This is a genomic window from Gemmatimonas sp. (assembly GCF_046594945.1).
GTDB lineage: Bacteria > Gemmatimonadota > Gemmatimonadetes > Gemmatimonadales > Gemmatimonadaceae > Gemmatimonas.
Map to the genome: position 1 here is coordinate 1 of NZ_JBKJRB010000007.1, position 48577 is coordinate 48577.

The 48577-nt window shown below is 64.5% G+C and carries 46 protein-coding genes and 2 pseudogenes; 21 read left to right on the top strand and 27 right to left on the bottom strand.

From position 1 onward, the window contains the following. Both ACLL97_RS00785 and ACLL97_RS00790 read right to left on the bottom strand, forming a co-directional pair. Positions 1–351, bottom strand: a 351-nt coding sequence (locus ACLL97_RS00785; protein WP_411278568.1) for an ABC transporter permease, incomplete at its 3' end; no start/stop codon positions are given. Further along, positions 348–1652, bottom strand: coding sequence for an MgtC/SapB family protein (locus ACLL97_RS00790; protein WP_411278569.1), 1305 nt, complete (start codon positions 1650–1652; stop codon positions 348–350). The genes ACLL97_RS00785 and ACLL97_RS00790, both read right to left, overlap by 4 nt. Positions 1653–1780: 128 nt before the next feature. On the opposite strand from ACLL97_RS00790, the gene ACLL97_RS00795 reads away from it, so the two are divergent. From ACLL97_RS00795 to ACLL97_RS00805, 3 genes are all read left to right on the top strand, one after another. Next, a complete protein-coding gene (locus tag ACLL97_RS00795; RefSeq protein WP_411278570.1) occupies positions 1781–2761 on the top strand; it encodes an ArsR/SmtB family transcription factor in 981 nt (326 codons plus the stop codon). Further along, positions 2762–4252, top strand: a complete 1491-nt coding sequence (gene ahcY, locus ACLL97_RS00800) for an adenosylhomocysteinase (RefSeq protein WP_411278571.1) — start codon at positions 2762–2764, stop codon at positions 4250–4252. A gap of 158 nt (positions 4253–4410) precedes the next feature. Continuing rightward, a complete protein-coding gene (locus ACLL97_RS00805; RefSeq protein WP_411278572.1) occupies positions 4411–5877 on the top strand; it encodes a carboxypeptidase regulatory-like domain-containing protein in 1467 nt (488 codons plus the stop codon). A 476-nt stretch (positions 5878–6353) separates the two neighbouring features. On the opposite strand, the pseudogene ACLL97_RS00810 reads toward ACLL97_RS00805, so the two are convergent. Continuing rightward, positions 6354–7494 (bottom strand): annotated as a pseudogene (locus ACLL97_RS00810) (aminotransferase class III-fold pyridoxal phosphate-dependent enzyme); the annotation flags it as partial. Between the two features lie 63 nt (positions 7495–7557). Then, complete coding sequence (locus ACLL97_RS00815; RefSeq protein WP_411278573.1) at positions 7558–8226, bottom strand: ComEC/Rec2 family competence protein; 669 nt, start codon at positions 8224–8226, stop codon at positions 7558–7560. A gap of 188 nt (positions 8227–8414) precedes the next feature. Here ACLL97_RS00815 and ACLL97_RS00820 point away from each other — a divergent pair. The 3 genes and pseudogenes from ACLL97_RS00820 to ACLL97_RS00830 all read left to right on the top strand — a co-directional run. Continuing rightward, positions 8415–8570, top strand: a pseudogene (locus tag ACLL97_RS00820) (isocitrate/isopropylmalate family dehydrogenase); the annotation flags it as partial. Positions 8571–8626: 56 nt separating this feature from the next. Next, positions 8627–10123: a CoA-acylating methylmalonate-semialdehyde dehydrogenase gene (locus ACLL97_RS00825; RefSeq protein ID WP_411278574.1), complete on the top strand. Its 1497-nt coding sequence runs from the start codon at positions 8627–8629 to the stop codon at positions 10121–10123. A gap of 306 nt (positions 10124–10429) precedes the next feature. Then, entirely contained in the window at positions 10430–11260 is an 831-nt protein-coding gene (locus ACLL97_RS00830) for a hypothetical protein (RefSeq protein ID WP_411278575.1), read from the top strand. Positions 11261–11309: 49 nt separating this feature from the next. Here the strand turns inward: ACLL97_RS00830 and ACLL97_RS00835 are convergent, their stop codons facing one another. Next, the gene (locus tag ACLL97_RS00835) at positions 11310–11879 is read right to left on the bottom strand and encodes a hypothetical protein (RefSeq protein WP_411278576.1); all 570 of its coding nucleotides are present in this window, start codon (positions 11877–11879) and stop codon (positions 11310–11312) included. A 568-nt stretch (positions 11880–12447) separates the two neighbouring features. Between ACLL97_RS00835 and ACLL97_RS00840 the strand changes: the two genes are divergently transcribed. Both ACLL97_RS00840 and ACLL97_RS00845 read left to right on the top strand, forming a co-directional pair. After that, a complete protein-coding gene (locus tag ACLL97_RS00840; protein WP_411278577.1) occupies positions 12448–13146 on the top strand; it encodes a DUF1345 domain-containing protein in 699 nt (232 codons plus the stop codon). 73 nt (positions 13147–13219) lie between these two features. After that, entirely contained in the window at positions 13220–14392 is a 1173-nt protein-coding gene (locus tag ACLL97_RS00845; protein ID WP_411278578.1) for an NAD(P)/FAD-dependent oxidoreductase, read from the top strand. Here the strand turns inward: ACLL97_RS00845 and ACLL97_RS00850 are convergent. Further along, positions 14345–15442, bottom strand: coding sequence for a BLUF domain-containing protein (locus tag ACLL97_RS00850; protein WP_411278579.1), 1098 nt, complete (start codon positions 15440–15442; stop codon positions 14345–14347). The genes ACLL97_RS00845 and ACLL97_RS00850 overlap by 48 nt on opposite strands. A gap of 363 nt (positions 15443–15805) precedes the next feature. Between ACLL97_RS00850 and ACLL97_RS00855 the strand changes: the two genes are divergently transcribed. Genes ACLL97_RS00855 through ACLL97_RS00865 form a run of 3 tightly spaced genes read left to right on the top strand, consistent with a single transcriptional unit; the run spans position 15806 to position 17440 of the window. After that, a complete protein-coding gene (locus ACLL97_RS00855) occupies positions 15806–16051 on the top strand; it encodes a hypothetical protein (protein WP_411278580.1) in 246 nt (81 codons plus the stop codon). 12 nt (positions 16052–16063) lie between these two features. After that, a complete protein-coding gene (locus ACLL97_RS00860) occupies positions 16064–16678 on the top strand; it encodes a hypothetical protein (protein ID WP_411278581.1) in 615 nt (204 codons plus the stop codon). 27 nt (positions 16679–16705) lie between these two features. Continuing rightward, complete coding sequence (locus tag ACLL97_RS00865; RefSeq protein WP_411278582.1) at positions 16706–17440, top strand: alpha/beta hydrolase; 735 nt, start codon at positions 16706–16708, stop codon at positions 17438–17440. Positions 17441–17468: 28 nt separating this feature from the next. Here the strand turns inward: ACLL97_RS00865 and ACLL97_RS00870 are convergent, their stop codons facing one another. From ACLL97_RS00870 to ACLL97_RS00895, 6 genes are all read right to left on the bottom strand, one after another. After that, positions 17469–17891, bottom strand: a complete 423-nt coding sequence (locus ACLL97_RS00870; RefSeq protein WP_411278583.1) for a DUF1801 domain-containing protein — start codon at positions 17889–17891, stop codon at positions 17469–17471. Between the two features lie 74 nt (positions 17892–17965). Further along, entirely contained in the window at positions 17966–18796 is an 831-nt protein-coding gene (locus ACLL97_RS00875) for an alpha/beta fold hydrolase (protein WP_411278584.1), read from the bottom strand. Positions 18797–18814: 18 nt separating this feature from the next. Next, entirely contained in the window at positions 18815–19108 is a 294-nt protein-coding gene (locus ACLL97_RS00880) for a hypothetical protein (RefSeq protein WP_411278585.1), read from the bottom strand. Next, positions 19105–19545, bottom strand: coding sequence for a protoporphyrinogen oxidase HemJ (gene hemJ / locus ACLL97_RS00885; RefSeq protein ID WP_411278586.1), 441 nt, complete (start codon positions 19543–19545; stop codon positions 19105–19107). The genes ACLL97_RS00880 and hemJ overlap by 4 nt, the downstream gene beginning before the upstream one ends. Positions 19546–19896: 351 nt before the next feature. Continuing rightward, the gene (locus ACLL97_RS00890; RefSeq protein WP_411278587.1) at positions 19897–21681 is read right to left on the bottom strand and encodes a M28 family peptidase; all 1785 of its coding nucleotides are present in this window, start codon (positions 21679–21681) and stop codon (positions 19897–19899) included. A 38-nt stretch (positions 21682–21719) separates the two neighbouring features. After that, entirely contained in the window at positions 21720–22277 is a 558-nt protein-coding gene (locus ACLL97_RS00895) for a prephenate dehydratase domain-containing protein (protein ID WP_411278588.1), read from the bottom strand. A gap of 248 nt (positions 22278–22525) precedes the next feature. Between ACLL97_RS00895 and aroF the strand changes: the two genes are divergently transcribed. After that, a complete protein-coding gene (gene aroF / locus ACLL97_RS00900; RefSeq protein WP_411278589.1) occupies positions 22526–23575 on the top strand; it encodes a 3-deoxy-7-phosphoheptulonate synthase in 1050 nt (349 codons plus the stop codon). A 197-nt stretch (positions 23576–23772) separates the two neighbouring features. Here the strand turns inward: aroF and ACLL97_RS00905 are convergent, their stop codons facing one another. The 7 genes from ACLL97_RS00905 to ACLL97_RS00935 form a co-directional block, all read right to left on the bottom strand. Continuing rightward, positions 23773–24843 (bottom strand): lyase, encoded by a 1071-nt coding sequence (locus ACLL97_RS00905; protein WP_411278590.1) that lies wholly within the window; start codon positions 24841–24843, stop codon positions 23773–23775. Further along, the gene (locus ACLL97_RS00910; RefSeq protein ID WP_411278591.1) at positions 24840–26462 is read right to left on the bottom strand and encodes an ATP-binding protein; all 1623 of its coding nucleotides are present in this window, start codon (positions 26460–26462) and stop codon (positions 24840–24842) included. The genes ACLL97_RS00905 and ACLL97_RS00910 overlap by 4 nt, the downstream gene beginning before the upstream one ends. After that, entirely contained in the window at positions 26459–27139 is a 681-nt protein-coding gene (locus tag ACLL97_RS00915) for a response regulator (protein WP_411278592.1), read from the bottom strand. Before ACLL97_RS00915 ends, ACLL97_RS00910 begins: the two co-directional genes overlap by 4 nt. Before the next feature lie 245 nt (positions 27140–27384). After that, the gene (locus ACLL97_RS00920; RefSeq protein WP_411278593.1) at positions 27385–28566 is read right to left on the bottom strand and encodes a UvrB/UvrC motif-containing protein; all 1182 of its coding nucleotides are present in this window, start codon (positions 28564–28566) and stop codon (positions 27385–27387) included. Positions 28567–28616: 50 nt separating this feature from the next. After that, positions 28617–30209 (bottom strand): cryptochrome/photolyase family protein, encoded by a 1593-nt coding sequence (locus ACLL97_RS00925; protein WP_411278594.1) that lies wholly within the window; start codon positions 30207–30209, stop codon positions 28617–28619. Between the two features lie 284 nt (positions 30210–30493). Next, positions 30494–30925 carry a DUF6524 family protein gene (locus tag ACLL97_RS00930; RefSeq protein WP_411278595.1) on the bottom strand — a complete coding sequence of 144 codons (432 nt, stop codon included), beginning with the start codon at positions 30923–30925 and terminating at the stop codon, positions 30494–30496. Beyond that, positions 30918–31433 (bottom strand): hypothetical protein, encoded by a 516-nt coding sequence (locus ACLL97_RS00935; RefSeq protein ID WP_411278596.1) that lies wholly within the window; start codon positions 31431–31433, stop codon positions 30918–30920. The genes ACLL97_RS00930 and ACLL97_RS00935 overlap by 8 nt, the downstream gene beginning before the upstream one ends. Before the next feature lie 58 nt (positions 31434–31491). Between ACLL97_RS00935 and ACLL97_RS00940 the strand changes: the two genes are divergently transcribed. After that, a complete protein-coding gene (locus ACLL97_RS00940; RefSeq protein WP_411278597.1) occupies positions 31492–32145 on the top strand; it encodes a DUF4126 domain-containing protein in 654 nt (217 codons plus the stop codon). Positions 32146–32158: 13 nt separating this feature from the next. Here ACLL97_RS00940 and ACLL97_RS00945 read toward each other — a convergent pair whose 3' ends face one another. Together ACLL97_RS00945 and ACLL97_RS00950 are read right to left on the bottom strand one after the other, a co-directional pair. Beyond that, the gene (locus tag ACLL97_RS00945; RefSeq protein WP_411278598.1) at positions 32159–32434 is read right to left on the bottom strand and encodes an anti-sigma factor family protein; all 276 of its coding nucleotides are present in this window, start codon (positions 32432–32434) and stop codon (positions 32159–32161) included. 5 nt (positions 32435–32439) lie between these two features. Beyond that, the gene (locus ACLL97_RS00950) at positions 32440–33060 is read right to left on the bottom strand and encodes a sigma-70 family RNA polymerase sigma factor (RefSeq protein ID WP_411278599.1); all 621 of its coding nucleotides are present in this window, start codon (positions 33058–33060) and stop codon (positions 32440–32442) included. A gap of 241 nt (positions 33061–33301) precedes the next feature. Here ACLL97_RS00950 and ACLL97_RS00955 point away from each other — a divergent pair, with 241 nt between their 5' ends. Next, entirely contained in the window at positions 33302–34018 is a 717-nt protein-coding gene (locus ACLL97_RS00955; protein ID WP_411278600.1) for a cytochrome b/b6 domain-containing protein, read from the top strand. Next, positions 34015–34734: a molybdopterin-dependent oxidoreductase gene (locus ACLL97_RS00960; RefSeq protein ID WP_411278601.1), complete on the top strand. Its 720-nt coding sequence runs from the start codon at positions 34015–34017 to the stop codon at positions 34732–34734. Before ACLL97_RS00955 ends, ACLL97_RS00960 begins: the two co-directional genes overlap by 4 nt. Here the strand turns inward: ACLL97_RS00960 and ACLL97_RS00965 are convergent, their stop codons facing one another. From ACLL97_RS00965 to ACLL97_RS00975, 3 genes are read right to left on the bottom strand one after another with little or no spacing between them, the layout of a single operon-like run. Then, positions 34735–35682, bottom strand: a complete 948-nt coding sequence (locus tag ACLL97_RS00965; RefSeq protein WP_411278602.1) for a DUF1080 domain-containing protein — start codon at positions 35680–35682, stop codon at positions 34735–34737. Beyond that, on the bottom strand, positions 35679–36164 hold the full coding sequence (locus ACLL97_RS00970) for a (2Fe-2S)-binding protein (protein WP_411278603.1): 486 nt from the start codon (positions 36162–36164) through the stop codon (positions 35679–35681). The genes ACLL97_RS00965 and ACLL97_RS00970 overlap by 4 nt, the downstream gene beginning before the upstream one ends. Continuing rightward, positions 36161–38491 (bottom strand): molybdopterin cofactor-binding domain-containing protein, encoded by a 2331-nt coding sequence (locus tag ACLL97_RS00975; protein WP_411278604.1) that lies wholly within the window; start codon positions 38489–38491, stop codon positions 36161–36163. The genes ACLL97_RS00970 and ACLL97_RS00975 overlap by 4 nt, the downstream gene beginning before the upstream one ends. 97 nt (positions 38492–38588) lie before the next feature. On the opposite strand from ACLL97_RS00975, the gene ACLL97_RS00980 reads away from it, so the two are divergent. Further along, positions 38589–38969, top strand: coding sequence for a hypothetical protein (locus ACLL97_RS00980; protein WP_411278605.1), 381 nt, complete (start codon positions 38589–38591; stop codon positions 38967–38969). A gap of 16 nt (positions 38970–38985) precedes the next feature. Here the strand turns inward: ACLL97_RS00980 and ACLL97_RS00985 are convergent, their stop codons facing one another. After that, on the bottom strand, positions 38986–40560 hold the full coding sequence (locus ACLL97_RS00985; protein ID WP_411278606.1) for a protein adenylyltransferase SelO: 1575 nt from the start codon (positions 40558–40560) through the stop codon (positions 38986–38988). 84 nt (positions 40561–40644) lie between these two features. On the opposite strand from ACLL97_RS00985, the gene msrB reads away from it, so the two are divergent. The 4 genes from msrB (at position 40645) to ACLL97_RS01005 (ending at position 46090) form a co-directional block, all read left to right on the top strand. Continuing rightward, positions 40645–41088, top strand: coding sequence for a peptide-methionine (R)-S-oxide reductase MsrB (gene msrB / locus ACLL97_RS00990; protein ID WP_411278607.1), 444 nt, complete (start codon positions 40645–40647; stop codon positions 41086–41088). Next, positions 41085–41582, top strand: coding sequence for a peptide-methionine (S)-S-oxide reductase MsrA (gene msrA, locus ACLL97_RS00995; RefSeq protein WP_411278608.1), 498 nt, complete (start codon positions 41085–41087; stop codon positions 41580–41582). Before msrB ends, msrA begins: the two co-directional genes overlap by 4 nt. A gap of 255 nt (positions 41583–41837) precedes the next feature. Next, a complete protein-coding gene (locus tag ACLL97_RS01000) occupies positions 41838–42422 on the top strand; it encodes a hypothetical protein (protein WP_411278609.1) in 585 nt (194 codons plus the stop codon). 83 nt (positions 42423–42505) lie between these two features. After that, positions 42506–46090: a WD40/YVTN/BNR-like repeat-containing protein gene (locus ACLL97_RS01005; RefSeq protein ID WP_411278610.1), complete on the top strand. Its 3585-nt coding sequence runs from the start codon at positions 42506–42508 to the stop codon at positions 46088–46090. 90 nt (positions 46091–46180) lie between these two features. Here ACLL97_RS01005 and ACLL97_RS01010 read toward each other — a convergent pair whose 3' ends face one another. Further along, entirely contained in the window at positions 46181–46564 is a 384-nt protein-coding gene (locus ACLL97_RS01010) for a Rid family detoxifying hydrolase (RefSeq protein ID WP_411278611.1), read from the bottom strand. Positions 46565–46738: 174 nt separating this feature from the next. Between ACLL97_RS01010 and ACLL97_RS01015 the strand changes: the two genes are divergently transcribed. Continuing rightward, positions 46739–48442: an HDOD domain-containing protein gene (locus ACLL97_RS01015; protein WP_411278612.1), complete on the top strand. Its 1704-nt coding sequence runs from the start codon at positions 46739–46741 to the stop codon at positions 48440–48442. A gap of 14 nt (positions 48443–48456) precedes the next feature. Here the strand turns inward: ACLL97_RS01015 and ACLL97_RS01020 are convergent, their stop codons facing one another. Next, positions 48457–48561, bottom strand: a complete 105-nt coding sequence (locus ACLL97_RS01020; RefSeq protein WP_411278613.1) for a hypothetical protein — start codon at positions 48559–48561, stop codon at positions 48457–48459. Between the last annotated feature and the right edge of the window lie 16 nt (positions 48562–48577).

A 48577-nucleotide genomic window follows, 5' to 3' on the forward strand; every position in this document is an offset into this window, starting at 1 on the left:
CAGCGCGAGCCCGGTAAGCACCGGTGCGAGTTCGAGCGTGATCGTTTTCTGGACCAGCGTCCCGACGAAGTACGGCGGCACGAGATCACCAACGGAATAGCTCGCGAGCAGCGCCAGCACGATGCCGGTAAAGAGCGCAATGAAGATGCCGATCGGTAGCGACTCGACGCCAAGAATGCGCGCGTGCGTGCTGAACTCGGGGATCCACTCCTTCGTGTCGCGCATGGCACGGAAGGTCGCCATCACGAAGCGTGAGCCGGCACCGATCTGATCGAAGAACGATCGCGTGGCCTGGCCCACGGCGCTCACGCGCTGATGCACCGTGTTGGTGAAGGTCGTGGGCGCGGTCATGGCCAACCGATCCAGATGCCCGCGCCTGCCGCGGCAGCCAGCGCGAGCAAACCGACCGCCGCGCGCGCACGGAACCGTGGACCACCGATGCTGACCACGACCGCCAGCTTGAGCATCGTATTCGACAACACGCCAATACCGATTGCCGCTGCGGCCACGCGCACGTTCGCCGCGTCAGCGCCGTAGCGCGTCATCGACACCGTGAGCGCGTCCACGTCGGTAAGACCGAGCAGCGTAGCCGAGACGAGCACACCAGTCGGACCGACGGCCTGCTGCACCCACGCGATCGCAAAGAGCACCACCTGGAAGGCCAGCGCCATTTGCAGCGACGTAGCGAGGGCGAGCGGGTTCTGTCCAGGCGTGGAAGCGAGGGGAAGCGGGTCTGATCCGCTGCCTTCGGCGGGTGTCGGCGACACACGCGTTTCCCTCTCCTTCCACATCACGAAGGCGATCAGCGCACTACCGACCAGGAAGGGCAGCACCAGGACAGACACCGCCGCCGCGGCCACCGCCGGTTGCAGCATCCACGAGGTGACCAGCACGCGCGGGACAAGTACCGTGCACGCCGCGACCACACCGAGGGCGAGCGGGAGCGCCAATGCGGGCTCGGCTCGACTCCGTCGGCTGAACGTGAACGAGACGGCGGTAGACGACACGAGGCCGCCCAGTAGACCCGTGACAGCAAGTCCGCGCGTTTCACCGATCACGCGTCGCGCGATATAGCCGGCGAAGTTCAACCCCGAAAAGAGCAGCACCACGATCCACAGCGGTCGCGGCTGGAACGCGCCGAACGGCCCGTACGCGCCCGACGGCAGGAGGGGCAGGACGACCAGCGCCAGCCCGGCGAATTGCAGCGCGGCCCGCAGTTCGTGCGCGGCGACCTGCTGTAACGCGTTCTGAAACGTCGATTTTTCGGCCAGCAGCAGCACGCATAGCACGGCCGCCGCACTGGCCAGCGGGCGATGGCCAAGGGCGGAGGCGGCCCCCATCGCAACAACCAGCATGGCGGCAACCTCGGTGGTGCCGTCGGTCGTGGTGCCTGGTCGGCGGAGCGTGGCCGCATAAGCCGCTATCGGGAAGAGCACCCCGGCGCCGATGATCACGGCCGCCAACGCCGGCTGGCCATCCCGGAAGAACCAGCCGCCAAAGCCCCCGATCAGCCCGAGCAGGGTGAACGTGCGGATGCCGGCAAAGCGGCCGTCGGGGCCGGTCGTATGCCCCGACCATTCCCGCTCGACGCCCACCGCCAGTCCGACCAGAGCCGAAACCAAGAGGTCCAGAGCGAGTGGAAGATCAAGCATGAAAGGCAATGGTAGCACGGATTCGACCCGACGGCAGGGGTAAATCCCCGACCTGCCTCAAGCCTCATTGACGGACAGCTCGACGCTGGCTATCCTTTCATCCGGATATACGGATATATATTGACGACATGACTTCGCCGCGCCTTGCCATTCACGACCATATGGTCGAGCTCGCCGACGCCACCCGGTGTCGGCTGCTGTCGGCGTTGGAGCGACAGGCGCTGACCGTGGGCGAGCTGGCGTCGGCGCTGCAGCTTCCGCAAAGCACCGTCAGTCGGCATCTCAAGATTCTGGCCGATCAGGATTGGATCGCCTCGCGGGCCGAAGGGGCGAGTCGCTGGTATCGCCGCAATCCGTCGCTCGATGCGGACATGCGAGCGTTGTGGGAGATCGTGCGGTCGGCCCTCGGCAGTATGCCGGCCTCGTTACAGGATGCCGCGCGCATCGATGCGGTCATCGCCGCCCGTCGCGCCGGCACGCAGGCGTTCTTCGCCACCGCCAGCGCTGAATGGGATGCATTGCGCAACGATATGTTCGGCGCGCGCGCTGACTTGAGTGCTGCCCTCGCCCTGCTCGATGAATCGCTGATCATCGGCGACTTGGGCTGCGGCACTGGCGCGCTGGCCGCCGCGCTCGCGCCACACGTGGCGCACGTGCACGCGATCGATGCCTCGCCGGCCATGCTGTCGGCGGCGTCCTCGCGACTCGCGGCTTGCAGTAACGTGACGCTGAGCGAAGGCACGCTCGAAGCATTGCCCTTGGGTGACGCCTCGCTCGACGCCGCTGTGCTCATGCTCGTGCTACACCATGTGGCCGATCCACACCGTGCGCTGGCCGATGTGCGTCGCGTGCTGCGCCCCCACGGGCGCCTGCTCATTGCCGACATGCGTCCGCATGCGCACGAGCGCTATCGCGAGCAGATGGGCCACGTCTGGCTTGGCTTTGATCAGCTCGAACTCACGGCGTGGTTGCACGACGCCGGCTTTACCGCCGTTCGCTATGTCCCGTTGCCGGTGGATCCCGATGCCACCGGTCCTGCGTTGTTCTCCGCCACCGCGCGCTGCGTTGTGGGTTCCCGTTCCGTCTCTTCCCTCAGGAAGCACTCGTAAATGTCTACCGTCGTCGTTACTGAAAAGGGCGCTGCGCCGTTGGCGTCCCTCGATCGTCCGGCCTTCGCCGTGCGTGATCTCGCGCTCGCCGAGTGGGGCCGCAAGGAAATCCGTCTGGCCGAATTCGAGATGCCGGGACTGATGGCGCTGCGCGCGGAATACGCCGGAAAGCATCCGCTCAAGGGCGCAAAAATCATGGGCTCGTTGCACATGACCGTGCAGACCGCCGTGTTGATCGAGACGCTGGTGGTACTTGGCGCCGATGTGCGCTGGGTGTCGTGTAACATCTTCAGCACGCAGGATCATGCTGCGGCCGCCGTGGCGGTGGGCCCGCACGGCACGGTGGCGTCGCCGAAGGGCACGCCGGTGTTTGCGTGGAAGGGCGAGACGCTCGACGAGTACTGGTGGTGCACGGAGCAGGCGCTGATGTGGAGCGACGGTACGGGCCCGAACCTGCTGCTCGATGACGGAGGCGATGCCACGTTGCTCGTGCACAAGGGTACCGAGTACGAGAAGAGCGGTACGATTCCGGGCTTCGACAGCGACAACGAGCCGGAAGAGTGGGGTGTGATTCTCGAGCTGCTGCGTGATCAGCAGACGAAGAACCCGGGTCGCTGGACGACGGTGTTGGCCGGCATCCGTGGTGTGTCGGAAGAGACCACGACGGGCGTCCTCCGGTTATACGAAATGGAGCGCGCAGGTACGCTGGCCTTCCCGGCCATCAACGTGAACGACGCCGTGACGAAGTCGAAGTTCGACAACTTGTATGGCTGCCGTCACTCGATCATCGACGGACTCAATCGCGCCACCGACGTCATGCTGGCCGGCAAGATCGCCGTGGTCATGGGGTACGGCGATGTGGGCAAGGGCTGCGCACAGGCGCTCAAGGGTCAAGGCGCTCGTGTGATCATCACCGAAATCGATCCCATCTGCGCCCTGCAGGCGGCGCTCGAAGGCTATCAGGTGACGACGCTCGAAGACGTCGTCGACGTGGCCGACATCTTCATCTCGGCCACCGGCAACAAGAACGTGATCACGGTCGAGCACATGAGCCGCATGAAGGACAAGGCGATCGTGGCGAACATCGGCCACTTCGACAACGAGATCGACATGGCCGGTCTCAAGAAAGTCGAAGGCATGAAGCGCATCAACATCAAGCCGCAGTACGACGAATTCGTGCTGCCGAATGGCCGCTCGATCCTGATTCTCGCCGAAGGTCGCTTGATGAACCTCGGCTGCGCCACGGGTCACCCGAGCTTCGTGATGTCGGCGAGCTTCACGAACCAAGTGCTGGCACAGCTTGAACTGCACGCGAACGCGGAGAGCTACGGCAAGCGCGTGTTCACGCTGCCGAAGCATCTCGATGAGAAGGTGGCGCGGTTGCACCTGCCCAAGCTTGGCGTCAAGCTCACGCAGCTCAACACGGAGCAGGCCGCGTATCTCGGCGTGAGTCCGCAGGGACCGTTCAAGTCGGATCACTACCGCTACTAGGCCACGGTGAGCGCCGTGTGAGATGCACGGGACGCTCATTCGGTTGGAACGTGTGTGAGACGGGGGGAAGCGGCGTCGCCTTGGGTGAGGTGGCGCCGCTTCTTTCGTTTCGGGCATTCGTGCCTGCATGGGCGTGGTCTCGGCGTTAGCATAGAGTTATGAACGTCATGACTTGGCGGCGCGCTGTGGTACTGCTTGCGGCGCTGCTGGTGCTGCCGAGGGCGGCCGTGTGGAGTCAGTCGGCGTCCCCATCGGCGGGCACTCCGGCGACGGGTAGGGTTCGAGGGGTCGCGTTCGACAGCGCGAACGCCCGTCCGCTGCGACAGACCGTCGTGCAGCTGATCCGCGTCGACGCACCCAATGTGAGCCGACTGAGTACGACCGACTCACTCGGCCGGTTTGCCTTCGACAGTCTTCGCGCGGGGGCGTGGATCCTTGGGATGCGGCATCCGCTCCTCGACTCGCTGCGCATTGAGCAGCTCGCGACCCGAATTGACGTGCGCACCAAAGGCACCACACGCGCGTCAATCGCGATTCCGTCCGGGTTCGCGATAACCTCGCGGATCTGCGGTGATTCGGTTGCGCGTGACTCGAGTGGTTTCGTACACGGCCGTGTTCGATCGCTTGGTGCCAATGGCGGCGACCAGACGGCGACCGTGCGCATCCAATGGCTCGAATACACCGTAACCGCCGCCGGAGCGACGCGTGCGGTCGTGACGCTGGACGTGCCGACGAACGCCGACGGCAGTTATGTCGGCTGCGGTGTGCCGTCGGAATCGGTCGTGCGTATTCGCAGCTGGCGCGGCGCCGACTCAACGGGAGTGCTGGAGAGCACTATCCCCGCGTACGGCATCACCCAGATCGACCTCACGATTGGCGCGCGTCGCCGCGTCGTGCTTACCGTAGATACGATCACGTCCGATACGGGAGCACTTGCGCGTGTCACGGTTGCGCGTGGCGATGCGAGCGTTCGCGGTGTGATGTTGGGCGCCGGCGGCCAGCCGCTGGCGAATGGGCGTGTGTCCGTGTGGGGCAGTGGATTCGAAACGGTTACTGCCGCCAACGGACGCTTCGCGCTCGGTGACCTACCGACTGGTTCGTATCTCCTCGAGTCTCGTGCCATCGGATATCAGCCGTCGCGGAGAATCATGGATTTCGAGCCGAACACCGAAGCCACGATTATCATGCAGCTCCATCGGCTGCTCACGCTAGATACGGTCAAAGTCCGCGCGTTGCGCAACCGACTGCTCGGTAAGGACATGACCGGTTTCGAAGAGCGCCGTCGACGCGGGCTTGGACGATTTCTCGATCCGGACGACATTGAGCAACGCATGAGCGGTCGCACGTCGGACTTCTTCCTCGCGGTGTCCGGTGTGCGACTTGTCCCGTCGAACAGCGGTGATCGCGTACAGATGCGCGGTCACGTGGGGGGCTACTGTATCCCGATCGTCTTCGTGGATCGCGTAAGGCAGTACCTGTTCGATGGCGATCTTGATGCGATCGTTAGTCCGATGGAAGTACGCGCGATCGAGGTCTATGCCGGATTCATCATGACACCACCGGAATTTCAGGTGCCCTTCGATCAGTGTGGCAGCATCGTGATCTGGACAGGGACGCGCCGGTAAGCATTAGCGTATCGCGACTCCGCGCGCGCTGAGCTTGCGTCTGCAGCGGGCCCATGCCCTCACTTGCCACCCTCGGGCGATTGTGCACCAGGGGCACGGGATTACCGAACTGCCACGGGGGAATTCGGGCGATGTTCCGCCGTGACTTCGGACATGGGCTGCAGCGTCAGAAGCAACGCCTTCTGCTGTGGCGTCACGATGATGTCCATTGCGCGCTTCACCGCAGATTGGCAGGCGTGTTCACGAATACACAGTAACGACCACCCGTGGCTGGCGGTGTTGATCCGCGGTAAAGCAGTTCTCCTCGAACGATCGAAACGGCGCGGTCCCGCCATAACGTCCCGCTCAGGTGTTCGCCGCCGCCACCAACTCACGCGCGCCCGATCCGCCATCCAATTCATCGTCCGACACCGGCCCCCCAAGTACGGGTCACGGCGATCGTCATCATAACTGGACAGTATTGCCCTTGAGCGGCCTTACGCGATCGCTTCGAGCGAGCGGCGGACTTTCCCGATGAGTTGGTCGATCTGTTCGACACTGATCGTGAGCGGCGGCAAGAGGGCGATGATATCGCCGGTGACGCGAATCAGCGCGTTCTGCTCGTGGAAGCAGTTCAAGAAGGCGTCGGAGGCGCGAGTGCCCGGTAGGCCGGCGCGCGGTTCGAGTTCGATGCCGGCCACTAGGCCGAGGTTGCGCACGTCGATCACGTACGGGGCCTCGTGTAATGCGTGCACCGCGGCTTCCCACCCTGGTGCGAGCGTGTGGGCCCGCTCGAACAGGCCTTCCTGTTCGTAGAGGTCGATGGTGGCCATGCCCGCCGCAGCCGCCAGCGGATGTCCGCTTTACGTATAGATTCGATGCCGCGCCCTGAGGCGTTGACCACCGTGTCGTCGATCGCTTGTTGCACCGCCGTGGCGCCCATCGGGACGGCAGCGTTGGTGAGCCCCTTGGCCATCGCCATGATGTCGGGGTCACGCCGAAGTACTGCGCCGCGAATGGGGTGCCCAGACGTCCAAATCCGCAAATCACTTCGTCGAAGATCAGCAGGATGCCGTGTGTTGTGCACAGAGCCCGCAGTCGCTCCGGATAGCCGACCGGTGGCACCAGCACGCCCGTTGATCCCGCCAGCGGTTCGACGATCACGGCGGCAATGCTGTCGGCCCCGTGGGTGGCCACCAGGGTCTCGACGGCATCGGCGAGGTGAGCGCCCCACTGCGGCCGCCCCTTTGAGAAGGCGTTGTGCGCGAGATCGTGGGTGTGCGGCAGATGATCGACGTGTGGCATGAGCTGCGCCGCAAGAGGTTGGCGATTGGTTTCGATCCCATCCACGGAGATCCCGCCAAAACCGACGCCGCGTTAACCGCGCGCGCGTCCGATAGACATGCGGCGCTCTGGTGCGCCGTGCGCCCGATGGTAGGCGAGCGCAATCTTGAGCGCACTGTCCACCGCCTCGCTGCCCGAGTTGGAGAAGAACAGCTTGTTGATGCCGACGGGAAGCAGCTTCACCAGCTTGTCGGCCAACGCGAAGGAGAGCGGATGGCCCAGCTGAAAGCTCGGGGCGAAATCCAGTGTCGCCGCCGTCCGCACGATGGCGTCGACGATCGAAGACCGACAGTGCGTACAGGTCCGCCTCGCCGATCAAATTGGTGGGGCAGGTGAGCGCGAAAAGCGGTGCTCCGCTCAGATCACCGACGTTGAGAAAGCGAAACGCACCAAACTGCACGCGGATGGCGGTCGAGCGTGGGGTTTCCGTTTTATCCGCGCCGGCTCACCGCTGCCGGTGCAGGTTGGATTGGGCTGTCCGGCGCCGGGAAGCGGTGCCGTGAGGATCTCGCCGGCCGAGGCCAGCATGATCACGTCCACACCACCCAGGGGCAAGCGGTCGCCCGGCTTTGGCTCGGTGTGCCGTCCGGCGGTGCGCCGCGCCACGTAGGCGTTATAGAGCGCCAGCGTGCCCGGCACGCCCATCTCCGCCTCGGCGCTCGGGGCGGCATGATCGATGACGTGGCGAATGGGGAGCAGTTGCGCGAGCTCGATCACGCCATCCATGTGATCGGCATGGTAGTGGGTCAGCATGAGGTGGTCGATCTGACGTACCCCTGCATCGCGGGCCGCGGCGAGAATGCGCTGGGCGTCACGAGCCTGCGCGGGCGGGCCTGGTTTCGACGCGAAGGTTCCGTTAGTCGGGAATCCCGCGTCGATGAGGAACGACTCACCGGCCGGCGTGACCATGAGGGTCGCTTGTCCGCCCTCGACATCGATGAAGTAGATATCAAGGGTGTTCGCTGCGGAGCTGGCGGCCCCCGTCAGTATCAGCAGGGCCAACAGCCCCCAGGTAAGTCGCTTCACGTATCCTGCCGTGAATGGGGGTGCGCTGTGCGGCGCTACTTGCCGGAACCCATGCGCTTCACACAGGCACTCGGGTACTGCTGACAATATGCCACGCGGCTGTTGCCGGCCTGCATGGCGAAGAGGACCGCGTGCACGACGGCACGCCAGCGTACATCGGCCCCCGCATTGAAGATCGCCTGCAGATCGGGGATATTCTTACCGATCTCGGTGCCGCCAGGTCCGGCAGCCTCGGGGTTGTGTCCGGGGCGAACATTAATCCTGGGCGGCAGCATCCCTCGATGGTCGAGCCGATTCACGGCTCCACGCCGGACATTGTTGGCCGCAGTATCGCGAATCCGATCGAGCGCGGCGTCGTGGGCGGCACCGGCCGCCTGTATCCGACTTCTTCTCCTACCGCATGACTCTCCCCCGCATTCCGCACATCGTCGCCGGTGCTCGCCATGACGCACACTCCACGCGCACGGCACCCGTGTACGATCCCTGTACGGGCGAGGTCGCGGCGTATGTGCCGCTCGCCGACGCCGTTGATATCGAGACCGTCATCGCCAATGCCACCGCCGCCGCGCCGGCGTGGGGTGCACGCTCGGCGCTTGACCGCGCGCGTGTGCTCTTCCGCTGGCGCGAGCTGTGCCTTTCTCACGCTGATGAGCTGGCGCAGCTCATTAGCCGCGAGCACGGCAAAGTTATCGCCGATGCGCGCGGCGAACTGCAGCGCGGACTCGAAGTGGTGGAGTTCGCCACCGGTATTCCGCACCTCATCAAGGGCGAGTTCAGTGATAACGTGGCGCGGGGGATCGACATGCAGTCAATGCGCCAACCGCTCGGTGTGACGGCGGCGATTACCCCGTTCAACTTCCCGGCCATGGTGCCGCTGTGGATGCTGGGGCCAGCGCTCGCCTGCGGGAATGCAGTGGTTCTCAAACCCTCCGAGCGTGATCCATCCACGGCCGTCCGACTGGCAGAGCTGTTCCACGAGGCTGGTGGACCACCTGGTGTGCTGAACGTTTTGCAGGGCGACGCTGAGGCCGTGAACGCGCTGTGCACCGATCCGCGCATTCAGGCGGTGAGCTTCGTGGGATCGACGCCGATCGCACGGCACGTGTACGAAACGTCGGCGCGTCACGGCAAGCGCGTGCAGGCGATGGGCGGCGCCAAGAATCATCTGGTCGTGCTCCCCGATGCCGATCTCGACATGACGGTGGAGTCGCTGATGGGCGCTGCGTACGGATCGGCCGGTGAACGGTGCATGGCTATTTCCGTAGCGGTCGTGGTTGGTGATGCCACGGCCGACGCGCTCGTAGCACGTCTGGCCGATCGCGTGCGCGGGTTGCGAGTGGGAGCATCACACGTGGACGGGAACGACATGGGGCCGCTCGTGACGGCGGTGCACCGCGACCGCGTGATGGGGTATGTGGCCGCCGGCGTCACCGAGGGGGCCACGCTCGTGGTGGATGGACGCACGCACCCCGCCACGCAGGGGGCTGGCTTCTTCCTTGGCGGCTCGTTGTTCGATCATGTCACAGCCGAGATGTCGATCTATCGCGAGGAAATTTTCGGCCCCGTGCTGTGCATCGTGCGCGTTGACTTCGCCGCTGAGGCCCTCGCGCTGTGCAATGCGCACCAGTACGGCAACGGCGTGGCAATTTTCACGCGCAACGGCGGGGCGGCGCGCGAGTTCGCGCATCGCGTGCAGTGCGGCATGGTGGGCATCAACGTGCCCATTCCCGTGCCGCTGGCCTATTACTCCTTCGGCGGCTGGAAGGATTCCGCGTTCGGCGACCACAACCAGCACGGCATGGACGGCGTGCGCTTCTATACGCGCGTGAAGACGGTGACCACGCGTTGGCCTGTGGGTGCGGATGCGGCGTCGTTCACCATGCCGGTCCTGCGGTGACGCTGCTTCCTTCGTTTCGGGCGGGGCGTGGATTCTGGGGTTGCGGTATCCGCTAGTCGATTCGCTATTGGCGAGCGTCGCCGCACGGTGCTTTCCGAGGATGCGATCGCGTCCGATACGGGAGCACTCGCGCCTGTCACGGTCGCTCGCGCTGTGATGCGGGCGCCGGTGCCCAGCCGCTGGCGAATGCGCGCGTGTCCGTGTGGGGCAGTGGCAGGCTCGTGATCTGGACGGGCAAGCGCCGGTAATCACCGAAGTGATGTGGGACGGATTGGTTGCACCTCTACCGCCATGCTAGCTTTTGGCATGTCTCGCCCACTGGCGCTCTTGTTGGCTCGGTCACCGGCTCGCTTCATCACACGCCACGGCACGACCTTCCCGACAATCAGGTGCGGCCTCTCGGCGGCGGCGCTGATGCTGGTGCCGGTGTCTGCCCCGCTTGGTGCGCAGCAGGTACCCCCGGTCCCGGCGCCGACCGTTCAGGCCGTGCTGATCGCGCCCGGCGATTCCACGTTGCGCGGCGGCCGTATTCTGGCCGACTCGGTGCAATACTCGCTGATCGCGTATCGCGGTGAACAGCAACAGATGCTGGGCACCGCGGTGGACGTGGTAAAACTCGAGATGCGTAGCGATGGGCCGGTGATTCACCGCGTGCTCACGGTGTCACCCGGACGGGCGCCGTTGATTGATTCCACGGTGACCGATGCGCGCACGCTGGCGCCACGTCGTCACCGCAATGTGTCGTCGTCGCGATTGATTTCGCTCGACTTCAACGGCAGGCGCGTGAAAGGATCGATCGGTCCGGTCGATGTGCCGTCGCTGCCCATCGATACCACGTTGGCCATTGCCCCCTTCGACTCGGGGAACTGGGATTTGGTGGTACGCTCGCTGCCGCTCGAGAAGGGCTATGCGGCACGCTTCCGCGTGTATGACACCGACAGTGGCCTGCGCGAGTACCGCATTGAAGTCACCGGCAGCGCCACGGTGCTCGACGAAGACGCGCACGTGGTGATCTTCACGCTCGCGCCCAAGCGCGAATCGGTGGTGTGGATCGGCAAGAAGTCACGCCGGCTGCTGCAAGTGGAGACGCTGATCGATGCGAATACGCTGCTGCGGCAGCTGCGGCAGGTGCGTTAGCCGCCGCGACATGCTCACAGGCCGCAAGCAATGACGCTGGCACTCGAGCTCAGCACTCCCCTTCTTCGTCCGGTTGCTCAGGCCAACGCACCACGCGCATAATGCGCGTGTCAGGCGGTGGCGCAAGCGTGAAAATGTCCGGCGGGAAATCCCCATCGACCGTTAGAAGTTCGACCCTGGCGTGTGCGATCTCCTCACCATCGTGGAACGCTGCTAACCACACGCCAATGCTGAGTTCTCGATCGATGTCGCATTTATACTCGTCGCTGCGGTCCCACACAGTAATTCCGTGGTCGAGTGGGTCGGTATCGAGCGACCGTCGACGCTTCGCGTGTACCCGCCGAGTCGGGCGGCCCATGTAGCTCGCGCCCGCTCCCTTCTCGACAACGTTCCAGTTCTTCCCGATGAACGGAAGGCTCATGAGCGGTGATTTACGGAACACACTCCGCACCGTCGGTAACACAGTGATTCCTCTGAACGGCGCAACAAGATCCCATTCGGCACCAGGTTCATGGAGTGCGTCAGTGAAAAGGAGTTTTAGTTGCGGCACAAATGAGAACCCGACGTCGGCCCGGGAGATTTCGATGCAAGAAAGCTCTGCGCCACTATGGTGCTCCATGCGAATCTGGTGTGGGGGTTGCCACCAGATATGCGTTCGAAGTTCTGTGTAACCCCCGCCATCGATACTCTTACCAGCGGAGAATCGACGACTGCGACAATCCTCCGTGTCGGGAAAGTCGCGCTCCATAACTCTCGCCCAAAACACGGTGTTGCAGGTGCAAGAGGTGATTAGCTCAAGTGTGCGCATCGAAGATCGGGTCCATGCCATGTGAGAGGTTTTCGATGACTTGCCAACAACTCGAGGAAAGCTCGGCACAGGCAGCGTACGTGACCCGCGTGGTTGGATAAATTTCGAAACGAGCGGGGAGGGAGACGTAGGTAATGCGCCCGACGAAGCGACTGTCGTCCCTGCGAGTAGCCGTCACGCACAGTCCGAAGCAGTGCAGCTAACACCCCCGCCAGACAGTGCCCCGGCGGTACACCGTGCCGCTGATTGCCCGCCATTGAACGTAAATGCGTCGCTCATTCTGCCTCACATTGCTAGCCCCAATACTCTTCAGTCAATGAGCTGGACCAAGTAAATTTGCGCTCCGACACCCAACCCGGAAGAGCAGAGAGGAGCCCAGGTGCACAACGAGCTGACGATTGGAACCGGACTGCGAGATCGCCTCGCCCATATGCGGGCCGGTACGCGCGTGGCCTGGGCATTGGCGGTCAGTGTACTCACGCTGCTCCTGTTGCCGGCGCGCGTCGCGATGGAATTGCGCGCGGTGGCCGCCTGGGATGCCTTTGCGGGCATGGCCTTGCTGCTCACGTGGTACACGATTCTCACGTTGCAACCGGCGCAGATTCACGCGTCGGCCAAACGCGAGGATCCGAGCCGAGCGGCTTCGCTGGTATTGGTGCTGATGGGTGCCGGTGCGTCGCTGCTGGCGGTACTCCTGCTGCTGAAGGCAAGCGCCGATCTGGTGGGCGGCGCGCGAACGCAGGCGATTCTGCTGTCGCTCTCGGCGGTGGCGCTGGCGTGGACGTTGATCCACACGGTGTTCACCGTGCGGTACGCCCACTTGTATCACGATGCATCGCCGAAGGTATCGAATCAGAACGGACCACTCGAATTTCCTGGCATGGATGACTTGCCAGACTATCTCGACTTCGCCTACTTCGCGTTCGTGATCGGCATGACCGCGCAAACGTCCGACGTGGCGATTCGCGGTCGGGGCATTCGTCGCACGGCGCTCATGCATGGCGTGATCGCCTGGCTGTTCAACACGGCGGTCGTGGCACTGCTGATCAGCGTGCTGGGCTCGGTGATCGGTGGCTAGCACAGGCTCGGCCACGACGCACCGTCGGCTCCGACGGGGGCGTTCTCTATGGGCCGACTCAGCGGGCATTGGCGTGCCGCATACGCCGTTCGATGTCGACCTGGCAAGCGAGGCCATCGCCGACGTCATCGACGATGTCGTGGTGATCGGCACCGGGATCAGCGGCGCCCTTGTGGCGCACGCGCTGATGGCGTCGGGGCGTGCGGTGACCATGCTTGATCGACGACCTCCCATGACTGGCAGCACCCTGGCATCGACCGCCTTGCTACAGTTCGAGATCGATCTGCCCCTTCACCGACTGGCGCGCAGCGTCGGCTGGCCCGCGGCCACGCGCGCGTATCGGCGATCGGTGCGTGCCGTACAGGATCTGACGTCGCTGGTGCATCACGAACGGATCCGTTGTGCCTTCGGCGCCCGCGAGAGTCTATATCTCGCCGGCGACGCGTACGGCGCCCGCGCCCTCGCGGCTGAGGTCGAGGCGAGGGAGCGAGCGGGCGTACCCGGTACGCTGCTGTCAGCCGCTGCGCTGCGCGCGCGCTATGGCATCGCGCGCAGCGGCGCTATCGTGAGTACCGGGTCGGCGGCGGCGAATCCGGCGCAGCTGACCGCCGGACTGCTGCGTCGCATCGTGGCGCGCGGCGGACGGATTCTGTCCGACGTCAACGTGACCGGCGTGGAGAGTGGTGCGAGCGGCGTCGAACTGACCACGGCCAACGGTCCGCGCGTGTTCGCCAACCAGGTCGTCTTCTGCACCGGCTACGAAGTCCCCACGCTCGTGCCAGCGCGAGAGCATCGGATCCACTCCACGTGGGCCGTGGCGAGTGCGCCGAACGCGGTGTTCCCGGCGTGGCTCGCGCGCACCGTGCTGTGGGAGGCGTCGGATCCGTACCTGTACCTGCGCACCACGGCCGATGGTCGATTGCTCGCCGGTGGGCGTGATGAGGACGCCTCCAGCGCGTACACCGTTGCACACCGGCTTGCGGTGAAAACACGCGCGATTCGCGAGGACGTCCGCGCGCTACTGCCGAACGTGCGATTCCGTGTCAGCCATGCGTGGGGCGGCGCCTTCGGCGAGTCTACGACCGCCCTACCGCTGATCGACCGACTTCCCGGAACGCGTCACACGTGGGTCGTCGCTGGATTCGGCGGCAATGGCATCACGTACAGCATGATCGCCGCGCAGGTCATTGCGGCCGCGCTACAGGGCGCGCGGGATCCCGACGCCGGCCTGTTCATGCTGCCGTGATCCACGCGCACGGGCGATATCTTCGCACAAATGCGCAGCGGAGGTGCAGCTGGCGTCGGCGTGCACGTCAGCGCTCGACGCGATACGGTCGTTGAACGCGCGTCCACCGGCGATGACGACGAGCGCGGGATTCTTCGACGCACGGCGCACCGAGTCGACGATGTGACGCATACGATCGATGCGATGCTGGCGGCTGAAGGCGGGACTGAGCGACAGATCGATCGCATCGAACCAGTTCGTGGCCACGATCCGCTCGAGCGCCTGCTCCGTGGACGGAAAACGAACACGCGTGTCATGGCCTGCCTGCCACAGTGCTTCCGCATCGAGCGTCGCGCCAAGCATGTGGATTTCGCCGGGCAACGGTGCCACGAGCACGACGAGCGGATGCTCGACGCGTTGTTGCACGCTCTCGGCTGCGACTTCGCGAAGGAACGTCTGTAGACGACAGAGTCCGAGTGTCACGTCGTATTCGCCGCAGTCGTCAGCGGCCCACAGATCACCCAGACATCGCGCCGCGGGTTCGATGAGCAACTCGGTGAGGGCCGAAATCGAACGGAACTCCGTGTACGCGGCGGTGAGCAACCGTCGCGCTTCGGTCGGTTCGGCGGCAATCGCGAGGGCGGCCAATCGCTCGGCGCCCGCGTTGGTGGACGACACCGTGGACGCCGTCACCTCTTCGATCAACGGATCACCCTGTCCGGTGGTGAGCTTGAGGCTCCACTTCGCAAAGAGCCGCGTGGGGGCGGCGTGCACCGAGAGCGCTTCGATGTCGGCGTGCCGAGGGTCTCGACTGATCGACGACCAAATGCGGGCGATGCTGGCCGGCGGCCCTTCGAGCCACTGGAAAAAGCGGTTGTCGCTGTAGATCACCATGCCGGTGATGCCCTCGGCGCGATTTCGCGCAGCGGCTGTGTGCTGCAGATCGCCCAGCTGCGTTTCGGAGAGCGGCGAGGTCGCGCGACTTCGGTACGTGAGCGTCATCAACGGAGCCGCCGGTGACTGATCGCGTCCGTGTGTGATGCCCGCGTAGTGTGCCGTTGTACGATTCATCGCCATAGCGCTACTCCGTTGCCGCATGTCATGTCCAATCGGGCCGGCGTGAGCGTGCGGGAAGGGGGGCACACTCATGGGCAATTACGACGGCACTTCCGACCGCGAAGTATTCGAAGCTGGGTAAGCCGGTGTCAAGCGTATAAAACGCGTTTAAAGCGTTGGAAAATGAGTTCGGACCGATAGTACTAGATCTTAGCCGTTTCGGTAACGTGCGGTAACGTGCGGTATCGGCGGTGACGAATGTGCCGCGTGTTGTCTGACAGACGGGTCCGGCCGATGGCGACCCGAACCATGGTGTGCGTTGCGCTGTCGTCGTAGCATCGAACGAATACTGCCATCGCCTCGCTCCCCCAGCCTCCCGTGAAGACTCGGCTCGCCGCCCTGCTGATCTCGACCGGCATCGTCATCCCAGTGATGGGTCACGGGAAGCCTACGCTTACATCGCAGTGGGTCGCGTCTCTGATCGGTGCGACGCTCAAAGAACGCGACCGTCTCGTGACGGAGAAGAAGCCGGTACGTACCGCATTCGGCGCGCGCCATCTGGTCACTGGCGAATCGATCAGCATCGCCGAGGCGAGTGCGTTCTCCTTTAGCGCCGACGGGTAGTTCGTAGCCGTTATGAAGTACGCGGCCGACGGGAAGAAGCGCTCCGACGTGATGGTGCCGTCGTTGGCTACCGGCACGCGATTGGTGCTCAATATTGTGACCGAGCAAGCGTGGTCCGGCACGGGCGCGAAGTTGGCGTTCGCGATCACGGTGGATGGTGGCGCGACTGACAGCGCCGGCAACGCCTTGCAACTGTATGACGGACGAATCGGTGCGGTTCAAGTGCTCGATGCGTCATCGTCGGTGAATCGCGGCATCGCGTGGCGCACGAACAGCGGCGATCTGGCGGTGCTCCGTTCGGTAGCAGTGAAAGAGTTCGCCGACACGGCTCATACGATTCTGGCGTGGCGCGTTGTCGGCGGTGACAGCGCACCGGCACCGCGCGTGCCCGACGCGTGCCCGACGCGTGCCCGACGCGAGTGCGACGCGAGTGCGACGCAGGCAGCGCCGGCGAGATTTCTGGTCGCCGACTATCGTCGGCCGTCGTGGTCGAAGGACGGCCGGACGCTGTACGTGGGACTGCGCCGTCGCGAGCCGGCAACGGAGCTGCCGAAGAACGGTGACGGGAAGGTGTCTGAGGTCGAGATCTGGCTGGAACGAAAGAAGCTCCTCGACGCGAACAAGTAGCGCGTCGCGTCGCTAGATTCAATATCGATGACTGAATTTCAAGACGCCGCCCGTGACGCCGCTGCGGCGATCACCATGCACAAGCTTGCCGTGGAGCGCACGGCCCGGTACGCCACCGCCGGTGCCGATGTGGCCGACGCGACCACGCTGTGGGTGGTCTTCCACGGCTACGGACAGCTGGCCAGCGAGTTCATGACTACGTTTGCCCGTTTGGCACCCAGCAAAACGCGTATGATCGCCCCGGAGGGGCTGTCGCGTTTCTACCTGGAGCTGCCGAGGGCAGACGGCAAGCATCTCGCACGCACTGGAGCCACGTGGCTTACGCGCGACGACCGCGAGGACGACCTGCGCGACGCGCTTGGCATGCTGCACGCGGTGGTGGGGCATGAAGTCGACGCCATACTCGAGGCGCGCGGCGACGTGCCGGCTATCAAGGTGCTTGGCTTCTCGCAGGGTGTTGCCATGAGCATGCGCTGGGTGGCGGATGTGGCCGACCGTGGTGTGCCGGAAGAGGGCGCCGATGTGGCGACGCACGTGCTCTGGGCGGGTGGCCTTGCACACGATGTGTCGGACGACGCCATGCGGGCGGCGTGGACCGGAACCGCTGTACAAGTGGTCGTGGGCGACAAGGACAAGTTCGCCACCGACTCATTCCGACGGAGCCTGCGCAAGCGCATTGATTCGATGGGCGTCGAGGTGGAAGAGTTCACGTTCGGTGGCGGGCACCGATTAGACGACGACGTGCTGCGCCAGCTGCTCTAGTTGGTCGGTGGTCGAAGTCCACGACGTTTTACGGATACCGGGCCTTGGTCGCGGCGATCGAATGCGCGATCAACTGCTCCAGTACCGGCAAATGCACATCGGAAAGCCGGCGGAGGTAGAGACAGGCTTTACCGAGTTTGTGTCGTCCGAGCTCCGCCAACAGGGCACGGGTCTCGTCGGTTTCGTACCCGGCCAGCAGGTACACGCTGATGTCGCTTTTGCGTGAGGAATAGCCCACCAGACACGAGTCGCCCTCGTGCCCACTGGCGTACGTGTAGTGATACTGCCCGAATCCGACGATGCTGCTGCCCCACATCGTGGGCGCGTGACCGCTCAGTCGCTGCATCAGGTCGGTGAGCCGGCGGCAATCGTCGCGTCGCGTGCCGTCGACGATCGCGGCAAGGTAGCTCTCTACACTGACAGTGGTGGGCTTGGTTTTCGCTTCGTACATGGTGACCTCGAGTGTACTGATCGCACAGTATGAAAGGAGAAGGCGGCCTCTTGCGGAGTCGCCGCGCCAATAGCTCAGCTGTGCGCGCCTGCCGCTACCCTCCCCACCCACGCTTCGATAGCCGCCGTCACGTGCACCGGTTGCTCGATACTACTTGAATGCCCCGCGTGCGGAATGCGAACGAGCTTCGACCCGCGCACCGCGGCGTGGATGCGCTCCGCTTTAAGGGGCACGGTCGCCACGTCTTCGTCGCCCACCATGATCAATGTGGGGGCCGTGATATGTCCGAGCTCCGGCATGATCGGTTCGCGCTCGATCACGCCATTCACGGCACGCCAGATTTCACGGCGGTTGCGCGACAATCGCTCACGCCACGCATCACGCTCGATGGCACGGGCCGGGTCGGTGAGGAAGGTCTTTCCGAACATGATCGGCATGACCTGCTTCGCCACGAGGCGCAATCCGAACCATCTCGCCACCCGATTGAGCGTGCGGTACCTGGGCACGTTCTCAGCGGGCTCGGCCTCGGCACTTGTTTCCAGCAGCACACATGACCGGACAAGATCCGGACGGCGCGCGGCGAGTCGCATGGCCACGAATCCCCCCATGGAGAGGCCGACGATGTGTACCGGTGCCACACCAAGTTGCGTAATGATGGCGACGGCGTCGGTGTAACAGTCTTCGATGCTGATCGCGCGAACACGTGGCACGTCGCTTTGGCCCTGACCGCGATGATCCCAGGCGATACAGCGATACTTCGAGCGCAAGGCTGCCACCTGCGCATCGAACATGCGCGTGCTCCAAAGCAGCCCGTGCGAGAACAACACGGGCGGTCCATTCCCGCCAGTGTCCTCGACCCAGAGTCGCACACCATTGATGCTGAGATGCTGCCCCTTCGTCGTCATGGTCTGCTCCTTACGGGTTCATGATGTCGCCGGCGCATCGGGGAGCGACACATCCTCAATGCTTCCCTTTGCGGTGCGGAACAGGCAGGCGGAACTGGCGCGTCGCTTGCTGCTGTACACTTGGTAGTCGACGTACGTCAGGCCATGTGCTTCGGCAGAGGCGATGCATGCCGGCTCCACGGCGCTGCGTTCGGCGACGACGAGAAACGCGAGCGCGCAGGCCACGCCGAGCACGGCGCACACCAGCGTGTTGATCAGCCCGCGTCGTCCCCGCCACCTGGGGAGCACCGCCGACGGTGCGGTATACATCACGCGCCCGGTCGGACGATCACCGCAATCACGATGATAAGCAGCAGAATCGTGGGGACTTCATTGATCCAGCGGCACGCGGTTTCGCTGAGCACGTACTCGCCCTGCAGGAACTTCTTGCGCGTCCACGACGCGAGGCCGTGATAGCCGAGCAGGATGAAGACAGCGCCGAGCTTGGCGTGCATCCACGGCATTTTCAGAAGCGTTGGATTCATCACCAGCATCGCCGTACCGGCGCCGAGGGCCACGACCATGGCCGGCGTCATGATCGCGCGCAGCAGGCGCCGCTCCATGACTTCGAGGGTGGCCGTCACGCCCGGCTCGCTGCGCTTCTGCACGTGGTACACGTACAGGCGGAAGATGTAAAACAGCCCGGCGTACCAGGCGATGACCGCGATAACGTGTAGCGCTTTGATCCAGAGGTAGCTGGTTCCGTTCACGAAGCCCCGTTTCTCCTTGGGAATTGCCGGCCGACGAAGAGGATAGCATCTCGCGACACAATGCGCATGGACCGCGGTCGAAACGGGGATCCGCGCCGTCGGTCCCCCTACATGCGGCGCGAGGTTCCAGCGTGCCCACGTTGGGCAGATCACCTACAGCCGCCCCTGGGCTGCGTCAAACGCCAGTCGACGACCAACGGGGACGTGTTCACTCAATGCATTGCGGCCGAGGGCAAAGCTACAGAACAAGCAGGTGGAGTACACTTTGAGAGCTTACGGCTGGCGTGGAGTGTTTGCATAGTCCGTTGGTTCGCGTTCTTCGCGTGAACAGACGGTAGCAGCTGCCGGCATTCAAAACCGGTAGTCGGCTGCCTTTCGGACCCTCTGCTTCGCCGCACGTATCGCCACGCTCAGATCGATCGGACCCACCGCGATCTCGGGAATGCGATCAATCGCGCCCACATAGAAATCACGCCACACGTCGATGATGTGACGCTCGGTCTCTACGTTACTGCCGCGAGACAAGGTATCGCGACCGAGTGACTTCTGCGTGGCGAGCTCCTTTTCGGCTGCGCGAGTCAGCTCGTCGAGTGCTGCCAGCACCACCGCGCGGGAGCCGTCGGCCAGCAGCAGGCCGGTGGTCAGCGCACAGGAGCCCACGTTTTCGAGCGACGCGGCGCTGACCATGTCGATACGATCGAGGTCGGTATGGTAGTGCTGGTCGGTGAAGTGCCAGAGCAAGACGGCCGGGATCTGCGCGTTCAGGAACGGCGTGTGGTCACTGCCGCCTTCGAACGGGTTCGCCTTCACCACCCAACCCGTCTGTGCTGCGCGATCGAGGCAGCGTTGACGCACGAAATCATTGAACCAGTGCGCGCGAATATCCTTCTCCGCCAGTGCGCGTCCACCCCATTCACTGTGCTTGTCCTCGCCACGCACCCACACCGCACTCGGATCCGGCATCTTCTCAATGAGGAACGTACCCCCGGTCTTTGCGGTGTTCTCGCCGACCATGTCGAGTGACATGCCCCACTTCACACCGATGCGGCGCGCGCTGTCTTCCTTGATGAACCGATCGGTGGAGCGGATCTCATCGCCCCACAGGAAGGTGACCGTGCGCTGCGGATTCGCGGTTCCGGCCTTGACCATCAGCGCCGCCACACGTGCCATCTCGGCTAGCGTCCCGACGCCGGTGGCATTGTCGTTGGCACCGGGCTCCTGCACATGTGCCGAATACACGAAGCGCTCGGCCGCCTTGGACGCGCCACGAATCTCGGCCACCAACGTACGCTCCGGTCGCTGCTCGAAGACGGTGCCCACCGTGACATGCACGCTCACTGGGCCGCGCGCGAGTGCCGACTTGAGCGCATCGCGCGAAGACCGCGACACGAACAAGAGCCAGCCCGGCATCAGCGTGTCGCGCGCGATACCGGTGAACTGAATCGACGTGACGTTCTTCGACTGCTGGTTGTACTCGGGGAGCTTCTGCGCGGCGAGCACGCCGGCCGCGCCCCCTTGCATTGCCTTCACGAAAATCGACCGCGCGTTCCCCTCGGCCAGCACAATCTTCCCTTTCACGTCGGTCGCGGAGAAATCCGCGTCGGCACCGGCGCCCACATCGACTACCGCCGCCGTGATACCCTCGGGCGCGGTGGAGGCGGAGTTGATCGCGATCATGTTCAGGTTGGCTGGCCACGACTGCAGCGCCGTCTGCTGGCCGATGATCGTGATCGAGGCGCCCTCGGGCGTCCAGGCCATGTCGCGCATGGGACGCGACTCGATGCGGTAGACGAGTCGGGCGGATGCGGGCGCGCGCGCTTCGTCGATGTAGCCGGCCACACGAAGCAGGGAGGCAACGGTATCGATGGCCAAATCGAATCCCCGATTGCCTGGCAACCGGAAGAAGCGCTGCACGTAGTCGACGGTCCTGAAGGCTCGTTTGCCGCTGATGGCGGCGGATACCGCACGAGTGATCGGCGCCATGGCGGGTGACATCGCCGCTGGTATCGTGGTGGCTCTCGTGGTGGGCTTCGACTGGGCTGCGACGACAGTGGTGGGTAACAGTCCCATGGAAAGCAACAGGGCAAGCACGGCGCCCGTACCAGCGGGCGGTGGAAAGCGGCGCGAATAGCTCATCCCCGGATGTTCGGTGAAAACCGACGTCCTGTCGAGTGCTACGTGGACGCGCTGATCACCAGGAAGCGTGTCCAGTTGGCGGGAACGTCTTCGATATGTCGGGCAATGATCTCGAGATGGTAGCGTTCTGCCGCCATCTCGCTGGCGACCGCGCCCACGGTGCGGTCGCCCAATTCGGCAACCATCCGGGCGGCACCGGCGGTGTCTTCGTGGGGAGCCGGATTAAGCCATCCATGCCGCGCAAAGAAGATGCGGCACTGCGCGAGCGCCACGGCATGACTGTGCACGTGGCGTAGTTCCGCCAGCGACGCGCCGTGGGGTGCGAGTAGGCACAGATGAATCGGGACGCGCAGTTCACTGCGCTCCACGACTTCGATACCGGCACCGCGTAGTGCATCGAGCGCGACGCTCACCGGACCGATAATCGCATTCTCCACCGGGATCACGCCGTACTCGGCGGCACCGCAGCGCACGCTGGCAATCGCCTCGGGGAAGGTGAGGCAGGGGACGGGGATCGCTCCGGTTGGCCATTGCTGGCGGATCGCGAGTTCACTGAACGCACCCAACTCCCCTTGAAACGCAACACGTGGAATCATGGGTTCAACATATTGACTTGGATCGCCCGCCACCGTAGCCTCCATGGTATGACGCGTCACCGCTCTATCCGCTATTGGTATTTTACACCGTCCCGCATGGGCCCCGGTGTATTTTGCGTGCGCGGCTGATGCGCTGACGCTCCAACACTGTGAGGCCCGTGCAATCGCACGGGCCTCGGTTGTTTCCGGGCTCGGCGACGCTCGGCGCCTCGTGAGGTTCCACTGCGCCCCATCACGAGAAGACTCCGATGATCATCGTTACCGTTTCTGGAATTTCCGCTGACGCGCTCTCCCGTCTCATTGAGCACGTCGAGGCTGCCGGTCTACGCACGCATGTGTCGCGTGGCGAGCAGCGTACGATTGTGGGTTGTATCGGCGATGAAGGCCTGCTCAGCGAGCACGGTCTCACCCAGCTCGAAGGCGTGGAGCGCGTGCTGCCGGTGCTTAAGCCGTACAAGCTGGCGTCGCGTGAGTTCTCGGTCGAGTCCACGGCCATTCGCCTGGGCGATGCAGCCGACACGGTGATCGGTGGACGCGATCTGGTTGTGATCGCTGGTCCCTGCTCAGTGGAGGGTCGCGACATGATGTACGCGACGGCGCACGCCGTGCAGCGCTCCGGCGCACGGATGCTGCGTGCGGGCGCCTTCAAGCCACGTTCGTCGCCGTACGCGTTTCAGGGCCTGGGTGAGGAAGGGCTTAGGATCCTGGCCGAAGTGCGCGCGGAAACGGGTATGCCCATCGTGACGGAAGTCATGGACACGCGACAAGTAGAGCTGGTCGCGAGCTACGCCGACGTGCTGCAGATCGGTGCACGCAACATGCAGAACTTCCCATTGCTCACTGAAGTGGGTCGTACGCAGCGCCCTGTGCTGTTGAAGCGCGGCTTGTCCGCCACGATCACCGAGCTACTGATGGCGGCCGAGTACATCATGGCGCAGGGCAATGGCGACGTGATTCTGTGCGAGCGCGGCATCCGCACCTTCGAAACGGCCACGCGCAATACACTCGACGTGGCGGCGATCCCGGTGCTCAAGCGTGAAACGCACTTGCCGGTCATGGTCGATCCGAGTCATGCTGGCGGTCACGCGCATTTGGTGGCTCCCCTGGCGATGGCCGCCGTCGCGGCCGGCGCCGACGGTTTGATCGTGGAGGTGCATCCGCATCCGGCCACGGCCAAGTCGGACGGCGAGCAGTCGCTGGAGCCGAGCGCGTTCGCGGCCATGATGCAACAAGTGCGTGCGGTGGCACTGGCGGTGGGACGCGAGCCGAGCTGGGAGGTTGAGCTGGCTGTGGTGTGAGGTCGCACTGCAACTACTACTGCAACTGCGTTCGCGCGAAGCTCGCGGAGAAGGCGAAGGCCCGCGAAGAACAGCCCCAAACCCTTGAAATGAAAAAGCGCGAAGGACTCGAGGTATGCTCGAGTTCCTTCGCGTCTCTTCGCGTTCTCCGCCCGAACGTTGTTGCTTTTGTTGTTGCTTTTGTTGTTGCTTCGATCTCAACCGATCGGCTTACGATCCGACGGCGGAAGCACGGCGCGGCCGATCGTGCCTTGGTCGCTGCCGAACCAGATAGTGCGGGTGTTTTTGTCGAATACCATGTGTCGTACTGTATTCGGAGCGGCTTGGCCGATGTTGGTGGGCGTCGTGAACGTGTTGGTGCGCGGATCAAAGCCGACCAGTCGGTTCGGCTGTCTACCCGTTTCCACGAACCACAGACGATCAGCATCGTCGACCGTCATGGCGTATGGGAGTGAGGTCGTGCCGCCGGGCATGGGCCAGTCCTTGACGGCACCGCTGACCGGATCGAGGCGACCCAGATAGCCGCGAGAATAGTCCACATACCAGACCGCGCCGTCGGTGGTGAGAGCGATGCGGCGTCCACGTGCGCGCTCGTCGGGCAACAGATACTCGCGCACGCGCATACTGGTCGGATCGATCGTGCCGATCTTGTTCACGCCGAACAGGTTGAACCACGGGCGGCCCTTCGCGTCAATCGAAATGCCGTACGGGCGTGCGCGTGGCGTGGTCATCTTCACGATCGTCACCGTGCCCGTCTTCTTTACGAGATGACCGACCATGTTGCTGTTCTGCAGCGTGAACCAAAGGTTGCCCCGCTGGTCGAAGGCGATGGTATGCGGATCCTTGGCGTCGGGATCGGGCATTGGGTAGCGCGTGATCGCGCCGGTCGTGCCGTCAATTTTGCCGATCATACCGTTGCGATTGCCGGTATACCACGCATCGCCGTCCTTGTCGACCGACACCGTGTGCGGAAACGTACCCGCGTCGATCTCGAGCTTGGTGAACGCACCGCTCTTCGGATCGAGGCGCGCCACGTAGTTACCCTCCTGACCCACGAACCACACGCGACCCTGCGCATCGAGCGATGGGTCGCGGGGACGGGTGGCGGCCCACGGCACGCTCCACTCGGTCACTGCCGTAGTGTCCGCCGCGCGCTGCTGGGCTCGAACCGTCGCGGGGGCAATGATTGCGCCGGCGATGGCGGTGACGAGCGCCAGGCCGAGCGATCGGCAGACCATTCGTGTGGTATCGCTGAATCGGACGTTCATGCGAGCTCTCCAGAGGCGGAAGCCGATCGTGGCAGCGACACACGAAAACACGCGCCGCTGGTCAGCTCTGTTGACGGATGCAGAGCAATATGTCCGCCGTGCGCGTGGGCGATAGCCTGCGCGATCGCGAGGCCGAGTCCGGCACCGCCGCTGCCGTGCCCGTTTTCGTCGCTAGCGAGTCGAGACGAGGCGCCGTGGACGAAGCGCTCGAACACCCGATCGCGCAAGGCGGACGGTACGCCGGACCCCTCGTCTTCTACGTCGATCTGTACGAGCTGATCAGTGACATCCACGCGCACGCGCACCGTGCTGGATGTCGGCGCATGCTTGAGTGCGTTGTCGAGCAGATTGAGCATGAGGCGGTGCAGCAGCACGCTGTCGCCATGCATGCGCAGACCATCGGTCGCGGCTGTTTCGTTGAGCTGTAGCGTCACTCCCCGCGATTCTGCCAGCGACCGCACGCTGCGGGCGGCCGTCGCCACCAGTTCGGCGATCGCGACCTCGCGATGCTCACCGATCGGACTGCCCGCATCAACGCGCGCCAGCAGGAAGAGATCATCCACGATGCGCGACAGACGCACCGACTCCTGCTGAATAACCTGCAATGCCTCGCGGTACTCCGCTTCATCGCGGGTGCTGCGACGCAACGTGACGTCGGCCTCGCCGCGGATGATTGCGATCGGTGTGCGCAATTCGTGCGAGGCATCAGCGACGAACTGGCGCTGCGTGCTAAACGCATCGCCCACACGCCCCAGCAATCCGTTCACGATGTGAGCGAGCCGACCAAGCTCGTCGTGCGGATTCACAACCTGCAAGCGATCGCTGAGATTGGCCGCAGTGATGCTGGCGGTGCGGGTCGTCATCGCGTCGAGCGGCGCGAGACTTCGGCGCGCCAGCGCGTAGCCGGTGATCACCGACGCCAGCAGCGCCAGCGGAATGGCCAGCAACAGCGTGTTCCGCACCGCTCGGAGCAGCAGCCGATCCGCTTCGAGCGAGTGCAGCACTGCGACCAACAACGGCGGCTCACCGGGATCCTGCGCCATCGGTGCCAGACGCGTAACGCCGGCGCGCCACTTGACGCCGCGCAGGCGAATCGTGCCGACGGCGACCTGGCGCTCATCGGCTACCTCGGCCGCGCGCGTTTGCACGACGTCGCGCAACAGCGTACGCACTTCGTCGGGGAGGAGCACCGCCTCGTCGATGGTGTTGATCGTCGTGCGCGACGGTCCGGGCTGTCGAGCCGCCATCAGCTGCGTGCCTTCGTCAGCAATGAAGACTTCGAGATCGCCCACCCGCAGTTCGCGCAACACGGCCTGTTCGGTTTCGCCACGCACCGCTTCGACATCGCCGCGGGCGTACGCCGCGGCGCGTTCGGCACGAATGGCACCAGCGACCACACGGGCCGACTCACGGACCGCAGCGTCGGTATGCAGTTGCAGCGTGGTCGTCAGCGTGGCCCAACCCGCCAATGCAAACGCCCCGAGGACGAGGGCAAGCACACTGGCGTTCCAGAGCGTGAGGCGCATCCGAATGGAGAGACGCATCACGCTGGTCGTCACGCTATCGGTCAGCCCAACAGTCGCGCCAGCGGTCGCGCCCGTGCGTTCGCCCGTGCTCACGTAGGGACGATGTCGGACAGCATGTAGCCGGCACCGCGACGGGTATGAATGAGCGGCGGCCACGGCGCGCGATCGACCTTGCCACGCAGGCGATTTACGTACACTTCGACGGCGTTGGTGAACGAATCGTGGTTGTCATCCCAGACGTGCGCGACGATGTCGGCACGCGATACGATGGTACCGACGCGGCGCGCGAGCAGTTCTAGCAGCGCGAACTCCTTGGCGGTCAACGCGATCGGGACACCGGCGCGCGACACCGCGTGCGACTGCAGGTCGATCTCGCAATCGCCCACGCGTACCTGCATAGCTTGCAGAGCTTCCGGTCTCCGCATCAGGGCCCGCAATCGGGCGAGCAACTCGCCGAAATCGAACGGTTTCGTGAGATAGTCGTCGGCTCCGTGATCGAGACCGGCGATGCGATCGGCGACGGCGTCGCGCGACGTGAGCATGAGCACGGGTGTGCGCACGTTGCGGGCGCGCAGCGTGGCCACGACGCCGAAACCGTCGATGCCGGGTAGCATGACGTCGAGGACGATTGCGTCGTATGTATTCACGACGGCTTGGATAATGGCGTCCGTGCCATTCTCGCACACATCCACGGCGTACGCCTCCTCGCGAAGTCCACGGGCGATCAGCCGCGCGAGGCGGGGATCATCTTCAACGACAAGCAAGCGCATGAGCACCGGGACGAATGGGAGGGACGGCGCAACGGCGAGTCCAACGGCAAGTCTAACGGCAGCGAGCGGTCGTTAATCCTGGTGAAAGGTGCCCACCTGTAGTCTGACGGTGTCTCATCGTTTCGCGCACCCAGGGGCGGGACCCGAAGCAAGCGAACGGTGGACAACGCGGCGTGCCCGAGGAGACTCGGGCACGTTGTGTTTTGGTGGGTAACGGCGCTATCCCTCGCTGAGACTGGAGGCAATCAGGTCGGTGATTCCTTCGGCCGTCGAATGGCCACTTTGGTACGGGCCTTTTCCTTGGGGCGGCGCCGAAACCAGCTGGCTACGAGGTAAAACTCGTCAAGGTCATGAGTCGGGATATCGGCGCCTGAGGGATCTGGTCCGGTGAACACTTTGGCGACGAGCTCGCGAAAGGCTGCGCGCTCCTCGGCGGTGATCGGAGCCGGCACTTCGGCGCGCACCGTGCCGCGTCGCACCAGATAGACCCATTCCTGCTCGTCGGGTCCCACCGCGTGATAGCGAAAGGTGAGACGATCCACGTTGGCGTGGAAGTGTTGCACCCGTTCGTGCAGCCAGCTCACTAATGCCAGTCGATCGCGGATCACGGCCGCTCGTTCGAAGGCGAGCTGTTCGGCCGCGTGGTGCATGGCCAACTCGAGAGTGCGTACCGGCGCGTCGCTCTGGCCGTCGAGAAAGGAGCGCACCGCCACCGCGGCGTCTCGATATGGCTGCGCGGCGCCTGCACCGATACATGGACCGGCACAGGTCCCGATCTCCTGGCGCAAACAGCCGGGCGCCCGCGTACGGCTCGCACCACGACGCGGCTGTGACGCGGGGTCGTCGTCGAACCAGAGCGTGCTGCCGCGACTGGCCGCGCTGCCGGTGATGCGTACCACGTCATCATGCACGCAGTCGCGCAGGCCGGTGCCTTCGGCCAGCGCTCGCACCGCGTCGCGGAGCTGGGCCACGCGACGGAACGGCCCGAACAGCGCAATCGCGCCCGGATCGTCGGAGCGGGCCACCACGCGCAGACCCGGAACACTCCCACCGGTGAGCGCCACGTAGGCGCGCGGCCATTCGTCCTGCACCATCATCGCGTTGAAGTGCGGGCGATGTTGCTTGATGAGCCGCAGCTCGCGGAGCAAGGCGCCGAACTCGGTGTTGGTGTACTCCCACTCGATCTGAAACGCATGACGCAGAATGCGCGCGCCCTTGTGGCGTCCCTTGGCGCGGAAGTACGACAGCAGTCGCGTGCGCAACAGGCGAGACTGCCCGACGTAGATCACCACACCGGTCGGCCCGAGCATGCGATACACGCCGGGTCGATTCTCGCATCCTTCACGCACCAACGCGCGCAGTTGTCTGCGATGCGCCGGTGGCGATTGCGGCGGTCGAGCGTGCAGGCGTACGGCGGGGTCCGGCATGCGATGAAAGCTACGGGGCGCGACGCCCGTTCAGCAACGCGCCCCCGTTGCTACGACGTAGCGGCGGGCCGTGCGAACGCGCTGTCGTACTCAAGCCCTTGGCGAAACGCGGCCGCTTGCGCGCGAATCTGCACCAGCTCCGACTCGGCGATGTTCTTCACGTGCACGAACATCATGCGCATGCGCGGATGATTGCCGAAGCGCGCCTGATGCGACGCCAGAAAGTCCCAGTACAGCACATTCACGGGACAGGCATCGGGACCGGTGCGCTGCTTCACGTCGTATCGACAGCCACCGCAATAGTTGCTCATGCGGTTGATGTACGCGCCCGACGCCACGTACGGTTTGGACGCGAGTGCGCCACCGTCACCCCAGGTGCCCATGCCGACCACGTTGGGGAGCTCGACCCACTCGTAGGCGTCGGTAAAGGCACTCCAGTACCAGCGCGCGAGCGCAGCCGGTTCGACGCCGAGTAGGGTGGCGATGTTGCACTGCACCATCAGGCGGGCGATGTGATGCACGCGTCCGTGATCGCGCACCTGCCGGATGGTATCGGCGAGGCAGCGCATCTCACAGGCCGCCGCCGTGCGCTGCGAGTCGTCGTAGGCTTCGCCATCAGGGGCCCAGAACCAGCGCGGCAGCTCGCGTGTGGCGTTGAGCGCGTTGGCGGTGCGCAGTCCGGGCATGAGGTGCCAATACATGCCGCGGATGTATTCGCGCCAGCCGAGGATCTGTCGGATAAAGCCTTCGGCCGACGCGATGGGGACGTGTCCGGCACGCCACGCGGCTTCGGCCTTTCGCACGCATTCGAGCGGATGCAACAGCCCGACGTTGAGAATCGACGAGAGTGTAGAGTGCAGCAGATCGGGGGCGCCGTGCACCAGGGCGTCCTCATAGGGGCCGAACTCGGGAAGCCGTTCGGCAACGAACCGATCGAGCCAAACCTTGGCGTCAACGCGGGTAACGGGGAGGGCGAAGCGGTCCACGCTGCCCCAGCGATTTCGCCACGTGCGCACGCGCGCCATCTGGGTGCGCGTAAGCTGGTCGGGCTCCACCCGCCACACGTCGGGTGCGGGGCGGCCCTTAGGCCATGGCTTCCGATTGTCGGCGTCGAAATTCCACTGGCCGCCCGAAGGCGTGCCGTCGGCTTCCATCAACACGCCGTGCTTCCGGCGCATTTCGCGATAGAAGAACTCCATTCGGTGCTCTTTGCGCCCGCGAGCCCAAGTGGCGAACTCCTCGCGGGTGGCCAGAAAGCCGCGGTCCTCGCGCAGCACCAGCGAGCGGGCATCGGCTTCGAGCAGCGTGCGGGCGCGATCGAGTTCGTCGACCATATCCTGCTCGCGGCCTTCGGTGGCCACGACCTTGCCGGTACGGAACTCAGCGGCGGCGGCCGCGATTCCTTCGGCGTAACTGGGCGCTTGGCGATACGCGACCCGGTACCCCGCGGCCTCGAGCGAGACGGCGAAGTGCTGCATGGAGGACAGCAGCAGGACCAGTTTCTGGCGGTGCCACGGGAGAGCGTTGCCCTTCGCGACCGATTCGAGGAAGAGGACGACGACGTCGTCGCGGGGAGCGCGCGGGATGTTGGCGACGGCGCGCGAACATTCCCAGGGGGCGACGAAGGCGAGGGTGGTCGGCATGCTTGCAAAACAGGGCGGAATGGGATCGGTGTTCCCTTCGTGAGAACGGAGCAACGGGCTGTGGGTTGTCGGCTCCCGAGGCTGGGGGCTGTTGGGCTCTCGGCTATCTGCCATGGGCCGTCGGCCGTGGGCCGTGGGTGACCGCTGTTATCAGACTTCTGGTGCTAACTCACGGCCCACGGCCCACGGCCATGGCCGTCAGCGGTCAGTCCAACAGCCCCCAGCCTCGGGAGCCGACAGCCCACAGCAAGAGCCCAGCGCCCAGCTTGCCCCTCCCACAGCGCTCAGTCCGTTTGGTCCATATCGACCTGTCCACTCATCGCCTTCGATACATGCGACCAGCTCATCCCGACCGCCAACAGCACGGCGGTGCAGAGCAGCACGACGTACGAAATGCCGCGAGCCGATCCCGCGCTCACGATGCCGAAGTCGAGCAGGATCCACACCAGTGCCCCCGAGATCGCGATCACGAGGGCGGCTCCACCTATTCCGATCGAGCGACGGGTGGCGTTGAGAAACACTCCCCATCCGCCGAGCAGTATGATTCCCACCAGAACTTTCACCGATACAGGACCAATGCTGCTGGTGTGTCCTAATAGTGGCGCTATTGCCCAGTGATAGAACGAGTATCCCTCGGGGTTGTAGGTGCCGAACACCAGCACGAGTGCGGCGATCAATCGTGCGGCGATGCCGGCGGGACCGGGTCCGTTAGCCATGTGCGGGGCGGGGAAAGAGACGCCTGAAAAGAGCACCGGCGCACCAGGCGGCGGTGATGAGGACGAGCAAAAACTTGATCGTGGCCGCCACTCCGGCGACCAGTGCCAGCGACGCCGATGCGCCTGTCACCAGCATGCGCCAGAGCAGCGCGTTCTCGAGCGCATCAAGCGGAATGCACACCAGCACCGCGGAGGCCAACCGTGCACCAACGCGCTGGACGTTCGACCCGTCGTCGAACCGCAGCAGCTGCACGAGGCTGCGGAGCATGAACGGATAGACCAGCAGGAACGCCACATCCACCCCAAGACTGACGAACGCGCTGTCGGTGACGCCCAGACTGCGCCAGACGCCCAGCATCTCGGCGGCGCGGACCCGCGTAAACGCCAGCTCGAAGCCGACGATCCCCCAGGGGGTGTCCGGCGACGTGAGTGCGCCGTCGATCAAGCGCAGCTGCACCATGAGCACCAGTGACAGCGTCGCCAGGAAGAACCAGCCGAATAACCGCATCGCACCAGAGTAGTGTGCGGACGTCGCGGGCGGAACGGCGCCGTGGTATCTCTCCTGTATGCGACCGGATGCGTTCCTCACGAGTGACGCCCTGCTGGGCGTGGCGATCGGCCTCGGTCTCGCGGCGGCCGCGGGGTTTCGGGTGTTTGTGCCGTTATTGGCGGCCGCGATTGCCGCCAAGACCGGAGTGCTGGAGCTCTCACCCGGGTTCGCTTGGCTGGCCACCACGCCGGCCCTCGCGGCTCTCGCCATCGCCACGCTGCTGGAGATCGGCGCGTATGCGGTACCCTGGATCGATCAGCTGCTCGACGTGGTCGCGACACCGACGGCGCTGCTCGCCGGCATGATTGCGGCGGCGTCGGTCGTGGTGGATGTGCCGCCGCTCGTGAAGTGGAGTGTGGTGCTGATTGCCGGTGGTGCGGCTGGCATTACACAGGGCGCTTCAGTCCTCACCCGCTTCAAGTCGACGACGCTCACCGGTGGTGTGGGCAATCCGGTGGTCTCCACCATGGAACTGATCGGCGCGGTGGTCACCAGCGTCCTCGCCATCTTCCTGCCGCTGGTCGCGTTGCTGGCCGTGGTGCTGATGCTCGTGCTGGTGACGCGAAAGGTGGGACGCTTGGCCTTCGGCCGCCGCGCGGCCCGCGCGATCACCCCGCCCAGCGGACCACCGGGCTCGGGGCCCCCGCGCATTCCCCGCGGTGGCCGGTAGCACCGCTCGCGCGCTACCTCACATGCAACGTCGACGAGAATCCTTCGCGCTGCAGCGCCGAGACCACCCGAGCTCGGAGCGCCGTCGCGTCCGCAACCTCGGCGCGACTGGCTGAGAGTGCACTGAGGAACGTGCGCGCGAACTGCATGTGCTCACTGCAGGCCGCGCATCGCTCCACATGCGCCGTCACTTCGGCCAGGCGAACAGCATCGAGTTCTCCGTCGAGATAGTCCCACAACCGCTGCACCGCGGTGCGGCAGTCAATCGGCTCGCTTTCGGCTCGTGTCATGGTGTTCATTGTTCGGGGCGGGGTGACGTGATGGAGACCGACTCGCGCGAGGGCCTCGTGGTGCCTGCTGCACCGGTGAATCCGAGATCGCGCGCATACTCGAACAGCTGTTCCTGCAATAGGCGCCGAGCACGAAACAGCCGTGATCGAATGGTGCCTACGGGAACTGCCGCGACCTGCGCCGCTTCTTCATAGGACATTCCCTCCACATCCACCAGCGTTACCGCCAGACGATACGGCGCGGCGAGTTGCTCGATTGCGTCGCGAATGGCCGGGCCGACGTCGATGCTGCATACGTAGGCATCGAGCCCCGAGCGCTGCGCGGCCACATGGCCCATCACCGCGCCCAGCGTTTCAAGCTCGGCGTCATCACCATCGCTGGAGAGCACCATGCGCTGCTCGCGCTCCTGAATGCGAAGGAAGGCGTGATGACAAATGGTGAACAGCCACCGACGTACGTCGGCACCTTGCTGAAATGACGCGTAGCCGCGATACGCGCGCAGGAATGTCTCCTGCACAAGATCATCCGCCGCGCTCTCACTGCGGGTGAGCGACCAGGCGAAACGCGCGACGTCAGGGAGGCAGGTCAGCGCGCCGTTCTCGAATTGTGCGTCGCGATCGCTCATGGAATCCAAGATGTCGACCGGCGCGACCGGCGTATCGGCAAACGTTTGCGAGCAGCGGCGTCGATCATCTGTTCGGTGCCCACGCCAACATACCCCACCCTGCCTACGCCGTCTAACGGCTGTTCCTCCGCGTAGGCGAGCTGCCGTTCGACGATTGGGGTGAGTTCCATGCTGTAGCTAGCCGCATGCGAAGTGAAGAGTTCCCGGGAACTGACAAGTGCCGTTGCGTCTACGTCTGGCCATGACCAACTCCCGGCGTCACCATCCTATCGCTCGCATCACGCATTGGGTCAGTGCACTCGCCCTGACCGTGATGGCGGCCTCCGGCATGCGGATCTTCAACGCGGCGCCGTTCTTCGCCCGCAAAGGCGATGCCCCGTTCGCCTGGTGGCCATGGGAGGGCACGCCGATTCCTGTCGTCCTCACGCTGGGCGGCTGGTTGGGCGGAGCGCGCCACTGGCACTTCGCCATGATGTGGTTGCTCGTCGCCAACGCGCTGGTGTATCTCGTGCATCTCTTCCGGCATGGACGGTGGCGCACGATCGTACCGCGGGTGAACGCCTGGCGCGACGCGATCGAGATGGTGCGCTTCTATCTGTATATCCGGAAAGACCATCCGGTGCAGGGCAAGCACAATGCGCTGCAGCAGTACGCCTACACCAGCATGTTGGTGATCGGTGCCGTGATGGTGACCAGCGGCATCGCGATCTGGAAACCGGTGTCGTTGTCGTGGCTCACCGCGCTCTACGGCGGCTACGCGCTCGCCCGGTGGTGGCACTTCGCAGCCATGCTCGCGCTCGCGCTATTGGTACTGGTGCACGTCATCATGGTGTTTACCGTCGACCCGTATGCGCTGCGCGCCATGACGACCGGTCGGTACGACGAGGATCGCTGGTCACCGGAAGCGCGCAACGCGCGACCGCTGTCGAATGTGCTGCCGAGGAGCAAGAAGCCATGACTGGCCCACAGGATCGTCGCATGTTTCTTCGGTTGCTCAGCCTCGGCATCTCCGCGCCGCTACTGGCGGCGTGCAACGCGCAAGGGACCCCCGGCATGCTCAAGCTGCTCGACCTGGTTGGGACCAAGAACGAGAAGCTCGAGCGATGGTTGCTGAGCCGCGCCGGCAACGACCGCGTGAAGTCGGGCGTGCGTGTGGCCGGGGAGCGATTCCCGAGCTATTTCATTTCCCCCAGCGTGCCCACGTGGGACCCGGCGGTGTCGGGGGCGTGGCAGCTGGTGGTCGATGGTGCGGTGCGTACTCCGCTCCGACTCGACGCCGCGCAGCTTCAGCGCCTGGCCACGCGTACGCAGCGGGTGAATCACTACTGCGTGGAGGGATGGACCGCCGCCGTGGAATTCCAGGGCGTGCCCATGTCCACCCTGGCGCGCTTGGCCCAGCCCACCGCTGATGCGGGTTTTGTCGACTTTTCGTCGTTCGACAAGGGATACCACGAAAGCTGGGACATCGAGAGCACGATGCATCCGCAAACGATGGTGGCCATCGCGAAAGACGGGACGCTGCTGTCACCGCGGTACGGTGCGCCGGCGCGGGTGCACTCTCCCGTGAAACTCGGCTACAAGAACACGAAGTATCTCACGCGCATCACGTTCATGCCGACCGCGAACGGCGGGTACTGGAGCGATCTCGGCTACGAGTGGTACGGCGGTACCTGATCACCGCACCGGCGTAATCACGATGTTGCGATACTCGACGGTGGTGTGATCGCCCTGCAGGTAGATCGGGCCGGGCGCGCCCTCATCGCTGTCGAGTGCGCCGCCGGTGATGCCGGGAATGATCTGGTCCGCGACTACGGTTTTGCCGTTCAACACCACCGTCACACGACGACCGATGAGCGTGATGTCGTACGTATTCCACACGCCAGGCCCGTTGGCCGCATTCTCGTTCGGCACGAGAAATCCGTACACACCACCGATGTGCGTCGAGTTCAGTTCAGCGTCGCTGACGTCCTCCACCTGCACCTCGTGACGACCACGCAAATAGACACCACTGTTCCCGTTCTTCGGATAGCGGAACTCGAGGTGCAACCTGAAATCGGTATATTTCGTATCGGTCATCATGTTGGCGCCAGGCTTGGTGTTGGTGAGAATCGCGCTCACCACCTTCCAGTTATTCGTGCCGCCGAACGATGTCCAGCCAGTGAGATCCGTTCCGTTGAAGAGCGTGACCGGCGCGCCCCACACAGCAGGCGCCGTGCGACGCAACGCCGGTGCGCGCCTGGCCGTAAACGCCTCGCGTTGCCCGCCAGACGTCACGATCGTGCCAGTGAGTCGGTCGTTGGCAACCGTCGCTTCAAGCGTCATGTCATTGTTCGCCGCATCCCACTGTGGCGGGATGGCGAAGCGCATGGTGTTCGCCGCATACGTGATTTTGGCGATGGGACGGGCACTGCCGCCGCCCGCCACGAAGCGACCCACCAGCGTGCGATTGCCAGACAACGACACTTCCACCCACGAGGGATACGGACCGTTCGCGCCCTGCACCGTGAGGTCCCATCGTCCGATCACGGGAGCGTTGGCTTGGGCGGCGGCGGTTGTGGTCGTGCTCACCACGAGCGCGGCAACGACGGCATACGAGACACGTAGGGTGCTGCTGTCCATCATGTCGATCCTTGAAGTGTTTTAGGGAGCGTGTCTGCGGCGCGATGGATGGCCGCGCGAATGCGTGGATAGGTGCCGCACCGACAGAGATTCGCCTGCATGGCGCGATCGATATCGGCGTCTGACGGCGATGCGTTCGCTTGCAGCAGCGCTACGGCCGACATCACTTGTCCCGACTGACAGTACCCGCACTGCGGCACGTCAAGCGCGGCCCAGCTCCCTTGCACGGCCTCGGCCACCGGTCCGCTGATGCCTTCGATCGTGGTAATCGCCTTGCCGCTCGCGGCCGACACTGGCGTGACACACGACGGCACGGGTGCCCCATCGATATGCACCATGCAGGCGCCGCACACGGCCATTCCGCAACCGAACTTGGTACCGGGCAACCCCAGCGACTGGCGCAATACCCACAGCAACGGAGTGTCAGCATCGACCGTCACCGTAGCGGACGTTCCGTTTACGAGCAGCGAAATGGGATTCATCATGATGCAGCCTCGACCGGCATGCGCAGTGGCAGGGAGCGCAAGCGCGTGCCGGTCAGCGTGAACAGGGCGTTCGCCACGGCTGGCGCGATCGGTGGCAACCCCGGCTCGCCGATCCCCGACGGTACGTCGAGACTCGGCACGATATGCACTTCAATCACCGGGCACTCGTCGATGCGCAATAGACGATAGTCGTGAAAGTTCGACTGGCGCGGCATGCCACCGTCCACCACGAGTTCGCCATTCAGGGCAGCCGAGAGTCCGTCGATGATGCCGCTCTCGAGCTGCTGCGCAATGATGTTGGGATTTACCGGCAGTCCGCAGTCCACCGCGGCGACCACGCGATGCACGCGAATGCGTCCGTTGGCGGCTACCGATACCTCGGCCACTTCGGCCACGATCGAGCCGAAGCCCGCATGCAGGGCGATGCCGCGCGCGCGCGGGCGGCCGTCGGCGGCATTGTCCATCGGTTCTCCCCATCCGCTCTTGGCAACGGCGAGTTGCAGCACGCGTAACGCGCGTGGGTGCGATTGTAGCAGCGCCGCGCGATACGCCGCAGGATCCTGCTTGGCGGAGGCAGCGAGTTCGTCGATGAAACTCTCGACAAAGAACGCCTGATGCGAATGCCCGACACTGCGCCACGAGCCCACGGGAATCGCACTCTCGGTCTCACTGTGCGACGCATGCAGGGCCGGAAACGCGTAGGGTTGATCCCACGTCCCCTCCGACGAGGTACGATCGGGCCCCCACTGCGTGAGCAAAAACCCTACGCGCTTACTGTACGCTTTGAACGGCGCTTGTCCCGCTGAATGGGCCACGAATGCTGTGACCCGTCCCTCCGCGTCGAGCGCAGCACGGAGTCGCGAGACCGTGGCGGGACGATAGAAGTCGTGTCGCATGTCGTCTTCGCGAGACCAGATCAATTGCACTGGTACATCGGGAACGGACTTTGCGAGCGCGGCCGCGATCGCGGCCGCTTGCGCGATATAGTCCACCTCGAGTCGTCGACCGAAGCCGCCACCGAGAATGTGTTGATGCACCGTGACCTGCTCGTCGTCGAGACCGAGCACGTGCGCCACGGCAGCACGCGCATAGCCCGGCACCTGTGTTCCGGTCCACAGTTCGGCATGACCGTTCGACAGCCGCACGGTGGCGTTCATCGGCTCCATCGTGGCGTGCGCCAGGAACGGCGCTTCGTACGTGGCGTCAAGCGTACGAGTGGATGACGCGAGCGCGTCCTTCGCGCCACCGTAGAAGCGGATCGGTATGCCGTCGTCGTTACGTACGGTGTGGCGAATGTCCTGCATCACGGTGACCGTCGACACCGCGATTGTGCCGCCGGGAGCGTTTGCTGCGGCCACGGCTGCCGATTCGGTCGCGGCCAACGCACTCACCGCCTTGCGCGCCTGCCACCACGACTCGGCCACGACCGCCAGCGCCGGCGGGTCGCCGTACGTGCTACCGGGAAGCGACATCACGGCGCGCACGCCGGGCATGGTGCGACCCTGCTGCATCTGCGCCGCGGATACCGACGGCGCAGTGGAGGTACCAAAGGGGCTCATCACGACTGCCGCGTACAGCATGTTGGGCAGCGAGACATCGATACCGAACGTCGCAGTGCCGTTCGATTTCGCGGCGGAATCGAGACGCGGCATCGGCGTGCCGAGCAGTGTGAAGTCAGCGGCGGCCTTAAGCGTGATCATCGTGGGGCGATGCAGCACCGCGAGCGACGCGACTTCCCCGAAGCGCAGCCGACGACCGTCGCTGCTGATGATGGCGCCCTGTTCGGCACGACAGGTCGACTCCGCCACGCCCCACGTCGCGGCCGCCGCGGCAATGAGGGACATGCGCGCCGAGGCACCCGCTTCACGCATGGGCATCCAGCAGTCGCGGACGCTCGACGACCCACCGGTCATCATGACGCCGAGCTCGCGAGCGGTCTTGGCCATGATCCAGCGAATACCGCGCACCAATGTACCGTCGGCTTCAGGAGCGAACGGCAGACCCTCCACTAGCGCCGAGACATTGCCGTAGATCTTGTCGATCGGACTGTGCACCACGCGCACTCGGGCCCAGTCGCACGCAAGTTCCTCAGCCATGAGCATCGCCAACGCGGTGTGAGTGCCCTGACCCATCTCAGCCTTGGGGAGCACCACGGTGATGGTATCATCGGGGGCGATGGTGAGCCAGCCATTGAGTGCGACAGTCTTACCGTCGGTGTCGGGGAGCGTGCGTCCGACCAGCCGCTGGCGAGGCGGAAGCAGCGCCCACCCCAGGAACAGGGCTCCGCCCGTGCCCAGTCCGGCCAGCAGAAAGGTGCGGCGTTTCATATTCTCATCGGCTCCGCGTCATATTGTTCTGAAGATGCGGCACGAACCCCTCGCCGACTACTCCCCGCCTTCCTACGCCCGATCGTTCATGTCTCACGTGACCCGCACTCTCTTGGCTCTGACCACGATCGGTTGCCTGGCCTGCGGTGAGAAGCCCGCCAAGGTCGCCCGGGCGCAAACGCTCGGACCGGAAGACATGCAGCTCGTGTCGTCGGACAAGAGTTTTGCCTTGGAGTTGATCGGCGATTCCGTACATGTGTACATGCCGGGTAGCCGGGTCAGCGTGCCGTCCACATACATCGAGAACATGAAGTACGCCGAGGGGCGACTGCGGTTCGACATCCGCGGACTCGGCGTGCGGATCTTCGAGGTGGGTGATGGCACCGAGCAGGGTGCCGCCATCAGCCAGCAGGAAGCGCTGATGTTCATGTCCGGCGTGACGCGCAATCAGGCCAAGCAGGAGAACGCGGGGAGGTAAGGAGTCCGCGCGGTCATTACGAACTGCAACTCAACATCGAACACCCCGCCTTCACCCGCGCCCACTCCGGCCGTCGCGCGGCAAAGTGCGCGTACTCCGGCTGCTCGTCGTATGGGCGGCGCATGACTTCCAGCAATGTGTGCACGAGTGACGTGTCGCCGTCGGTGGCGGCGTCGATCGCCTGCTGTGCGAGATAGTTGCGCAGCACGTAGCGCGGGTTTACGCCGTGCATCGCGGCACGTCGCTCGTGTGCGCTTCGACCGTGCTGCTGCACCAATTCGTGCCAGCGACGTAACCACGCGTTGAGTGCCTCGGTCTTGGCAGCGCGCTTTGCGTCGTCGTAGAAGACATCTCCCAACACACTGATGGGACTCTTCGCAGGCAGCATATCGCCGATGTCGCCGAGGGCACGGAAGAAGAGCGTGTAGTCCACCTCGGCCTCGTACAACAGCGCGAATCCCTCGCGTACCAGCAGCAGCTCGGTGTCGCCACGCGTAACGAAGCCGAACTTGGCGGCGTTCATTGCGTCGTACTCGGTCAGGTACACCTCGCCGAATCGCTCGAGTGCGCTTTGCAGGGCGTCGGCAGAATCGAACAGCGGTGCGATGGCTTCGGCGAGTCGCACGAGATTCCACTGCGCGATCGCCGGCTGTTGTCCGAAGCGATAGCGTCGATTGCCGGCGTCGGTGGTGTTCGGCGTCCACGTGGGATCAAAGTTGTCGAGCCATCCGTACGGACCGTAGTCGATGGTGAGCCCCAGAATCGACATGTTGTCGGTGTTCATCACGCCATGCACGAAACCCACCCGCATCCAGTGCACGATCATGTGCGCGGTACGCACGGCCACTTCGGCAAACCAGGCGACGCGGCGTTCGGTGGTGTCGGCAATACCGGCCAGCGCTGGGAAGTCGCGGGCAATCGTGAAATCGACGAGCTGTGCCAGCAGAGCGAGGTCGTCACGCGCCGCGAGAATTTCGAAGTTGCCGAAGCGAATAAACGAGGGCGCCACGCGACAGACCACTGCGCCCGGTTCCGGCGCCGCGTTGCCGTCGTAGAACATGTCTCGCACCACGCTGTCACCGGTGGTCACGAGCGAGAGGGCGCGGGTGGTCGGCACGCCGAGGTGATGCATCGCTTCGCTGCAGAGGAACTCGCGAATCGACGAGCGCAGCACGGCGCGGCCATCGGCGGTACGCGAGTACGGTGTGGGACCGGCGCCCTTGAGCTGCAGTTCCCACCGCTCGCCGACGGCGTTCACCACTTCCCCCAGTGACATCGCCCGCCCGTCGCCCAGTTGCCCGGCCCAATTGCCGAACTGATGACCGCCGTAGCAGGCGGCGTACGGGGCCATTCCGGGGAGGAGCTCGTTCCCCCCGAATACCCGAGCGAAAGTCGGCGATTGCACGTCGTGCTCGGCGAGGCCCACCATCGCCGACACCTCGTGTGCGTGGGCCCGCAGGCGGGGATCGGACACGGGGGTCGGGGCGACCGCGCTCCAGGCGGCGCCGGTTACCTGCCGACGCCGATTCGACCGGTCCGGGTCTCCCGGCAGTTCGTTCACGAAGCGATTGTCGAAGCGGAGAGTCTGCACCTGCGTAAGATAGGGAAACGCGCGGGTTCCTGGCACTCGGATGGTGGGCACTCCGGGCGCCGATTCTGCGTATATCCTGTACTTATGTCTGACTACATCAAGCCTCCTGCAGACGAGCTGGCTCGGGCGCTTACGCGCGAGCAGTTCAACGTGACCCAGCAGTCGGGAACCGAGCCGCCCTTTCGCAATGAATTCTGGGATCACCACGAAGACGGCATCTACGTCGATATCGTCAGTGGTGAGCCGTTGTTTTCGTCGCTCGACAAGTTCGACTCCGGCTGCGGCTGGCCGAGCTTTACCAAGCCGGTGGCGCCGCAGGTGCTGGAGAAGGAAGACCGCACACACGGCATGCGTCGCGTGGAAGTGCGGTCAAAAAATGCCGACTCGCACCTCGGGCATGTATTTCCTGACGGGCCCAGCGACGCCGGTGGGCTCCGCTACTGCATCAACTCAGCGTCATTGCGCTTCATTCCGCTCGAGCAGCTCGAAGCGGAAGGGTATGGCGAGTTCCGCCGGTTGTTCGCGTGAGTGCGAAAGAGACCGAGGTCGCGATTCTGGCCGGTGGATGCTTCTGGGGCGTGGAAGAAATTCTGCGCGTCCTGCCCGGCGTGCTCGACACCGATGTGGGCTACACCGGCGGCTGGCTCGAGCACCCGGTGTACGACGACACACATGACAGCGCGTCGGGGCACGCCGAAGCGGTGCGCATCGTGTTCGATCCCACGGTGCTGAGCTTTGAATCGCTGATCGAAAACTGGTTCTTCCGACTGCACGATCCGACCACGTTGAACCGACAGGGCAACGACGTGGGCACGCAGTATCGCTCGGCGATCTTCTACACCACGCCGCAGCAACGAGACACCGCGGAGCTGGTGAAGGCGCGGGTGGCACAGTCGGGGTTTTGGAAGCGGCCGATCACGACCGAGATTACGCCGGAGGCTACGTGGTGGACGGCCGAAGGCGAGCATCAGGATTTCCTGCAGAAGAATCCGTACGGGTACAACTGCCATTACATGCGCTAAGCGCTACGCGCGAGCAGCAACCGCTGGAACACGGAAGGAGCGGATTGCGCGGAAAAGCACAGATAAACAACAGGGTGCCGTTTGCTTATCCGTGCAGTTCTGTGTTATTCACCGGCTCCGTGTGCCAGCTGTCTGTTTTAGTGTACGCGTCACCGGCTGGGCATGGACGGCACGGAACGGACTCGCCACATTAGCCCACCTTCGATCGATTGGGCAACCGCTGCGATGTTCGTGGCTAGCGAGGCAACAGGACCGATGACTCCAGATACTCCCCGTCTCAGCGACCTCCGGCTTGATGATCACGCGTCGCCGCGGCGACTTGCCCGCTGGATCGCGCTGTTGGGCGTCACCGATGCGCCTATTCCACGCGAGAACGTGCGATTCTCGCTGGCGTTCTTCGAGCGCACCATGCGCGGGCTGCCGGTGGGGCACGCCATGGGATTCCTGAAAGCGATGGATCTCTCGAAACCCGTGTCGGGCTATCCGATTCGCATCGGCGCGAAGGTCATCGCCTTTCGCTTTCCCTCCGAAGCGGAGTTCAAGTTGTTCTATACGCTCTCCGGTGGCTCGCCGTATGAGAGCGGCATCCTGCCCGACGGCCGGCAGTGCGTCCAGTTCCGCGCTCGCGCCACCGGGGAGGCGTTGCACAGCTATACCACCGGCGCCACAGACCACTGGTCGCGCTACGACGCACTGCCGCCGGGCAGCGCCTGGCATCGTCAGACCTCGGTATCGCCGCAGCTAGGCGAGATCGGCTTTCTGGTTCGAGGCGGCGGGCCACAGCTGCTGATTCCCAACGCGTGGTCAATGCTGGACGTCATCGTGCCCGGCACGCGCTGAAGACGGGAGACAGCGTTTATCGCACGCTTCACGTTAGCCCGATAGTTCGCTTGTCCGTTCCCCTTCACCCGCTGATTCTCTTCATGTCCAGGACATCACGCCCAGGCGCCGCTTCGCTGGCGGCGCTTACGCTCCTGTGTGCACCGGTCGTCGCCCGCGCCCAGAACGCGATGACGGCTACGTCCGCTGCCACGTCCGCTGCCACGTCCGCTGCCACGTCCGCTGCCACGTCCGCTGCCACGTCCGCTGCCACGTCCGCTGCCACGCCCGTAGCGAAGGAATTCGACAGGCTGCACTTCCGATCGATCGGACCGGCTACGATGTCAGGTCGCATCTCCGATCTCGCCATCTACGAGGCGAATCCAGCCATCTGGTACGTCGGTTCGGCCCACGGCGGCGTGTGGAAGACCACCAGCAACGGCGCGATCTTCACGCCGCTGTTTCAGGATCAGGGACTGATCGCGATCGGAGATGTGGCCGTGTCGCAGAGCAACCCCGATCTGGTGTGGGTGGGCACCGGCGAGTCGAACAATCGCCAGAGCACGTCGTGGGGTGGCGGCATCTACAAGTCGACCGACGGTGGAAAGACGTTCGCGATGATGGGACTGCCGCAGTCCAAGCACATCAATCGCATCGTCATGCATCCCACCAACAACGACGTGGTGCTGGTGGCGGCGACGGGGCCGCTGTTCGGTCCAGGCGGCGAGCGTGGTGTGTACAAGACCACCGACGGCGGCAAGAGCTGGAAGCAGGTGCTCACGGTGGACGGCGAAACGGGTGCGAACGAACTCGTGATGTCGGCGACCGATCCGAACATCATGTTCGCCTCCACCTATCAGCGTCGTCGCACGGCCTGCTGCATGAACGGCGGTGGCCCCGGCAGTGCACTGTGGAAGTCGACGGATGGTGGCGAGACGTGGGCCAAAGTGACCGGTACGGGCTTTCCAACCGGACCGCTGGGGCGTATCGCGGTGGACGTATTCCGTCAAAGTGCGAACATCGTGTACGCCACGGTGGAAGGCCCGGCGCCAAGTGCGCAGCGGGCGGCGGCTGCCACGGAGAACATGGAAGGGACACCGGCAGTTCCGGCGGCGCGCGGTGTGGTGGCCGGCGTGTCGGGGCTGTACAAGTCGACCGATGGCGGCGCGACGTGGACCAAGCAGAGCAACACCAATGCGCGTCCGATGTATTTCAGTCAACTGCGCATCGATCCGGTGAATCCGGAGCGGATCTACATGGGCGGTGTGGGCCTGCATCTCTCGGTGGATGGCGGACGCACGTTCGAAACCGATGCGGCGCTGGTGACGCACGACGACGTACACGGTATCTGGATCAATCCGAAGAATCCCGATCATGTGATCATCGGCAACGACGGTGGTCTGGCCACGTCGTACGACATGAGCCGCACATGGCAGTTCATCGAGAACGTGCCCGTGGGTTTGTTCTACCACGTGGGCTTCGACATGGAGACGCCGTACAACGTGTGCGGCGGCATGCAGGACAATTACAACTGGTGTGGACCCAGCGCGTCGCGCATGAACCGCGGCATCTTCAACTACGACTGGTTCCAGATTCTTGGTGGTGACGGCTTTGTGGCTATTCCCGACCTGCGTGACTCGCGCATCGTGTACACCGAGTCGCAGGACGGCAACATGGTCCGTCGCAATAAGATCACCGGGGAGTCGAAGTCGATCCGCCCCACCACGCAGAACGTGGTGAATGCCACGGCGGGAGAGGCGTATCGCTTCCATTGGGACACGCCGCTCATGCTTTCACCGAACGATCCTGGTGTGCTGCTGGCGGCGGCCAATCGCGTGTTCCGCAGCACCGACCGCGGTGATTCGTGGACGGCGATCAGCCCCGACCTCACCAAGAACGAGAAGCGCGACAGCATCGTGACCATGGGCCTCAAGGGCAGCGACATTGCGATCTCACGCCACGACGGCATCTCGCAATGGCCCACCATCGTGGCGCTGGCGGAGTCGCCGAAGCAGAAGGGCGTGTACTACACCGGCACCGACGACGGTACGGTGAGCATGTCGAAGGACAACGGGGCCACGTGGCAGAATATCACGAAGAACCTGCCGGGCTTTCCGGCTGGTCATGCCGTCGTGTCGGAAGTGGTTCCGTCGCGCTTCGAGTCGGGCACGGTGTACGTCACGGTCGACAATCACCGCCTGAATGACTACGAGCCATACATCTGGGTGAGCACCGACTTCGGCGCGACGTTCAAGGCGCTTGCGGCCACGCTCAAGGGAGAAGTGGTGCGCACGCTTACCGAGGACACGCGCAATCCCGACGTGCTCTACATCGGTACCGAAACGGGGATCTTCCTCACGCTCGATCGCGGCAAGTCGTGGAAGCGCTTGAAGGCGAATTTCCCGACGGTGCGTGTGGACGAACTCACGATTCATCCGCGTGACAACGCGCTACTGGTAGCCACGCACGGTCGCGCGCTCTGGATCCTCGATCACCTCGAGCCGATCCAGGAGTTCAACGCGACACAGAAGGCCGACGCCACGCTGTTTACGCCAGGTCTATCGCTGCAGTGGAAAGCCAAGGACGACCGCAATGACGAATTCTGGGGACATCAGTTCTTCACCGGTGAGAACCCGCCCACGGAAACGGTGTTGCAGCTGCACCTCAAGAAGACGGTCCCGACCCCGATGTTGCGCATCAGTGATGCCAGCGGCGTGGTGGTGCGCGAATTGGCCGTTCCGGCGGCGAAGAACGTGGCCGGCATCCAGACGGTGTGCTGGGATCAGCGCGTGGAGCCGATCGGTGACGCGATACCGTCTGGCGGTGCCCCGTCTGGCGGTGCCCCGGCTGGCGGTGCCCCGGCTGGCGGTGCCCTGTCTGGCGGTGCCCCGGCTGGCGGTGCCCCGGGCGGCGGCGTCCCGGGCGGTGGTGGCATCGGCGGTGGGTTGCGTGGCCCGATCGCCGGCATGCCGACGCCGTTACCGACGATCGGCTATCTGCCGGAGAACCCGTGCGCGGCCGCCGGCGCGGTGGGCGGCGCTGGCGGTGGTGGGTTTGGTCGAGGCGGTGGCAGCACCACTCAGGGTCCGCTGGTGCTGCCGGGCACGTACGCGGTGGCGCTGGTGGTCGACGGCCGGCCGGTGGAATCGAAGACGCTCACCATCGTGATGGACCCGCTGGTGCAGCTCACGCAGGCGCAGCGCGTAGCCTACAACATGCTGGCCACCGAGCTGCATACGGCTCAACAGGCCGGAGCGGCGGCGGCGGCTCCCATGACCATCCTGCTTGCCGACGTACGGAAGGTGGCGGCCAAGATGGATTCCACGCCTACTCTCGCCGACAGCGTGAAGACCCAGTTCGCGGCTTTCCGCAAAGACTTCGACGCGGTGCGCGCCAAGCTCGGCGTGGGTGCGCCGGCCGGCGGATTCGGCGGACCTGGAGCCGGCGGTGGCTTCGGGGCGGGCTTCGGCGGTAATGACGCCAACGTTCTGGCGCGTTTGGGCGCAGTGAAGAGCGGCCTATTGGGCGTGTGGGAAACGCCGAGCGAGGCGGTGCAGAAGCAGGCCACCGCGGCCAAAGCGGCCGTCGAAGCGGCGGTAGCGGAGTCGAAGACGTTCATGACTCGGGCTCGCACGATCAGCGTGATGCTGGCGGCCAACGGCATCGTGTTGACGGTGCCAGCGAACTAACAGTTCGGCTCCGAACGGATGGTATTCACGAGGGGCCGATCCACCGTGAACCGGCCCTCGTGATGTACGGACAAACCGCGCTGCCACGTCCTACGCGCGCTTGGCCACCAGCTCGATCTCCACCTGCGCGTTCAGTGGCAAGCCGGCCACGGCTACCGTGGTGCGGGCCGGGAACGGGGCCGAGAAGCGGGTGGTGTAGGCCGCATTCATCGCGACAAAGTTTGCCATGTCGGTGAGGTACACGTTGCACTTGATCACGTCGTCCATGGTCAGACCAGCGTCTTCCACCACCGCCTGCAGGTTGTCGAACACGCGGTGCGTCTGCGCCGTCACGTCGCCGTCGATCAGCGTGGACGTGGCCGGGTCGATGGGCGTTTGGCCAGAGCAATACAGCAGGTCGCCGGCCCAGACGGCATGCGAGTACGGGCCGATGGCGGCAGGACCGCGCGGACTGAAGGCTGCGGAGCGGGGCATGGGAGATCGGGAGGGTGGTGATATCGCAGAATTGACGTGGTGCGGCGATGCCAGATTGTATCAACGGGCGCAAGACCGATCGACGAGGTGCCGAGACTTCGGGTGATGCCAGCTAACGCCCAGCACTTGCAAATCGCCCTCGCAGACCCTGACGAATCGCCCGTCCGTGCGCGGATGAGCCGTATCCTCGAGGGCAGCGACTTCCCGGCGTTGTCGAAGCAGATCATCGAAACGATCTCCACGCTGGATGACGACGCCAGCTCGCTGCAGCGCCTGGCCAACGTCGTGCTGCGCGAGTACAGCCTCACGCTGAGTGTGGTGCGCACGGCCAACAGCGCGCACTATCGCCGGTCCGGACGGTCAATTCAAAGCGCGACCCACGCGATGATGATGCTGGGCGCCAAGACGGTGCGTCAGCTGGCCAGCAGTTTGTTGCTGTTCGAGAACTTCCATCGCCGCTCGCCGGCCTTGAAGGAGCTGATGCTGCAGTCGCTGCTGACCGCGAATCACGCGCGCGAAGTGGCGAACAAGCTGGGCATGCAGGAACCCGAGGAAGCGCACCTGTGCGGCATGTTCCGCAACCTGGGCGAAGTGCTGATCGCGTGTCACTTCGGTGAAGACTATGCACGCATCCAGACGATGATGCACGACGAGGGCAAGTCGGAGACGGGCGCCATCAAGGCGGTACTTGGGTTCGCGTATGCCGATCTGGGCGCCGAGGTGTCGCGGCATTGGGGCATGCCGGAAACGGTGGTGCAGGGGATGCGCGCGCGAGCGTCCACGTCGGTGTCGTTGTCGGCGGCGGTCACGGCGTTCAGTCACGATCTCACCGCGGCGCTGTACCGTCAGGATCACGCCCCTGATGGCGCGGGGGTGGCGTTGGAAGCGGTGATCGAACAGCACAGCGCGAAGATCAAGCTCAGTCGCGAGCATGTGCGCGAAGTGATTGCGTCGGCGCTGAACGAAACGCGCGAACTGTTTTCGAGCTTGCACATTCCCAGCGATCGTCAGCGCTTCAAAGAACTGTCCGAATCCGCACGCGCAGTGATTGGAGTCGCATCGGTGGAAACCGGCGAGTGGATGGCCGCCACGCCGGCGACGAGCGAAGACGATGTGCTGGAGCTGCGCGATCGCTTGCGTCAGGAGCTTGAAAGTGCAGCGGATGCCTCTTCAGGAACCGCGCTCAGTGACGTGCTCTTGCTGGGCCTGGAAGCGGCGCTGCGCGGCGGTCCGTTCGATCGTGTCATCGTGTGCATTCTCGATGCCGATCGTGGGCGACTGGTGGCGCGCTCTGGTCTTGGCGACGGCATCGAAGCGCTGCTGCCGCACTTCGACTTCCCGATGAATGTTCGCGGTGGTCCGGTCGTGACTGCGACGCAGCAGCGCGCGCCCCTCTATCTGCCCAACGACCGCTCCATGAACGCCATCGAAGCCCGGTGGGCCGGCACGCTGCGGGTGGCGCAGTTCGGCGTGTTCCCGATCGTGGTGGCGGGAAAGATCGTGGGGTGTCTGTATGTGGATCGCGCGATGGACGGCACGATGGCCGCCATCACGCCGGATCGCGCGACGCTGCGGTACGTAAAATTGCTCAGTGACATTGTGGTCACGGCGATCGCTGCGCGCCGGCGGTTGTCGGGGGTGAACGCCGCGGTTGCGCCCGTGCGGCATACGCCGGCGCGTGTAGTGCCAGCAGCGCCGATTGCGGCGCTGGTTGCGGCGCCTGGTCCACGGTCAGGAGCGGACCGCGTGGCGCTGGTGCTGCAGCTGTTGCAAGGTGCGTCGAGTGCGTCGGTGTCGCAGGAAAGTGGCGTGCCGGTGGCGCAGCTGGAAGCATGGCGGGGGGAAGTGCTCGCGGCGGCGGCGGCGCGATTGCAGTAGGAAAGCCCCAGAACCTACCGCCCGCCCTTGTACCGCCGTGCCGCCAGCACCCCGGCAATGAACCCACCCAAGTGTGATTGCCAGCTGATCCCCACCTGTCCCGGCGCAATACCGAGCACTAACCCGCCCCACAGC

Bases quoted from the DNA above. Each gene is read 5' to 3' on its own strand.
- ACLL97_RS00790 (WP_411278569.1), bottom strand. From the start codon at position 1,652: ATGCTTGATCTTCCACTCGCTCTGGACCTCTTGGTTTCGGCTCTGGTC.
- ACLL97_RS00795 (WP_411278570.1), top strand. From the start codon at position 1,781: ATGACTTCGCCGCGCCTTGCCATTCACGACCATATGGTCGAGCTCGCC.
- ahcY (WP_411278571.1), top strand. From the start codon at position 2,762: ATGTCTACCGTCGTCGTTACTGAAAAGGGCGCTGCGCCGTTGGCGTCC.
- ACLL97_RS00805 (WP_411278572.1), top strand. From the start codon at position 4,411: ATGAACGTCATGACTTGGCGGCGCGCTGTGGTACTGCTTGCGGCGCTG.
- ACLL97_RS00825 (WP_411278574.1), top strand. From the start codon at position 8,627: ATGACTCTCCCCCGCATTCCGCACATCGTCGCCGGTGCTCGCCATGAC.
- ACLL97_RS00830 (WP_411278575.1), top strand. From the start codon at position 10,430: ATGTCTCGCCCACTGGCGCTCTTGTTGGCTCGGTCACCGGCTCGCTTC.
- ACLL97_RS00835 (WP_411278576.1), bottom strand. From the start codon at position 11,879: ATGGAGCACCATAGTGGCGCAGAGCTTTCTTGCATCGAAATCTCCCGG.
- ACLL97_RS00850 (WP_411278579.1), bottom strand. From the start codon at position 15,442: ATGAATCGTACAACGGCACACTACGCGGGCATCACACACGGACGCGAT.
- ACLL97_RS00860 (WP_411278581.1), top strand. From the start codon at position 16,064: ATGAAGTACGCGGCCGACGGGAAGAAGCGCTCCGACGTGATGGTGCCG.
- ACLL97_RS00865 (WP_411278582.1), top strand. From the start codon at position 16,706: ATGACTGAATTTCAAGACGCCGCCCGTGACGCCGCTGCGGCGATCACC.
- ACLL97_RS00870 (WP_411278583.1), bottom strand. From the start codon at position 17,891: ATGTACGAAGCGAAAACCAAGCCCACCACTGTCAGTGTAGAGAGCTAC.
- ACLL97_RS00875 (WP_411278584.1), bottom strand. From the start codon at position 18,796: ATGACGACGAAGGGGCAGCATCTCAGCATCAATGGTGTGCGACTCTGG.
- ACLL97_RS00890 (WP_411278587.1), bottom strand. From the start codon at position 21,681: ATGAGCTATTCGCGCCGCTTTCCACCGCCCGCTGGTACGGGCGCCGTG.
- ACLL97_RS00895 (WP_411278588.1), bottom strand. From the start codon at position 22,277: ATGATTCCACGTGTTGCGTTTCAAGGGGAGTTGGGTGCGTTCAGTGAA.
- aroF (WP_411278589.1), top strand. From the start codon at position 22,526: ATGATCATCGTTACCGTTTCTGGAATTTCCGCTGACGCGCTCTCCCGT.
- ACLL97_RS00905 (WP_411278590.1), bottom strand. From the start codon at position 24,843: ATGAACGTCCGATTCAGCGATACCACACGAATGGTCTGCCGATCGCTC.
- ACLL97_RS00915 (WP_411278592.1), bottom strand. From the start codon at position 27,139: ATGCGCTTGCTTGTCGTTGAAGATGATCCCCGCCTCGCGCGGCTGATC.
- ACLL97_RS00920 (WP_411278593.1), bottom strand. From the start codon at position 28,566: ATGCCGGACCCCGCCGTACGCCTGCACGCTCGACCGCCGCAATCGCCA.
- ACLL97_RS00925 (WP_411278594.1), bottom strand. From the start codon at position 30,209: ATGCCGACCACCCTCGCCTTCGTCGCCCCCTGGGAATGTTCGCGCGCC.
- ACLL97_RS00930 (WP_411278595.1), bottom strand. From the start codon at position 30,925: ATGGCTAACGGACCCGGTCCCGCCGGCATCGCCGCACGATTGATCGCC.
- ACLL97_RS00935 (WP_411278596.1), bottom strand. From the start codon at position 31,433: ATGCGGTTATTCGGCTGGTTCTTCCTGGCGACGCTGTCACTGGTGCTC.
- ACLL97_RS00940 (WP_411278597.1), top strand. From the start codon at position 31,492: ATGCGACCGGATGCGTTCCTCACGAGTGACGCCCTGCTGGGCGTGGCG.
- ACLL97_RS00945 (WP_411278598.1), bottom strand. From the start codon at position 32,434: ATGACACGAGCCGAAAGCGAGCCGATTGACTGCCGCACCGCGGTGCAG.
- ACLL97_RS00950 (WP_411278599.1), bottom strand. From the start codon at position 33,060: ATGAGCGATCGCGACGCACAATTCGAGAACGGCGCGCTGACCTGCCTC.
- ACLL97_RS00955 (WP_411278600.1), top strand. From the start codon at position 33,302: ATGACCAACTCCCGGCGTCACCATCCTATCGCTCGCATCACGCATTGG.
- ACLL97_RS00960 (WP_411278601.1), top strand. From the start codon at position 34,015: ATGACTGGCCCACAGGATCGTCGCATGTTTCTTCGGTTGCTCAGCCTC.
- ACLL97_RS00965 (WP_411278602.1), bottom strand. From the start codon at position 35,682: ATGATGGACAGCAGCACCCTACGTGTCTCGTATGCCGTCGTTGCCGCG.
- ACLL97_RS00970 (WP_411278603.1), bottom strand. From the start codon at position 36,164: ATGATGAATCCCATTTCGCTGCTCGTAAACGGAACGTCCGCTACGGTG.
- ACLL97_RS00975 (WP_411278604.1), bottom strand. From the start codon at position 38,491: ATGAAACGCCGCACCTTTCTGCTGGCCGGACTGGGCACGGGCGGAGCC.
- msrB (WP_411278607.1), top strand. From the start codon at position 40,645: ATGTCTGACTACATCAAGCCTCCTGCAGACGAGCTGGCTCGGGCGCTT.
- ACLL97_RS01000 (WP_411278609.1), top strand. From the start codon at position 41,838: ATGACTCCAGATACTCCCCGTCTCAGCGACCTCCGGCTTGATGATCAC.
- ACLL97_RS01005 (WP_411278610.1), top strand. From the start codon at position 42,506: ATGTCCAGGACATCACGCCCAGGCGCCGCTTCGCTGGCGGCGCTTACG.
- ACLL97_RS01010 (WP_411278611.1), bottom strand. From the start codon at position 46,564: ATGCCCCGCTCCGCAGCCTTCAGTCCGCGCGGTCCTGCCGCCATCGGC.
- ACLL97_RS01015 (WP_411278612.1), top strand. From the start codon at position 46,739: ATGAGCCGTATCCTCGAGGGCAGCGACTTCCCGGCGTTGTCGAAGCAG.